Origin of the sequence: Amycolatopsis sp. cmx-11-32 (assembly GCF_047608695.1) — a bacterium.
In the GTDB taxonomy this organism is placed as follows: Bacteria; Actinomycetota; Actinomycetes; order Mycobacteriales; family Pseudonocardiaceae; genus Amycolatopsis.
Genome location: NZ_JADNQN010000012.1, coordinates 1 through 56,615 on the forward strand (window position 1 = coordinate 1; position 56,615 = coordinate 56,615).

Genomic DNA, 56,615 nt, shown 5'->3' on the forward strand with positions numbered 1-56,615 from the left:
AAATATTGGGACAACCAGCCTCCTCACACACAGTGTGAAGACCCTCACGCCTGACCAGGCCCTTAAGCTCGGTGAACTCCGGCCCCATCCGCGCACGCGTCTTGATCCACGAAGGCTTCTTCTCGATCGGGGTCTGCGCGTTGCGGACTTCGAGCCGGAGAAGTTTGCGCCCCTCGGGGAGCGCGCTCATCGGTTGAGGCCCTCGTACAGCGGGTGCTTCTTCGCCAGCAGTTCGACCCGGGCGGACAGCGACTGGCGCAGCGCCTCGTCGAAGTCCGGGCGCAGCGCCTCGGCGATGATGTCGCCGACCTCGGCGAAGTCCTCGGCACCGAAGCCACGGGTCGCCAGCGCCGGGGTGCCGATCCGCAGGCCCGAGGTGATCATCGGCGGCCGCGGATCGAACGGGACGGCGTTGCGGTTGACCGTGATGCCGACCGAGTGCAGCCGGTCCTCGGCCTGCTGACCGTCCAAAGTGGAGTTGACCAGATCAACGAGCACCAGGTGCACGTCGGTGCCACCGGTCAGCACCCGGACGCCCGCTTCGGCGCAGTCCGTCCGCGAAAGGCGGTCGGCCAGGATCTTCGCGCCTTCGAGCACACGCTGCTGGCGCTCGCGGAACTCCTCGCTCGCGGCGACCTTCAGCGCGACGGCCTTGGCGGCGATGACGTGCTCCAGCGGACCGCCCTGCTGGCCGGGGAACACCGCCGAGTTGATCTTCTTGGCGAGTTCCTGTCGGCACAGGATGATGCCGCCACGCGGGCCGCCGAGGGTCTTGTGCGTGGTCGTGGTGACGATGTCCGCGTGCGGCACCGGGCTCGGGTGCAGTCCGGCGGCGACGAGACCGGCGAAGTGCGCCATGTCGATCATGACCTTCGCGCCGACCTCGTCGGCGATGCGGCGGAACTCGGCGAAGTCGAGCTGACGCGGGTACGCCGACCAGCCGGCGATGATCAGCTTCGGCTTGTGTTCCTTGGCGAGACGCTCGATCTCCTCGACGTCGACGATCCCGGTCTCTTTGTCGACGTGGTAGGCGACGACGTTGTAGAGCTTGCCGGAAAAGTTGATCTTCATTCCGTGGGTCAGGTGCCCGCCGTGGGCGAGGTCGAGACCGAGGATGGTGTCACCGGGGTTGAGCACGGCGACCATGGCGGCGGCGTTGGCCTGCGCACCCGAGTGCGGCTGGACGTTGGCGTGCTCGGCGCCGAAGAGGGCCTTCGCGCGGTCGATCGCCAGCTGCTCGATGACGTCGACGTGCTCGCAACCACCGTAGTAGCGGCGGCCGGGGTAGCCCTCGGCGTACTTGTTGGTCAGCACGGAACCCTGCGCCTCGAGCACGCTAACCGGGGCGAAGTTCTCCGAAGCGATCATTTCCAGGGTCGACTGCTGCCGGTCGAGTTCGGCGGCGACGGCCGCGGCGACCTCGGGGTCCACTTCGGACAGGGCTGCGTTGAACAAAGAAGTGTCTCCCATTTCAGCTCTCCTGGGTGAGCACGGCGTAGGCCTGGGCATCGAGCAGGGCGGGCACGTCGCCGGACAGACGCACCTTCAGGAGCCATCCTTCGGCGTACGGGTCCGAGTTGATCAACTCGGGGGTGTCCGTTGTGGCCCCGTTCACCTCGACGACCTCGCCGTCCACAGGCGCGTACAGCTCGCTGACGGACTTGGTCGACTCGACCTCGCCGAACACCTCGCCGGCGGAGACGGTGTCACCGACCGAGGGAAGCTGGACGAACACGATGTCACCGAGCGACTCGGCGGCGAAGGCGGTGATGCCCACGGTGGCGACGCCGTCGACGACGTTCAGCCACTCGTGTTCCTTCGTGTACTTCAGGTCCTGGGGGATGCTCATGATGAGAAGGGGCCTTTCAGGCGCGAGAGTAGAAGGGCAGGGCGACGACCTCGACGGGCTCGACGCGGCCCCGGATGTCGACGGAAAGCTCGGTGCCGGGCTCGGAGTGCTCCCGGTCCACGTACGCCATGGCGATCGGGTAGCCCAGGGTCGGCGAGAGGGCACCGCTGGTGACCTCACCGATCTCGGTCTCGCCGGACAGGACTGTGTAGCCGTGGCGCGGGGCGCGGCGGCCGGAGCCCTTGAGCCCGACGCGCACGCGGCGAACGTCCTTTTTGGACAGTTCCTCCAGCGCGGCCTTGCCGACGAAGTCGCCGGGCTTCTCGAACTTGACGACACGGCCGAGACCGGCTTCGAACGGGCTCAACCGGAGGCTGAGTTCGTTGCCGTACAACGGCATTCCGGCTTCGAGGCGCAGTGTGTCACGACAGGCGAGACCCGCCGGGAGCAGGCCGTGCGGCTCCCCGGCCTCGGTGAGGATGCGCCAGACGGCGGGGGCCTCACCGGCCGGGACGTACAGCTCGAAGCCGTCCTCGCCGGTGTAACCGGTGCGGGCGAGCAGGACGTCGTGACCCTTCACGACGGCCGGGACGCTCGCGTAGTACTTGAGCGCGCCGAGGTCGGCGTCGGTGACGGCGCCCAGGATCTCGACGGCCTTCGGGCCCTGGACGGCGATCAGCGCGACGTCCTCGGACTTGTCGTCGACGACGGCGTCGAAGCCGGAAGCCCGCTCTGCCAGCGCTTCGGCGACGACGGAAGCGTTACCCGCGTTGGCAACGACCAGGAACTTCTCGTCGGCGAGGCGGTAGACGACCAGGTCGTCGAGTACGCCGCCTCCTGCATCGCAGATCATCGTGTAGCGCGCCCGGCCCGGCTTGACGCCGGACAGGTTGCCGACCAGCGCGAAGTCGAGGACCTCGGCGGCTTGCCCACCGGTCACCTCGATTTCGGCCATATGGGAGAGGTCGAACAGGCCCGCGGTCTCGCGGACCGCCTTGTGCTCCGCCAGTTCGCTGGAATAGCGGATCGGCATCGACCAGCCCGCGAAGTCGGTGAACAGCGCACCCAGTCCTTTGTGGACCCCGTGCAGGGACGTCTCTTTCGACATCAAGTGCCTCAGTTCTCGTAGGCGTTGAGCGGCGGGCAGGAGCAGACGAGGTTACGGTCCCCGCGCGCACCGTCGATGCGGCGCACCGGGGGCCAGTACTTGGCCTTGCGGTTCACCCCGGCGGGGTACACCGCGAGTTCGCGGTCGTACGGCAGGTCCCAATCGCCGACCAGGGTTTCCGCGGTGTGCGGAGCGTTGCGCAGCGGGCTGTTGTCCGCGGTCCAACGGCCCCGCGCGACGGCGTCGATCTCCGCGCGGATGGCGATCATCGCCTCGATGAAGCGGTCGATCTCGCCGAGGTCCTCGGATTCGGTCGGCTCGACCATCAGCGTGCCCGCGACCGGGAACGACATGGTCGGGGCGTGGAAGCCGTAGTCGATCAGGCGCTTCGCGACGTCGTCCACGGAAACGCCGGTCTCCTTGGTGAGTCCGCGCAGATCGAGGATGCACTCGTGCGCGACCAGGCCGTCCTGGCCGGTGTAGAGCACCGGATAGTGCTGGTTGAGGCGCTTGGCCACGTAGTTCGCGGCGAGAACGGCCGCGCTAGTCGCAAGTGTCAATCCAGCTGCGCCCATCATCCGGACGTACGCCCACGAGATCGGCAGAATCGACGCCGAGCCGTACGGGGCGGCGCTGATCGGGCCGACGCCGGTCGACGGACCGGCCTTCTCCAGCAGCGGGTGGTTCGGCAGGTACGGCGCGAGGTGCGCGCGCACCGCGACCGGGCCGACGCCGGGGCCGCCGCCACCGTGCGGGATGCAGAAGGTCTTGTGCAGGTTCAGGTGCGAGACGTCGCCGCCGAACTCGCCCGGCTTCGCCAGGCCCAGCAGGGCGTTGAGGTTCGCGCCGTCGACGTAGACCTGGCCGCCCGCGTCGTGGACGATCTTGGCCAGCTCGTCGATGCCGTGCTCGTAGACACCGTGTGTGGACGGATAGGTGACCATGATCGCGGAGAGCGTGTCGCGGTTGGCCTCGGCCTTGGCGCGCAGGTCTTCGAGGTCGACGTTGCCCTCGTCGGTGCACTTGACCACGACGACGCGCATCCCGGCCATGACCGCTGAGGCCGCGTTCGTGCCGTGCGCGGACGACGGGATCAGGCAGACCTCGCGTTCCTGCTGACCGTTCGCTTGGTGGTACGCGCGGATCGCGAGCAGTCCGGCGAGTTCGCCCTGGCTACCGGCGTTCGGCTGCAGCGACACCTTGTCGTAGCCGGTGACCTCGGCCAGCCAGCTCGACAGCTGCTCGACCAGGACGTGGTAGCCCTCGGCGTCCTCGACCGGGGCGAACGGGTGGATACCCGCGAACTCACGCCAGCTGATCGGCTCCATCTCGGTGGTGGCGTTGAGCTTCATCGTGCAGGAGCCGAGCGGGATCATGCCGCGGTCGAGCGCGTAGTCCAAGTCGGACAGGCTGCGCAGGTAGCGCAGCATCGCGGTCTCGGAGCGATGGGAGTGGAAGACCTCGTGGGTGAGGTACTCGCTCTCGCGGTGCAGGCCCGCGGGCAGCGCCTGGGCCTCGGTAGCCGCGGTGTCGATACCGAAGGCGTTGAGCACCTTGGCGATGATCGCGGGCGTGGTGACCTCGTCGACGGCGACGCGGACGTGGTCGGCGTCGACCGGGCCGAGGTTGATCCCGTTCTCGCGCGCGACCGCGACGACCGCTTCGGCCTGTCCGGGCATGCGGGCGAGGACGGTGTCGAAGAAGCCCTCGTGGACGACCTCGACGCCCCCGGCGCGCAGGGCGTCCGCCAGACCGCCGGCGAGTTCGTGGACGCGGGTCGCGATGCGCTTGAGGCCGTCCGGACCGTGGTAGACCGCGTACATCGCGGCGAGCACGGCGGGCAGGACCTGCGCGGTGCAGATGTTGGAGGTCGCCTTCTCGCGGCGGATGTGCTGCTCGCGGGTCTGGAGGGCGAGGCGGTACGCGAGGTTGCCGTCGGCGTCGACCGAGACACCGACGAGACGGCCCGGCAGCGAACGCTCGAGCCCGGCGCGGACGGCCATGTACCCGGCGTGCGGGCCGCCATAGCCGAGCGGGACGCCGAAGCGCTGGGTGGAACCGGCGGCGATGTCCGCGCCGAACTCACCTGGCGCGGTGACCAGCGTGAGGGCGAGCAGGTCGGCGGCGACGGTGTACAGCGCTCCGGCGGCCTTCGCGGTCTCGGAGATGGCGGAGTAGAAGCCCGCGCCGCGCAGCACGCCGGAAGCACCGGGGTACTGGACGACGACGCCGAAGAACTCCTCCGGCAGGCCGGTGAGCAGGTCGCGGACCTCGACCTCGATGCCCATCGCCTCGGCGCGGGTGCGCACGACCGCGATGGTCTGCGGCAGACACTCGGCGTCGAGGACGACCTTGTTCGTCTTGGACTTCGACACGCGGCGCATCAGCATGACGGCCTCGGCGACGGCGGTGGACTCGTCGAGCAGGGAGGCGTTCGCGGTGGCGAGACCGGCCAGCTCGGAAACCATGGTCTGGAAGTTGAGGAGGGCTTCGAGGCGGCCCTGCGAGATCTCCGGCTGGTAGGGCGTGTACGCCGTGTACCAGGCCGGGTTCTCCAGCACGTTGCGGCGGATGACCGCCGGGGTGACCGTGTCGTGGAAGCCGAGGCCGATCATCTGCGTCATCGGCTTGTTGAGCGCGGCAAGCGCGCGAAGCTCGGCGATGGCGCTCTCTTCGGACGCGGCGGGGGGAAGCTCGAGGTCACGGGTGATCCGGATCGCGGACGGCACGGCGGCCCGCATCAAGGCGTCGAGGCTGCCGTAGCCGACCTCGGCGAGCATCTTGGCCTGCTCGGACTCCGAGGGGCCGATGTGCCGGTCGCCGAAGGACGTACTGGTCAAGGGAGCTCCTTGGGTCAGGCGCCGGATAGACCGGTGCGCTGGGAACTCCCCCTCTGTCATGGCACCTGAGAGTTTCACCGCCCGTGAGGGGACGGCTTTCACCTTGGGTGAGGCGCACTTGCGCGCCTGCTTTCCAGAGTGGCCTCGCGGAAGCGGTAGTGGGTACCTGAGAGATTCCGGGGAGTTTGCTCCTTCGGTGCCCCACCACCTTCGTGGGGGCTCTCCCGCTCCAGCTCAACGGCCCTGTCTGCAGTTGTGCGCACACCGTACCTGGCGCGTTCGACGCGCGTCTACTTCTGGCCGGACACGTCACTTCCCCCGTTCGGCCGGACACCCGTCGTGCCCGGCCGCCGGGTCGTGGCTAGGCGGCGTCTCTCAAAGCGCGCTTTCGGATTTCCGCAGCCGGGCCCCGGCATCCGCTGGTCACCCACTCAGCCAGATCAGCGGCCCACCTCCGCAAAACCGAGGCCTCCGGCCGACAAGAAACGCGCGCGCCTGTCCTCACCCAACCTGCCAACCTCAGTTCGGGAGACACGCTCTAGGCGGTCTCCATCATCATTTCGGCGGTGATGGTGCCGCAGAGCTCGGCGCAGCGCGTCATCATGCCGGCGGCTTCGGCGAGTTCCGGGTCGCCGGTCTTGGCGCACTCCTGGGCGCACATGCGCATCATCTGGGAGGCGAGGCCGCACGTCTTCGCGCACATGCGCATCATTTCGAGGTCGGCGATCATGGCCGAACAGCGCATCATCATGTCGGCGCTCATGCGGGACATGTCGGCGCAGGTCACCATCATCATCCCGAGCTTGGCGCCGCCGACCTCCATGCAGCGCGTCATCATCTCCTCGCACCTGACGTGGCACTCGCTGCACAGGTCGATGCAGTCGCGCATGGCGGTGCTCATCTGCCGGGTCATCCTGGGGGCCTCCGCGCTTCTCGGATCGCGAAACCAGGCGGCTCCGCGTCCCAGAACTACCGCGCAGGTCAAGGGTATGCCATCCCAGCCACCGGGACGAGTGACGGCGGCAGGGAGTGAACAGGTCCGTGAAGGCCTCCTTGAGGGACTCTGGGTCCCTCAAGGAGGCCTTCACGGACCTGGGCAAACCTCACAGGGGGGTGACGTAGGCCCCCGCGATGCCGCCGTCCACCAGGAACTGCGAAGCCGTGATGAACGAAGCGTCGTCACTCGCCAGGAACGCGACCGCGCCCGCGATCTCCTCCGGCTCCGCGAACCGGCCGACCGGAACGTGCACCAGCCGCCGCGCGGCCCGCTCGGGGTCCTTCGCGAACAGTTCCTTCAGCAGCGGCGTGTTCACCGGCCCCGGGCACAGCGCGTTGACCCGGATGTTCTCCCGCGCGAACTGCACGCCCAGTTCCCGGCTCATCGCCAGTACCCCGCCCTTGGACGCGGTGTAGGAGATCTGCGACGTCGCCGCGCCCATCACGGCGACGAACGACGCGGTGTTGATGATCGAGCCCTTCCCCCGCCGCTGCATATGCGGCAGCACCGCCTTGCAGCACAGGTACACCGAGGTCAGGTTGACCTTCTGCACCTTCTCCCACGCGTCGATGCCCGTGGTGAGGATCGAGTCGTCCTCGGGCGGGGAGATGCCGGCGTTGTTGAACGCGACGTCGACCGAGCCGAAGGTGTCCACGGTGGTCTGGAACAGGGCCTCGACCTGCTCGGCGTCGGTGACGTCGGCCTGCACGAACAGGCCGCCGACCTCGCCGGCCGCGGCCTTGCCCGCCTCGGCGGAGATGTCGGCGATGACGACCTTCGCGCCCTCGCTCGCCAGCCGCCGAGCGGTGGCAAGACCGATGCCGCTGCTGCCGCCGGTGATGACCGCGACGCGGCCCTCGAAACGCTGCACCATCTAGTCCTCCGTGCTGATGAATACATTCTTGGTCTCGGTGAAGGCGTCGACAGCGTCCGGCCCGAGCTCGCGGCCCAGCCCGGACTGCTTGAACCCGCCGAACGGCGTCCAGTAGCGCACGGACGAGTGCGAGTTCACCGACAGGTTCCCGGCCTCGACACCGCGCGCGACGCGGAAGGCGCGGCCGACGTCACGCGTCCAGATCGAGCCGGACAGGCCGTACTCGGTGTCGTTGGCCATGGTCACCGCGTCCGCCTCCCCGGCGAACGGGATCACCGCGACGACCGGGCCGAAGATCTCGTCCGAGGCCAGCGGATGCCGCAGGTCGGGCGGGGTGACGACGGTCGGCGGGAACCAGTACCCGGGTCCGACGGGAGCGTTGCCCCGGAAGGCGACCGGCGCGGCGTCGTCCACATAGGACGACACCTTCGCGTGGTGCCCGGCCGAGATCAGCGGTCCCATCTCGGTCACCTCCAGGCGAGGATCCCCGACGACGACGCCGTTCACGGCGGGTTCCAGCAGTTCCATGAACCGGTCGTACACGTTCGCCTGCACCAGGATCAGGGATCGCGCGCAGCAGTCCTGCCCGGCGTTGTCGAACACGCCGTACGGCGCCGTGGCCGCGGCCTTCTCCAGGTCGGCGTCGGCGAACACGATGTTCGCGTTCTTGCCGCCGAGTTCCAGCGTCACCCGCTTCACCCGCGCGGCGCAGCCGGCCATGATCTGCTTGCCAACCGCGGTGGAGCCGGTGAACACCACCTTCCGCACCGCCGGGTGGTCCACGAACCGTTGTCCCACCACGGACCCCTTGCCGGGGAGCACCTGGAAGACGTCCTCGGGGATACCCGCCTCGCGGGCGAGCTCACCGAGGCGGATCGCGGTCAGCGGGGTGAGTTCGGCGGGCTTGAGCACGACGGTGTTCCCGGCGGCGAGCGCGGGCGCGAAACCCCAGCCCGCGATGGGCATCGGGAAGTTCCACGGCACGATCACCCCGACCACGCCGAGCGGCTCGTGGAACGTCATGTTCACCCCGCCGGGCACCGGGATCTGCTTGCCGCTCAAGCGTTCCGGTGACGCCGAGTAGTACGTCAGCACGTCGCGGACGTTGCCTGCCTCCCAGCGCGCGTTGCCGATCGTGTGGCCCGCGTTGACGACCTCCAGCTGGGCGAGGTTCTCGATATCGGCGTCGACGGCGTCGGCGAAGCGGCGCAACAGCCGCGCCCGGTCGCCGGGGGCCACCGCCCGCCAGGCGGGGAACGCCGCCTGTGCGCGGGCGATCGCCGCGTCGGTCTCCTCGGCCGAGGTCAGGCCAACCGACCTCACCACCTCTTCGGTGGCGGGGTTGATCACCTCGAACGTGGTCATGCCCGCTCCTTCGCAGCTGTCACCAATGCCTCGAAAAGCCTGATGTCGTCGGGATTCTGTTCGGGATGCCATTGGACGCCGAGCACGAACCCGTCGCCGGGCAGTTCCGCCGCCTCGATGGTCCCGTCGGCGGCCCAGCCGACCGGCACCAGCCCGTCACCGAGCTGGTCGATGGCCTGGTGGTGATAACACGGCACCTTGGTCTCGGTGCCGAGGATCGACGCGGCCCGGCTGCCCTCGGCAAGGGTCACCGTAGTGGTGCCGAAGGTCGCGGGCGCGGGCTGGTGATCCGCACTGTCCAAAGTGTCCGGAAGATGCTGGGCGAGCGTCCCGCCGAGCGCGACGCTGAGCACCTGCAGCCCCCGGCACACGCCGAGCACCGGTTTGCCACTGTCCAAAGCGGACCGCAGCAGGCCGAATTCGAACGCGTCCCGGTTCGGCCGGACGTAGGTCGTCGGACGCTGCTCCTGGCCGTAGCGCGCCGGTTCGATGTCGGCGCCGCCGACCAGCACGAGACCGTCCACAGCGGACACCAGCCTGTCGTGCGCGTCGCTCACCGGCGGCAGCAGCACCGGGATCCCGCCCGCCGCGGCGACGCCGTCCACGTACACACGGTGCAGCAAGGCCGCTTCGGTCTCCCACACCAGGAACTTCGCGGGCTCCAGGTAGCAGGTGAGCCCGATCAAGGGCTCAGAGACGTTCGAAGCCACGGATCCTCTCCCAGTCGGTGACGGCGGCGTCGTACGCGGTGAGTTCGACCTTCGCCGCGTTGAGGTAGTGGTCGACGACCTCGTCCCCGAACGCGGACCTGGCGAGTTCGCTCTGGTCGAGCAGCGCCGCGGCCTCCCGCAACGTCGTCGGCACGGTCGGCTTGTCGGAGCCATAGGCGTTGCCCTGGAACTCCGGCTCCAGCTTGAGTTCGTTCTCGATACCGTGCAACCCGGCGGCGATCAGCGCGGACACCGCGAGATACGGGTTCACGTCGCCGCCGGGAACCCGGTTCTCGGTGCGGAGCGAGTCCCCGTGCCCGACGACGCGGAGCGCGCACGTGCGGTTGTCGGTGCCCCACGCGACCGCCGTCGGCGCGAAGCTGCCGGGGACGAAGCGCTTGTAGGAGTTGATGTTCGGCGCGAGGAAATAGGTCAACTCCCGTAGTCCGGCGAGCTGACCGGCGAGGAAGTGCTCCATCAGCGGCGAGAACCCGCCGGGGCCGTCGCCGGCCAGCACGGCCTCACCCGCGGTGGAGCGCAGGCTGAGGTGGATGTGGCAGGAGTTGCCCTCACGTTCGTCGTACTTCGCCATGAACGTGAGGCTCTTGCCCTCCTGCGCGGCGATCTCCTTGGACCCGGTCTTGTAGACGCTGTGGTTGTCGCAGGTGACCAGGGCCTCGGCGTAGCGGAACGCGATCTCGTGCTGGCCGGGGTTGCACTCGCCCTTGGCCGATTCGACGTACAGCCCGGCGCCGCTCATGTCGTTGCGGATCCGGCGCAGCAGCGGTTCGATCCGCGAGGTGCCGAGCATCGAGTAGTCGACGTTGTACTGGTTGGCCGGGCGAAGGCCCTGGTAGCGCTTGTCCCAGGCCGACTCGAAGGTGTCGTCGAAGACGATGAACTCCAGTTCGGTGCCAACGTACGCGCCGAGATCCTGCGCGGCCAGCCGGTCGAGTTGCCCGCGCAGGATCTGCCGGGGCGAGGGGGCCACGGCACCGCCTTGCACCCGTTCGAGGTCGGCGAGGACGAGCGCGGTGCCCTCCTGCCACGGGAGCAGGCGCAGCGTCTCGAAGTCCGGGCGCATGACGAAGTCGCCGTAGCCGGTCTCCCAGGACGACATCTCGTAGCCGTCGACGGTGTTCATGTCGACGTCGACCGCGAGCAGGTAGTTGCACGCTTCGGTGGCGTGCTCGACGACCTCGTTGAGGAAGTATTCGGCGGCGCAGCGTTTGCCCTGCAGCCTGCCCTGCATGTCGGTGATGGCCACCAGCACCGTGTCGACGGTGCCGTCCTCGACCAGTTCCCGGAGCCGGTCCAGTGTGAGCATGCCGCGCCTGTTCGCCATCAGCCTCACCTAAAGGTTCGAAGCGGTACCTTTGCGGCTTCTTCCTACCGGGTCAGGCCAACCCGGTCAACTTAGCCAATGGTCTTATTCGTTACCCATTGCGGACTGTAGTTGATCCCTGGGCGGATTGTCTGCGATGCCCGGCTGAGAAGATGCTGTGAATCCCGCCGGACGGGAGGAGATCCGTACCTCCGGAACGTTGTACGGATCAAGAGAGGTGAGAAGGAATGACACAGGCATTCACGCAGCAGACCACGTTCACCGAGCCCCAGGGGCGGGCTCAGCTCCCGACGCTGCCCAGCGGGTGGCCGATCGGCTCCTACGAGTCGTACTCCGATGCGCAGCGTGCGGTCGACCACCTCGCTGGAACCGACTTCCCGATCACGGACGTCACCATCGTCGGTGTCGAACCGATCCTGGTCGAGCGGATCGCCGGGCGGATGGGCTGGCGCAAGGTGCTGACCAGCGCGGCGCTGTCGGGCGCCATATTCGGTATGTTCCTCGGTCTCGTGCTGAGCCTGCTGAACCCGGGCGCCGGACTGGTGCCGATCTTCGTCGGTCTCGTCGGCGGTATCGGGTTCAACCTGTTGTTCGGCGCGCTGGGGTACGCGGCTTCGAAGAACAAGCGCGGGTTCATCTCGCAGAGCCAGCTGGTCGCCCGGCGTTACGACGTCCTGGCCCAGCCGCGCAACGCCGAGAAGGGCCGCGCCCTGCTGGCCGACCTGGCCGCCAGGAGCGCGTTCCTCCACTGAGCCGATCCCCACACGCCTGATCCCAAGCGACTCGGCACTTCCCCTGCGGAGGTGCCGAGTCGCGGCATCCTACGGGGTCAGGCGGTGCGAGTCCCGCGGGAAGAGCGCCGCCTGGCGCACGTTGGGCAGCCCGAGCAGCCGGGCCGTCCAGCGTTCGAGACCGAGCGCGAACCCGCCGTGCGGCGGCATGCCGTGTGCGAACACGCCCAGGTAGTCCCGGTACGGCTCGGCGGATTCACCCCGTGCCGCCAGCGCGGCGACGTAGGCGGCGTGCCGATGCAGCCGCTGGCCTCCGGTCACCAGTTCCAGCCCGCGGAAGAGCAGGTCGAAACTGCGGGAGTACGCGGGCCGCTCCGGGTCCGGATGCGTGTAGAACGGCCGCTTCGCCATTGGATAGCCGGTGACGAAGAGGAACTCCGAGCCGTGCGTGCGCAGCGCCCAGTCCGAAAGCAGCCGTTCGTGCGCGGGCGCGAGGTCCGGCTCCCCGCGCGGGTCCTCGCCGGAGAGCCGGGCGATCAGCTCCTGGGCGTCCGCGAAGTGGATCTCCGGAATCTTTTCGGGCACCACGACTCCGGTCTCCGGGACGGCGGCGGCCATGCCCGCGATGGCCTCTCGCAGTACCGTCATCACGTCGTGATGGTCGTCGATGAAGCCGAGTTCGGCGTCGAGGCTCGTGTACTGCGCGAGATGACGAGCCGTGTCGTGCGGTTCGGCGCGGAAGACCGGGCCGACCTCGTAGACCCGCTCGAACACCCCGACCAGCGCCTGTTTGTAGAACTGCGGGGACTGCGCCAAGAACGCCCGCTTGCCGAAGTAGTCGATGCCGAAGACGTTCGCCCCGGATTCCGTGGCCGACGAGACGATCTTGGGCGTATGGGTTTCGGTGAACCCGAGCCCGTCCAGCGCCGACCGGAATCCGGCGACGCTCGCCGCCGCGATCGTGAACACCTCCTTCAGCCGCGGATGCCGCAACGCGAGCGCGGCGTTGTCCAGCACCGTCGGCAACGCCGCGCTCAAGGACGGCCGGTAGAGGTCGAACGGCGGTGGTTCGGCGGGTTCGGAGAGCAGCCCGATCGACGGCTCGGTCACTTCGAGCCCGCCGGGCGCCTGCGGGTTCGCGGTGACGAGGCCTTCGACCTCGACCACGGTCTCCTCGGGTGGGCCACCGGATCCGGCGGCGACGACCTGCGCGAGCCCGGAACGGTCCCGGACCACGACGAAGGTGACGGATTTCAGCTGACGCCGTCGGTGCACCCAACCGGCTATTCGCACACGTTCGCCGACATGCCGGGGCAGGTCGGCGACGAGAACACGCGAGATCATCACAACTCCTGTACGGATATGCGCGACCCCTTGGGAGTGCGGGCGAGAAGGGAACTCGCGGTACCACCGCACTTTCGCCGCCACCCGGGACGAGCGGCGGCCTCGAAGGCCCGTGACGGGGGCCGAACGGCGGGGCATGGGGCGCGGACGCCGTTCCTCCCCGCACTCGGGAGGGTCTTCACCACGGGGCGCGAGGCCGCCTTCCCAGCTACCGGCGGCTCTCTGGGTCTCGCGTGTTTCCCGGGCTACTCGTCTCCGTCAGCGCGTTGCCCCGGAGGTTATGCCTTCCGGGGGCGCCCTCGCATCCGTGTTTCGGCGAAGACCTCACGAAGGTGTCCGGCCCAGCTCCCACCGTCCGGTGATGCCGAGTTTCGTGTAGATCCGCCCGAGGTGCTTCTCGACCGTCTTCGGGGTGACGAACAGCTCCTGCGCGATCTCCCGGTTCGCCCGCCCCGACGCCATCAGATCCGCGACCCGGCGTTCGCTCGCGGTCAGGGAGAACGGACCGGCGACGAGCGTCCGCCGGGGCCGGTCCCCCAGGGCTTCCAGCGCTTGCGCCGCGCGGGTGCGGAGGACGACCGAGCCGCATTCGGTGGCCAGTTCGATGCCGCGGGTGAGCGGAGTGCGCGCGTCGGTGCATCGCCGCGCGACCCGCATCGCCTCACCTAGGTCGACCAGCGAACGCGCGAGCTGCAGCCGGGCAGGCGACGTCTCCAGCACCCCGACCGACTCGGTCAGCAGATCCAGCCGCCGGTCGCCGTCGGCGTGCGCGAGCAACCGCAGCGCGACCCCGATCTCCGTCGCGGTCCCCCATTTCCGCGCGATGACCACCTGCTCGTTGGCCAGTTCGATGGCGTGGCCGGATTCGCCGAGCAGCATCGCGGCCCGTACCGCCGGGACCCGCCACGGAATGGTCGGCGGGTCGACCCCGGCCGCGGCCAGCTCGTCACGCTGCAGGAACGCCTGTGTCCTGGCGAGCACGGGATTCCCGACGGCGAGCGCGATCAGCGCGCGCGGCTCGTGCAGCCACGTCGTCGGCATCATGCGCGGGCCGTCGCCGTGGTCGGCGTCGAATCGCGCCAACACCTCGGCGGCGGCTTCGAGGTCGCCGCGTTCCAGCGCGGCGTAGGCGAGGAAATGGGTCGACGTCGCCCGGAGCGCGATCACCTGGGGCACCGGTTCCTCGGCCACGATGGCGGCGAGCGAGCCTTCGGCTTCGGCCTCCATGAGACTCACGTTGCCGAGCCGCCAGTCAAGGAACAGCGCGGCGTTGGCGACCGTCGCGAATTCGACGGGGCAGCCGTGCGCCCGTACCCGCCGCCGTGCCCGCTCGATCTCCCGCCGCGCCTCGTCGACGCCGTCGGCCGAGATCAGCGCGAGCATCGCCACCACCCAGCCGACCATCGCGTCGAGACTCCCGGTGGCGTCTTCGAAGTAGGCGCCGTTGGCCAGCGCGCGGCAGGCGGTCGCGGCGACCTCGTCCGCGGGCCGGACCTCGTACCTGCCCATCTGCGCGAGCAGGCCGAGCAAGGTGCGCTCGTCGGGCGTGACCCCGCTCAGCCCCGCGTACGCGCTCAGGTGGTCGGACGCCGTCCGGCGGTGGTGCGGCAGGAACGAGCGGATCACCGCGAGCCGCGCTTCGAGATGCATCCTGCCGGGGTCGCGCGGCCCGCCGGGGCGGGCGGCGATCGCCTCCCGGAGTTCCGCGACCGCGTCTTCGGGACCTTCGACGACGGCTGTGGCCGACGCGGCGGCGGCGGCGAGTTCGGCATCGGGGACACCGTCCGCCGCCACCAGAAGTTGTTGCCGCGCTTCGGCGGCCTCGCCGGTGCGGAGCAGCGCGCGGCCGAGTTCGGCCCGCAGCGCGGCGTCGTCCGGAGTCTCGTCCACGGCCCGGCGCAGATGCGCGGCGGCCGTCTCCGGGTCGCCTGCCGCGAGGAGCGCGATCGCGGCCTCGCGCAGGATGCCCGCCGCGTCCGGCAACGCGCCCTTCGGGGCCTGGACGAGGTGAGCGGCGACCCGGCCCGCCGGCGCCTTCGCCGCCCGCAACGCCTTCGCGGCGTCCGTATGCAGTGCCGCGCGGGCGATCGTGCCGAGATCCGTGAGGACGGCCTCCCGCACGACAGGGTGGACGAAGACGAGGTGATCGCCGTCGCCGGTCAGGACGTGGGCCGAGGTCAGCGCCTCGACCGCGGCCGAAAGCCTGGCGGCGTCCAGTTTCGCCAGTGCCCCGGCCCGCCGCGGATCGCCGCCGGGCCCCAGTATCGCGATCGCGCCTGCCAGTGCGACGGCTTCGAAGGGCAGTCTGCCCAGGACGGCCTGGAAAACCGTGCTGGGCCCCAGCCTTCCGACGTGATCCGCCGTCGCGTCGAGGTCCAGCGGCAACCCGAGCACGTCGAGTTCGTCGACGAGAACGCCTGCCAGGAAAGGGTTTCCGCCACTGGCCGCGTGCAGCGAGACGACAACGGCCCAGGCTGGACGGACCCCGCGGGCGGTGACGAGTTCGGCCAGCGCTTCGAGTGAGAGCGGCTTCGGCGACACACGCTCCGCCTGCCGCGAGACACTCAAACGCGCCAGTGGCCCGGTGTTCTCCGCGGGCGGGCGGGTGGCGACGACCACCGTGATCGGCAGGTCGGCGATGCGCCTGGAGAGGTAGACCAGGAACCGCAGCGACGAGTGGTCGGCCCAGTGCGCGTCGTCGACCGTGATCAGCAGCGGTCTGCTGGACGAGAAGTCGACCGTGGCCCACCAGAGCGCGTGCAAGGTCCTTGCCAGCTCAGCCTCGCTCGGATCGTCGAGCGCGCGGAGCACCGCGCCGGAAGGGCCGTCGAGGATCTTCTCGCGATTTTCCCCGCTGTAGCGGGAAAGCGACCGTTCGATCAGCTGGCGGACGACGCCCCAGGCCATCGCGCTTTCGAGCGCGTCACCGACCGACCGCAGCCTGCCGAATCCTCGCGCCTTCGCCAGCGCCCGTGCCTCCCGTACCAGCCGGGTCTTCCCGATGCCGGCGAGGCCTTCGATGACCACGACCCGGCCCTCGCCCGCCAGCGCGGAATCGAGTGCCGCTTCGATCCTTTCGAGTTCGCGATCCCGTTCAAGGATCGGCTCGCCGCCATTCATCCGATGAGACGCTCGATCCGGGCGGGATCGCGTCGCCGTACTCCCGTGACCAAGTGGCGCATTCGAGAATGGTAGCGGTCACGGGGCGGCGCGAAAGGGCTCCAATGGGTCACATTCCGCTGGGTTTCCCCGCGTGAGCCGGTTCCGCGCGCTCCGGAATGTCCGATGATCCGGTTGTCCGGAGTCGTGACTCGCTCGGTCCCGGTGAGGAATGCACGCAGTACGGTGTTACGCGGCAGGATGAAAAGGGGTGGAGGCTGCCCCCGACGACCGCCTCCACCCCGGCCACCTAGCGCGTCGGCTGGGTGGAGCTTGACGGCGGCGGGACGGACGAAGAAGGCGGTATCGGCGCGCCCTTCGGGATCGCCGCGCTGAACGGGACTTCGGTCCGCTCTTGGCAATAGGAGCGGTTTCCGTTGTAGCCGTTGAGGTTTCCGTCGTAGTCCTGGACGCCCCGATCGAGCCGCGGACGCGGGTAGCGGTTGTCGTCGCCGATCTTCCGCTTCTCGCCCGTGCTCTTCTCACAGGCGTAGCGGGTCGTGCTGAGCGGACGGCCGTCCTCGTCGTAGAGGTAGATCTCGGTCAGCGGCTTGCCCTCGCCGTCGAACGCGTAGATGTTCTCCACGTCCTGGCTGCCGTACATCAGGAGCGGATTGCCGTAGCTGTAGTTGCCGTTGTAGGTCGGCGTGTTGCCGTCGTTGTACGAATCGCCTCCGTAGGACCGCTTTGCGATCAAATCGACCGCCGCGCCCGCCCCACCGAGCATGCTGCCGATGACGAACGCCGAGATCGGCACCGCCAGCCACAGCAGCCGCCGGTCGCCCTTCAGCTTCTGGCCAGCCCAGACCACCGCGGCGGCCGCCAGCAGCAAAAACGGCAGCAGCAGCACGGCCTCGGTGTCACGGAGCACGAGCAGCAGGCCGAACACGACCAGCACCGCCGCGCACAGGACCCACCACGCCGGCTTGAGCGAGCGGAAGTAGTTCAGTCCCTTGCTGTTCCGGTTGGCCTGGAACGACGTCGCGATCTCGCGGAGTTTGACCACCTCGGGCAGTTCCGCGATCGGGGCGACGCCGCGCCGGACCACGTAGACGACGCTGATCGCGAATACGGGCGCGACGAAAAGCAGGCTCAGCAACGGTTCCACCCGGATCAACACCGCGGCCGCGAAGCCGAACAACGCGAAACCACCGACCGAGAACACCAGGCCCCAGAACGCGAACCGCGCTCCGCCGATCCCGGTTTTCCCCTTCAGCACGGCGGTCTTGTCTCCCGCGTCGGCCGGACGCGGCGGATAGCCGCCGGACGCCCGCAGTTCGGCGGCATAGCTCTCGGGGCTGCCCAAACGCTCGATCAAGGCGTCGACCTTGGGGTTCTCCCCCAGTTCCGCCTCCATTTCGGCGAGATGGGGCCGGACGTCTTCGAGGATCTCCTCGACTTCGCTCTCGGGAAGGTCGGCGAGCGCGCTCCTGACCCTCGCCAGATACACCCGCACGGCGGTCGGATTCTGCGTGCTCATGCTGCCTCTCCCAACAGGCTGTTCATTGTCGTGGCGAAAGTCCGCCAGGTCTGCCCCGACTCTTCGAGACGCTGGCGGCCCAGATCGTTGAGGCTGTAGTACTTCCGGTGCGGGCCTTCTTCGCTCGGCACCACGTACGACGTCAGCAGGCCTGCTTTGTACAGCCGCCGAAGCGTCCCGTACACCGAGGCGTCGCCCACTTCCTGCAACCCCGCGACCCGGAGTCTTCGAAGCACGTCGTAGCCGTAGCCGTCTTCTCCTCGAAGCACCGCGAGAACGGCGAGGTCCAGCACGCCTTTGAGTAGCTGACTGATCTCCACAGTCGCGTCCTTCCCAGTCTTACGCGACAGAAGGTACCACGCATTGCACAGTAGTGCGCACGGCGGAGGCGACTTGCGCCCGAGGGGAGGTTCATGGGTTACTTAGTCCAGTAATGAACCACCGCACCTGGCACAGGTGCACGAAGACTGGGACGGAGGTGTCGTGCTCGACGAAGGAACACCCCTGTTCGTGCAGATCGCCGAACAGATCGCCGACGACATCGCCGAGGGAAGCCTGGCCGAGGGGGAACGCGTGCCGTCAACCAACGAACTCGCCGCCTTCTACCGGATCAATCCGGCGACGGCGGCCAAGGGCATCAACGTGCTCGCCGACGACGGCCTGCTCGAGAAACGGCGCGGCATCGGCATGTTCGTCACCGATGGAGCGCGGGAGAAGCTGCTCACCGACCGGCGGAAACGGTTCGCCGAGCAGTACCTCGAGCCGATGCTGGTCGAAGCCAGGCGCCTCGGCATCAACGACGAAACCCTGATCTCGCTCATCCGCGGGAACGGACACCGGAACGGAGGACCCGCCGCATGACGCCGACCATTTCGACCACCGGCCTGACCCGGCGCTACGGCGACCACCTCGCACTCGGCGATGTCTCGGTCGACATCGAAGAAGGCAAGATCACCGGCCTGCTCGGCCGCAACGGCGCGGGCAAGAGCACCTTCCTGCGCATCGTCACGGCGCAGGAGTTCGCCACCGCGGGCACGGTCCGCGTCTTCGGGGAGAACCCGATGGAGAACGAGCGGGTGCTCCGGCGCATGGTGCTCGTCCGCGAAGACCAGCAGTTCCCGGATTTCAAGGTGCGGCACGCCCTCGCGGCGGCGTCCTGGTTCTACCCGAACTGGGACGCAGAACTGGCCGACACCCTGCTCCGCGACTTCGACCTGCCGCTCAAGCGGCCGATCAAGAAGCTCTCGCGCGGGATGCGCTCGGCGTTGTCGATCACGCTCGGGCTGGCGGCGCGAGCGGAACTCACGCTGCTCGACGAGCCGTACGCGGGCCTCGACGCCGTCGCCCGGCAACTGTTCTACGACCGGTTGCTCGACGACTATTCCAGTCATCCGCGCACGGTGCTGCTCTCCACGCACCTGATCGACGAAGTGGCCGATCTGCTGGAGCACGTCGTGATGATCGACAAGGGCCGCGTCGTCCTCGACGCGCCCGCCGACGAACTGCGCGGCTCGGCCGCGACGGTCAGCGGGCCGGCCACGGCGGTGGAGGCCTTCGTCGCCGGCCGCCGGGTGCTGCACCGCCGCAAGATCGGTTCGCGGGCTTCGGTCACCGTCGCCGACGCACTCGACGTCGCCGCGAAGGCACGGGCACAAGCCCTGCACCTGAAGCTGGAACCGTTGTCCCTGCAGCAATTGATGGTGCACACCTCCAACGGACAGATCGCAGAGGAGGCGTCCGCATGAACACCCTGATCACTGTCGCGCGTTATCACCTGGTGGACCGGCTCCAATACCTCGTCCTCCCGGTCGGCGTCACACTCTTCGCGTTCTTGGTGAACCTCACCATCTTCGCGACCTTGCAAGAAGAAAAAGAGAACTACTCCGGCGGCCTGTTCACGCTCTTCGTGTTCATGTTCGTCTGCGGCGCCTTGAGCATGACGAAGTCACTGCCGTTCGGGCTCGCGCTCGGCGTGTCGAGGCGGTCGTATTACCTGGGCACCGTCCTGCTGATCGCCGGATTGTCCGCGCTGTATTCGGTCGGGATCGTCGTGTTCCAGGCGATCGAGGAAGCCACCGGCGGCTGGGGGCTCGAACTCAACTACTTCCGGGTGCCTTGGCTGCTCGACGGCCCCTGGTATCTGACGCTGCTCACTTCGTTCGTGTTGCTGACGCTGATGTTCGTCTACGGCATGTGGTACGGCCTGATCTACCGGCGCGCCGCGGTGCCGGGTGTCGTCGTGTTCGGCGCGGCGCAGGTCCTGGTGCTGCTGGGCATCGTGATGGTGCTCACCTGGACCGACTCCTGGTCGAAGATCGGCACCTTCTTCAGCACGCTGACCGTGGGTGGGGTGACCGGGGTGCTCGCGGTGCTGGTGGCCATCGCCGCCGGCGGCGGGTTCGCCACGATGCGCCGCGTCACGGTCTGAAAGTCCTTCCACACCAAGGAGTTCGTCATGGCCGTGGCTTGTGTGGTGCTGGCGTCGATGCTGGCCGCGATCTTCGCCCCGCTGGGGGTGGCGAAGATTCTGCGTCAGTCGTCGGTGATCGCCCGGACCGAGAGGCTCGGCTTCTCCGTCCGGGCGATCCAGGGGATCGGCGCCCTCGAGGTCGTCGGTGCGGTGGGACTGGTGGCCGGGATGTTCTGGGCACCCATCGGCGTCGCCGCGGCGATCGGCCTGGTGGCGTTGCTGATCGGCGCGGCGATCTCGCACCTGCGGGCGGGCGACGGGGCCAAGGAGGTCGTCCCGTCGATCTGGCTCGGCCTGGTCTCGGCGGCCGCCGCCGTCCTCGCGGTCGTGTGATCAGACGGGTAACACACGTGATCAGACGGCGAACTCGCGTGATTAGACGGCGAACTCCTGTGTTACCCGTCTAATCACGTGTGTTATCCATTCAATCACGTGTGTTACCCGTTCAATCACGCGAAATCGGCCTCGCGGGCACGGTCCCGGATCCGTCCGACCACAGTGGACCGTCGCCAAGCGTGCGTGACCTCCACCAGCCACGCCGCTTCGGTGGCGATGTCGGGCTCTTCGAGGTAGGTCGCCGGAACGTCGTCGGGGGCGTACCGGCGGCCCGCCTCGGAGGCGACGAGCGCGGCGGCCAAGGCCGCGGCCTCGATCGTCGCGGGAACACGGGCTGCGGGGATCTTCGCCTTGCGTGCCTCGGCTTCCGCGACCGGCGGGATGTCCGGATCGAAGTACGGGCGCAGCGCGAGATGGCCGTCCCGGATCTCGATGACCCGGCGGTACAAGGCGAATTCGACGCCACCCGGCATACCGGGGCCCGGGTCCAGCGCGATTCCCGGGACGGCCTCGCGCATCGCGGTCCACAACGGTTCGATCCGGCGGTAGGTCCGGTACGTGCCGAGCAGGCGGAACGGGGTCGCCAGCGCCGGACCCCACACGCTGAGCGTCGCGCCCGCCCCGGCGAGGCCGACGCTCAACGCCGCCAGGATCGACGAGAGCGTGTCCTCGCCGGCGTCGACCTCACCGGTGGTGGCGAGGATGTAGATGTCGTCGACGTCCCAGAAGGTCCAGCCCAGCGCGGCGACCCCACCACCGACGAGCAGCCACAGCCCGGTGCGAAGCGGGCCGGGATCGGCATGGCGCGCGAAACGGGCGAAGACGATCGAGAAGGTCAGCAAGCTGATCAGGCCGTACGCGAGGAAAGCGACGTTGTACGCGACGAACCAGCCGAGCCTGCCAGGACCGGCGGCGGTGTGTTCACCGACGCGATAACTGTCGGAGAGCAGGAAGAGCGCGATTTCGGCGGCCACCACGGTCCAGGAAAGCACCACGTGCCAGCCGATCCGCTTGCCCTCCCCCAGTTTCAGCGAATGCGCGAACGCGACCGCGAAGGCCATCGCGCCGATCTTGAGCAAGTCGGCCGCGAGATTGCGAAGACTGCCGATGGGCTCTTCGATGCCGACGGCGTTCTCCATGGCCGGGGTGAGCAGCATGATGCCGCCCGCGATGCACATCCCGAAGGCGCTCAGGAACCACATCCGCCGCAACGGCTGGGTGTGGCGAGCCTGGATCAGTTTGTAACCGAAGCCCGCGAAGGCCACCACGCAGCAGAAGTACGCGATGGTCTCGGTCATGGCAGGCGCCGCTTCCGGCTGCCGAAGAGGTTGTCGACCCTGGCCATCCCACCGGCGAGGTCGCTCCCGCTCTCATCGGTGTGCGCCACTCCGCGCACCGCCGTCCTGGCGACGCGCTGCGCGAGGAGGCTGGCGAGCAGTTCGGCCTCCCGTTCCTCGACGGCGCTGTAGCTCGTGCGGCCGAGAACACGGCGGACGAGTTCGGGCGACAGGTTCGGCATGAGGGTCTTGCTGGCGGCGGCGTCGAGCGCGATGCCGTCGGCGCCCGCGTCCGAACCGACGTGACCGCACAGCAGGTGGCCGACCTCGTGCAGGAGGATATGCCGCCGGTGCAGGGCGGTCGTGTTGGTCGGGTAGAGGATGTAGTCCGCGCGTTCGGTGCTCATCAAGAGCCCGCACGGGCCACTGGAGGGGACGTCGACCTGCATCAACTCGATCGGGCGGCCGCGTTCAGCCGCCAGTTCGGCGGTGAAGGCCTCGGCGTTGAAAGGCTCGGGGAGGCTCACACCGTCGGCGAGGTTCCGGCAGCGTCGCCACAACTCCTTACGGCCGCGGTCCACCTCACACCTCCCTCTTCGGGCCGCCCCGTCCGGATTCTCTGCGGGCGATCGCGTCGATCATGTCGCTGATGGTGTCGAGCCCGTCGGGCGAAAGCGTTACAGCGCGCAGTGCCACGTCGCGGACGCCGGCGTCGCGGAGTGCGCCGAGGAGCGCGAGTTCTTCGCCGATCTTGGCGCTCTGCTCGTCGTCGAAGAAGTACGCCGGCGAGACGCCGAAGAACTGGGCGAGCGCCTCGAGATGGCGTTTCGTCGGGTTGTCGCGGCGCCCCGTGCGCAACTGCCAGAGGTAGGTCGTCGAGAAACTCTCGCCGGTGGCCTCACGGCAGGCCTTGGCGACCTCCTCATGGCTGTACGGCTCACGATCGGGTCTCAGCACGATCTGGAACAGCTTGTCGATCTTTTCGGCGAGCGTCGTCTTGCCGGGCTCGGTCGCGGCCACCATCCCACTCCCTACATGTCGTGCCCGTTCATGCTAGTTGACGCGGTGCCCGCATTCATACACGACAGTTTTCACCTCACGCGCGGGCGTGGCTGACATCGCGGACAGGAGAACGACGAGCGGTTCATGAAGGGATCACGACGGATGGCCGTCCCGCATCGGCCACAGGGCAGGCCTTCCTGGCCGTAGGCGTCGAGCGACCGGTCGAAGTACCCGGACTGGCCGTTGATGTTGACGTAGAGCGCGTCGAACGACGTCCCACCCGCGACGAGCGCGGCGGCCATCACCTCACTGGCGGCGGTGAGCACGGTCCGGCCGTGGGCCGCGGTGAGTTTGTCGGTCGGACGGGCCCAGTGGAGCTTGGACCGCCAGAGGGCTTCGTCGGCGTAGATGTTGCCGATGCCGGAGACAAGGGTCTGGTCGAGCAGAGCGCGTTTGATCTCGGTCCGCCTCGACCGCAGCGCGCGAACGGCCTGATCGAGGTCGAAGCGCGGGTCCATCGGGTCGCGGGCGATATGCGCGATGGTGCTCGGCAGCGCCGTCCCGTCGACCTCGGTGAGTTCCGCGAGCGCGAGACCTCCGAAGGTCCGCTGGTCCACGAAGCGCAACTCCGGCCCGTTGTCGGCGAAGCGGAATCGCACGCGAAGATGCTTCTCGTCAGGTGCCTCTTCGGGCTGGACGAGCATCTGGCCGCTCATGCCGAGGTGGGCGAGCATGGCCTGACCGTCCGACAGATCCAGCCACAGATACTTGCCACGACGGCGCGCGGCGGTGATCTTGATGCCGGAGAGCCGTCCGCTGAAGTCCTCCGCGCCGAGTTCGTGGCGGCGGATCGCGCGGGCATGGAGAACTTCGACCTCGGTGATCGTCCGGCCGGAGACGTGTGCCTCCAGCCCGGCACGGACCACCTCGACCTCGGGGAGTTCGGGCATGCGTCCGATTCTCCCACCGGCCAACGGAAGGTCACGCCCAGCTGTGGGCTTTCGTCGACGGACAGAGGCCGGAGCCGCGAACAGGCCTTCGGTCTCGACCAGCCCGCGGGCTCCGAGCCGCCGGTCGCCGGGATAGCCAGCGAAAACGCCTCCGCCGCCCTCTCACAGGTGACCTGAACGGTCGTGCGAGTGGCGGCGGAGTGCGAGAAACGCTCTTGAGGCGACTCAGGTTGTTTTCGGCGGCTGTTCGATGTCGAGTTCGGCCGAAAGCTGGCGCCAGGCCGTCTCGGCGGCCTTCTGCTCGGCTTCCTTCTTGGTCGTCCCCGAGCCGTAGCCGAGTTCACGCCCGCCGACGAGCACGGTGGCACTGAACTCCTTGCGGTGATCAGGACCGGTGTCCTCGACCTTGTACTCGGGCACGCCAAGCCCTGCCGACGCGGTCAACTCCTGGAGACTGGTCTTCCAGTCCAGGCCGGCACCGCGCAACGGCGCTTCGGCGAGCAGACCGTCGAACAGGTGGTGCACGAGTTTGCGTGCGAGGTCGATGCCGTGCTGCTGGTACGCGGCGCCGATGACGGCTTCGAGCCCGTCGGCGAGGATGCTCGCCTTGTCCCGGCCGCCGGTGAGCTCTTCGCCCTTGCCCAGCAACAGATGCGTACCCAGTCCGCCTTCGCCGAGGCCGCGCGCGACCCTGGCCAGCGCGTGCATGTTGACCACGCTGGCACGGAGCTTCGCGAGCTGACCTTCGGCCAGGTCGGGATGCGTGTTGTAGAGGTGGTCGGTGACGACCAGACCCAGCACCGCGTCCCCGAGAAACTCCAAGCGCTCGTTCGGCGGCAACCCACCGTTCTCATAGGCATAAGAACGGTGGGTCAGCGACAGCGTCAGCAGCTCGGGTTCGATGGTGATCCCGAGCGCCTCGAGCAGTGGTGCGGGGTCAGCGGGTGGTCCACCGGCCGACTTACCCCCCATGTCGTCAGCTGCCGATCAGGCGGGCTCGACGACCTGGCGACCGTTGTGCTGGCCGCAGGCCGGGCACGCGATGTGCTGGAGCTTCGGCTGCTTGCAGGCGCGGTTGGAGCAGGGCACCAGCTGAACCGGAGCCGCCTTCCACTGGCTGCGGCGCGCGCGGGTGTTGGATCGCGACATCTTCCGCTTCGGGACGGCCACGAGTAGATCTCCTTCAGACGGTCTGCCCGCGGTCGCGAGCGAACTTGCTTCTCCGGAACGAGCTGGTGCTCGTCAGGCTTGCTTTCCGGGGCCATCGGCCTGGTCATCGCCCGTTTCGTCACCGAAACGGCTCACCAGTGTGGCCCACCGAGGATCTATCTTCTCATGCCCGTGCCCGGGCTCGAGATCGGCCCACTTGACGCCGCATTCGATGCACAGACCCTGGCAATCCTCGGTGCACAACGGGGCAAGCGGCAGCGCGAGCACCACCGCGTCACGGACCGTCGGCTCGAGATCGATCCGGTCGTCCACCAGACGGGGGATCTCGTCCTCGTCGGTGGTCTCCTCGGTCGCGGAGCCGGGATAGGCGAAGAGTTCGGTCAGGTCGACCTCGACGTCCTCGGTGACCGGGTCGAGGCACCGCGAACAGTGCCCCGTCGCGACGGCGGAAGCCGTGCCGCTGACGAGGACGCCCTCGACGACCGACTCGAGGATCAGGTCGAGTTCCAGGCTGGAGCCGGCGTCGATGGTGATGACGTCGGGCACACCGAGCGCGGACTCGACGGGGATGGCGCGTTGGACGGCCTTGCTCAGGCCGGCGTGGCGGCCGAGCTCGCGGGTGTTGAGCACCCAGGGGCTTCGGTCGTCCAGTTGCGCAGGCCTGGCCTGCGGCGACTTGTTCTCAGACATCGATCACCAGGGTACGCAGGTACCGCCAGCGGTTTACGGTCAGGCTTGGTAGCAGGCCGCGGTGGCGGGCCATGGGGGCAGCGACCCTCTGACACGCCACCTTTGCCCTACCCCTCAAGAGAGGTACCTCCGGTGGATGAGTCGGGATCGCAGTCCTTGAAGGACTCGGAACACTTGGCCGGTCGCCCCAGTAGCCCTGTCAGTCACAACCACGGCGCGTGAAGGTCCCCTCCCCTCGGCTCAGCCGAGGAAACTCGATCCCCACGTACCTGAAGGCCCCTTCCTTGCGCTAGGTACCAGGGTCCCGGCAAAGTCGCGGGGCTGCTGGTCAGCGCTGCTGGCGGCAGTCCAGGCTTGACATTTCTGGTGCCTGCCCAGGGCCGAGTGGGGAGGATTTGGGACGGTGAACGTCCGCAATCTTCCCCACTCGGGCGTGTACCGGAGGGGGCACTTCCCTGAACCTCTGTTGATCAAGCTCCGCGACCGGTGTGACCCCGCGAGGATGAAGGAAATTGGGACAACCTTGCGCTAGGCGTAAGGAAGGGGCCTTCAGGTACTTCCGGCGGGCAAACCGCGCGACAGGACTGAGTCAGGCCTGGTAGTCGTAGAGCGACGTACGGCTGTTGCCCGGCAGGTTGACCGGGGACCGCAGGTGGTTGCGCCCGGAGTCGACCGTCCGCAGCGTGGTCGCCAGCAGTTCGGAGAACTCGGCCAGCTTGCCGTCGACGTAGGCGTCGCAGTCGGTTCGCTGCTTGTCGGCCTCGACGTGTGCCTCGTCGACGATGCGGGCCGCCTCGCCGTGGGCGGCCTGGACGACCTCGGTCTGCGAGACGAGCCGGGCCTGTTCGACGCGGCCGTCCTCGATGGCGCGTTCGTAGGCGTCGCGGCCCGCCTGGATCATCCGCTCCGACTCGGCCCGCGAGCGGTCGGTGAGGTTCTGGAACTCGGCCTGGCCGGCGGCGACCATCCGCTCGGCCTCGCCGTGCGCGTCGCTCATCATCTGCTCGGCGCGGGCGCGGGCGTCGGCGAGGATGCGCTCGGCCTCGGCCTGCGCGTCGGCGACCGCGCGGTCCGCCTCGGCGTTGGCCGTCGAGACGGTCTCCGCCGCCTCGGTGCGCGCGGTCTGGATCAGCTGATCACGCTTGTCGAGGACGTCCTGCGCGTCGTCCACCTCGCCCGGCAGGGCGTCGCGGATGTCGTCGAGCAGCTCGAGGGTGTCCCCGCGCGGTACGACGCAACTGGAGGTCATCGGCACGCCGCGGGCTTCCTCCACGATGGTGACGAGCTCGTCGAGCGCCTCGAAAACCCGGTACACGGCACACTCCCTACCTACAGCGATCCCCACATTCCCTGAGCTCAGTTTGCCCTCATCACCGTCGGAAGGGGTGAAAGCGCGCGGTACCGGGCGTGTCCCGCCCGGTACCGCGCGCCATGATCACTTCGGGACGAACGCCGGATCCAGGATCAGCGCCAGCAGCTGCTGGTCGGTCAGGGACGGGCGAACGCGGGCGGCGTCGTCCAGCGTGCCGAGGTCGAAGATGTTGACCGAGCCGCCACCGGGCCGGAAGGCGATCGCGTTGCGGGTGACGGGATTTCTGACCGAGAAGCCTTGGCCGACGATGATGTCGCCTTCCGTCCCGTCCGCCGACTTCGGCGCGGTTTCGGCGATCACGACGAAGTTTCCGTCCGGCTGGGGAAGTTCCACGCACCGCGTCGGCTTACGGTCCGACCCGATACCGTCGGGCCTCTTCCCCAGGTCGCACCGGTCTTCGCGCGGATATCCGTCCTTGGTGCTCGCCGGACCGCTGATCGTGAGGTTGACGCCTCGCGGCCTCCCTTCCTCGTCGGTGTACCTGATTTCCGAGGTCTTCAGGTCCCCGTACCCCACGAAGTTCCTCACTTCGATGTCTTTCGCGCCGACGATCACCTTCGGCACCACGTCCTTCAGGTGCTGGAGATCGTCCTTCGGCACGGGCGGGGCCTGCTGCGACGACGCGGCGGGCGCGAGCCGCTCAGGGCCGCCTCCCGGCGCCACGATGACCACTGCCGCCGCGATCACCGCCAGTGTCGCGGCCCCCGTCGCGACGATCCCTCGCCGGTTCCGGGCCTTCTTCGCCGCCGTCCCGGCGACCTCGTCCGGGTCGAAGCCGAGCGGCGGCTCGGCCAGTTCGATCCCGCGCAGCCTGTTTTCGAGTTCGTCCATCACGCGCTCCTCCCGAAGACAGCCTCGTCGTGCTGTCTCTGCATGGCCGCGCGGAGGGCGTCGAGCCCTCGCGCGGCCTGGCTCCTGACCGTCCCTTCCGAACAGCGCAGCGCGACGGCGACCTCCGCGACCGGGAGATCGGCGCAGTAGCGCAGCACGACGGCGGCGCGCTGTTTCGGTGGAACCTCGGCGAGGGCGCGAAGCAGCGAATCCGAGATCCCGGCGTCAGCCGGGGCTGTGGGCTCTTCGGGGACGACGCCGTCGCGGTTCTCTCTGCTCCGCCACGGTCGCCGCCGCTCATCGAGCCAGCAGCGCATCAGGATCTGCCTCGTGTAGTTGTCGACGGGCCCTTTCCGGCGGACCTTCGGCCAGACCCGGTAGAGCTTCATGAGCGCGGTTTGGACAAGATCCTCCGCGAGATGCCAGTCGCCGCAGAGCAGGTACGCCGTCCGCCTGAGCGGTAGCGCCTTGTCCCTGGCGAACTCCCTGAAGCTCGCATCGTCCCCAGCCCGCATCGTGCCTCCTCATCCGTGTTCCGGTGTAACTCACGGACGGGGAGGCACGGAACGTTGCACGGACGGCTCAGCCGTTGAGATTCACCAGCTTGAAGGTCGCGTAGCGGTCCGGGGTGTAGACGATCTCGCCGCCCTTGCCGGAGATCACGCGGTCGCTCGTGCCGACGGGGAACAGCTGGTAGTAGCCGGCGGCGCACGACGGCAGCACGCCTTCGCGGTTCTCGTAGACCGTGCCGGTCGCGCCGCCGCGGGCCTTGTCCACCACGGACTTCGCGGCGGAGGACAGCGTCGAGTAGCCGACCTTCGTCAGCTTCGAGGTGTCACCGCAGGACGGTGACGGCGCGCCGTTGACGTCGATCACGGAGAAGGACCTGTAGTGGTCCCCGGTATAGAAGTACTCCCCGCCGGTCCCGGTCACGATGCGGCGCGTGCCGCGGTTCGAGGAGCCCGGGGTCGGGACGGTGTACTCGTGGTAGTAGCCCGAAGCACACTTAGGGAGAATGTTCTCCCGGTTCGAGAAGACCGTCCCGTCCTTGTCCGGATACGGGTACGGCCCACCTTTCTGGATGAGGTTGTACGTCGTCGTCGCCTCGGCGGGCAGCGAAGACAGCGACGAGTGTTTGAAGCCGGTGAGATCCCCACAGGGGTTTTGCTGGATCGAGACGGAGGCGGCCTGCGCGGCACTGATCCCCCCGAAAAAGGTGACTACCAGAACGAGCAGCGCGGCGGCGATCCGCGATCGTTTGTGGGTCATTTTCGGACCGTAACCCGATCGTGTATTCACCAGGAGGCGTCGAGATGAACTCTTCATCGCCGCTCACCACTGACCGACCAACGGCTTCGGCCGTTCGGGTCAACCTCGTTCGGAGTACTTCTCCCCGAGGCGTTTGAACACCACCGGCGGCACCAGGTGCTCGATGTCGCCACCGAGCGCGGTCACCTCTTTGACCAGCGAGCTCGACACGAACCCGTACTCCGGGTTGTTCGCCATCAACAGCGTTTCGAGCCCGGTCAGCTCGCGGTTCATCTGCGCCATCTGGAGTTCGTAGTCGAAATCGCTGACCGAGCGCAGCCCCTTCGCGACCGCGACGATGTCGTTCTCACGGCAGTAGTCGACCAGAAGTCCCTGCCACGAGTCGACGCGCACGTTCGGCAGCTTCGCGGTGATCTCGCGCAGCATGTCGATCCGCTCCTCGGTGGTGAACAGGCCCTTCTTGCTCTTGTTCACCCCCACCGCGACGACGACCTCGTCGAACAGCTTCGCCGCCCGCTCGATGATGTCGAGATGTCCATTGGTGGCCGGATCGTAGGACCCGGGACAGACCGCACGCCGCATGGCGCGGACGCTACCAAGGAGAAGGCACCCCTGCGCGTTCATCCGTGCGCCGTCTCACACCTGATATTCCGCCCAGTAGAGCGCGGTGTCGCCGTAGCGCTTCGTCCGCATCGGCTCGAAGCCCGGCGGCCAGTCCGGCTCGCCGTCCCGCGCGGCCCGCTCGATCACCACCAGCGCCCCGTCCGCGACCCACTGGCCCGCCGCCAGCGCGGCCATGACCTCTCCCAGGCGGGTGGAATCCACAGCGTACGGAGGATCCGCGAGGACGATGTCGAACATTCCCGGCGCCGGAGCGGCGACGACGGACTCGACGGTCCCGGCACGGACCGTGCCGCCGAGTCCCAGCGCGGCGACGTTCCCCTTGAGCACTTCGACCGCGCGCCGGTCGTGTTCGACGAACAGCGCGCCCGCCGCGCCCCGCGACAGCGCCTCCAGCCCGAGCGCGCCCGAACCGGCGTAGAGGTCGAGGACCTGGGCCCCCCGCAGTTCGCCGGCGACCTCCAACGCGTTGAACAGCGCTTCACGCACGCGTTCCGACGTCGGCCTCGTGCCCTTCGGCGGGACCTTCAGCCGCCTGCCGCCCGCGGTCCCCGCCACGATCCTGGTCATTGGGGCATCGTGCCTCAACGGCTTCCGCCGTGACGTTGGACGGGACTTGGTGAAGCCGCCGCCCAGCTCGCGTAGAGTCGTCCTTCGCCCTCGGAGGCGATAGAAGCGTTTAGGAGCGTTGCGTGTCCGAACCTCGGGTCAGACGGGCCGAGATCGCCATCGAGCAAGCCCATGTGGACACGGTCTACACCAGGCTGGCCGAACTGCGAGCCCAGGCTGAGGCCATGCGTGCCAAGGGCTATGAGATCGGCCATGGCGCCGGGCGTGAAGCGATCTTCGAACAGGCGTCGATGCTGTTCGAGCGCGACATGATGGTTTTCCACGCCAACCAGACCCTCCAGACCCTCGACGCGGAGTACGAGGGCCTGGTGTTCGGCAGGCTCGACCACCTCGACGACGACCACATCTACGTCGGTCGTCTCGGCATCCGCGACGCCGAGTTCGACAACCTCGTCACCGACTGGCGCGCGCCCGCGGCGGCGGCGTTCTACCAGGCGACCGCCGAGGAGCCGATGGACGTCGTCCGGCGCCGGGTGATCCGGTGCTCCGGCCAGAACGTGCTCGACGTCGACGACGACGTCCTGATCGCCGGCGCGGTCCCCGAGAACATGCGGATCGTCGGCGAAGGCGCGCTGATGGCCGCGCTCGGGCGGTCGCGTGGCGAGAAGATGCGGGACATCGTCGCGACCATCCAGAAGGAGCAGGACGAGGTCATCCGGGCACCGTGGCGCGGTGTCACCGAGATCACCGGCGGCCCCGGTACCGGCAAGACCGCGGTCGCGCTGCACCGCGCGGCGTACCTGCTCTACCGCCACCGCCGCCAGCTCGGCGGCGCGGGTGTGCTGGTGATCGGCCCGTCCGGGGTGTTCACCAGCTACATCTCGCGGGTGCTGCCGTCGATGGGTGAGACGAACGTCGAACTGCGCGCGCTCGGCGAGGTCCTCGACGGCCTCGAAGCGACCCGTCAGGACCCGGCCCCGCTGGCGGCGATCAAGGGGTCGCTGCGGATGCGCAAAATCCTGCTGCGCGCGCTGCGGGACGCGCCGGAAGACGCGCCCGAGGACATGAAGATCGTCTACCGCGGCGAGGTGCTGCGGCTGAACGCGCGTGAGCTCGACAAGGTGCGCCGCAAGGTGCACACCGCGGGCGGGCCACCGAACCGGTCGCGGATCCGCGCCGCCGAGCTGCTGCTCGACGCGCTCGCCTCGAAGGCCGAGCAGCACGCGAAGGACGACGGCCGTCAGATCGACAAGGCCGAACTGGTCGCCGAACTCGGCGAGCGCATCGAGTTCCACCGGTTCCTGGTGGTCTGGTGGCCGATCCTGTACCCGGCGCAGATCCTGCGCTGGCTCGGCGCCGAGAAGCGGCTCGCCGTCGCGGCGAAGGGCCTGCTCAACCGCGGTGAGATCAGCATGCTCGCCGCCGACTTCGCCGATCGTTCGCGTGGCTGGACGATCGCGGACATCGCGCTGCTCGACGAGCTGCGCGTCCTGATCGGCCCCCCGCCGAAGCGGCGCAAGGGCAGGCAGAGCATCGAGGTCAACCCGGAGCGCGGTGGTGCCCCGGCCAGGCCCGAGCACTACGACGAGTACTCGCACGTCGTCATCGACGAATCGCAGGACCTCTCGCCGATGCAGTGGCGGATGGTCGGACGGCGCGGCAAGTACGCGAGCTGGACCGTGGTCGGCGACCCGGTGCAGAGCTCGTGGCCGGATCCGGCCGAGGCCGCGATGGCGCGGGACCAGGCCTTCGGGGTCAAGACGACGCGGCGCCGGTTCACCCTGCGCACCAACTACCGGAACTCGGCGGAGATCTTCGATCTGGCCGCGAAGGTCGTCGCCGGGCACGCCGAAGCCGACGAGCTCCCGCGCGCGGTGCGGCAGACCGGCATCACGCCGGAAGTCCGTCCGGTCGAGGCCTCCGGACTGGAGGCGGCGACGCAGGCCGCGGTGAAAGAGCTGATGGGGGCCGTCGAAGGCACCGTCGGCGTGATCACCGCGATGGACCGGGTGCCCGAGGTCGAGGGCTGGCTGGGCGAGCTTTCGGACGAGCGGCTCAAGGTCGTCGGCAGCCTCGACTCCAAGGGCCTCGAGTACGACGCCGTCGTACTGGTGGAACCGAACGACCTCATCACGGAGTCGACCACCGGACGCCGGGTGCTGTACGTCGCTCTCACGCGAGCGACCCAGCAGCTGACCGTGCTGGCTTCGAACCCGGACTGGATCCCCGCCGCCTGACCCCTCGCCGCCGCGTTTCGTCCTCTAGTTGCGGTAGTTGCGATCGCGTACTACCGCAACTAGAGGACTACTTGCGGTAGATAAGCTGAAGGGCTCCTTCAGGGCACTGGTGTATGTCCTGAAGGAGCCCTTCAGACCCCCGGTGAGTGAACGACATCGGGACGCATCGCACGTCCAGGGGTATTTCTAGCGTCTAATCGTTGTTCGGTGTCACGGCGCTTCCACCGAACAACAACGCCGAACAACGAATTGGCGGTGGTCAAGGGCACGGAGGCCGGTACTCGAGCCCAGCCAGGTGTTGCTCCCACTCTGCCGCCGTGATCCGCGGGTAGACGGTCGCGCAGATGCGTTCGGCCGCCCGCTCCGGGCTGGCTTCCCACAACCGCACGCTGCCGTCCGCGACGGAGCCCGCGAGGGTGTGCCCGTCGGGAGCGAACGCCACCGCGTTGACCCGGTCGACATCGTCGGTCAGGGTCGCCGTTTCGCGGACCGCGCCCGGATCGGAGACATCCCATAGTCGCACGGACCGGTCGTAGCTGCCGGTCGCGAAGGTCTTCCCGTCCCCGCTGAACGCCACCGAGATGACGTTGTCGGTGTGCCCGGTGAGCAGTGCGGCCTCGCGAGGCGCCGCCGGGTTCGTCACGTCCCAGAGCCGCGCGGTGCGGTCGGCGCCGCCGGTGGCGGCGAATTCGCCGTCCGGGCTGTAGGCCACCGAGAACACCGTGTCGGTGTGTCCCTTCAGCACCGAAAGCTGCTTCGGCGCCTTCGCCAGGGAGATGTCCCATAACCGCGCGGTGTGGTCCCAGCCACCGGTCAGCAGGGTGCGGCCGTCCGGGCCGAACGCGATCGAATGGACGTCGTCGTCGTGCCCGGTGAGGGTCGCGAGTTCGACGGGTCTCCGGATGTCGGCCACGTCCCACAGCTTCACCGTGTGCCCGCTGCCCGCGGTCGCGAGCGTCCGCCCGTCCGGGCTGAACGCGACCGGGTCGACCTCCTCCTCTGGCCTGGTGAAGACGCCGGCGTCGACCGGTTCACGCGGATCGCTGACGTCGATCAGCCGCATCGTGTGATCCCAGGAGCCCGCCGCGAGTGCCCGGCCGTCCGGGCTGAACGCGAGACCGCAGACACCCTCGCTGAAGCCGGTGACCTTGCTCAGCTCACGCGGGTTGCGGGTGTCGGTGACGTCGACCAGGCGCACCGCGCCGTCCTGACTGCCGGTGGCCAGCAGTTTTCCGTCGGAGCTGAACACCGCCCGGCACGCCGACCTCGCCGGACCGCTGATCGCGGGCCCCGGCAGATCCCACAGCCGCACCGTCTGGTCGTCGCTCGCGGTGACCAGTGTGCGGCCGTCGCGGGAGAACACCGCCCAGACCACCGCCGCGGTGTGCCCGGTGAGCAGGGGTTTCTCGCGTGGCACCTTCGGATCGGTGACGTCCCACAGCCGCGCGTTGCGGTCGAAACCGGTCGTGGCCAGCGTCGTCCCGTTGGGGCTGAACGCCACCGACCGCACGATGGTCCGGTGCGCGGCCATCGTTCCCAGCGGCGACGGCGCCAGCGGGTCGGCGATGGTCCACAGGCGCGCGGTCTGGTCCGCGCTCGCGGTGGCCAGCGTGCGACCGTCCGGGCTGAACGCCGCGGCGTGGACGAGGCCGGTGTGCCCGGTCACCACGCCGAGCGGCTTGGCCGTGCGCGGGTCGGCGACGTCCCACAGCCGCGCGGTCTTGTCGGCGCCGGTCGAAACGAGTGTCCGCCCGTCGGGGGCGTAGGCCAGCCCGTTGATGTTGCCGGTGTGCCCGGTGAGGGTGGCCATGAGCATCGGCCTCGCGAGATCGCGGACGTCGAACAGCCGCACCGCGCCCTCGCCGTCCGCGGTGGCGAGCACCGCCGCCTTCGGGCTGAACGCCACCGCGTTGACCCGGCTCGGATGCGCCCCGACCACCACGCCCGACCCGGGTTTCGCCGGATCGGCGACGTTCCACAGGCGCGCGGTGTCATCCCAGCCCGCCGTCGCGACCGCACCGCCGTCGGCGCTGAACGCCACCGAGTTGACGTTGGCGGTGTGCCCGGACAGCGTGGCCAGTTCGATCGGCCGATGGGGGTCCTTGACATCCCACAACTTGGCCGTCTGGTCCCAGCTCCCGGTCACCAGCACCTGGCCGTCGCCGCGCAGGGCGGTCGAGTTGACGCGGTTCGCGTGCCCGTCGAGGCGGGTCGAATACGGCGACTCGAACATCCCGAGCACACTGCTGCGGGTCTCCGCCCCCGGATCGATGCGGTACGCCGCCAGCGCGAGCTGCGCGGCCAGCGCCGGGTTCGTCTCCCGCATCCCGCCTGCCTGCCCGGCGACCTTCTGCGCGAGCGCGCTGTTGCGCTGGCTGGTCGCGGTCTGTTCGGCCCGGACGGCGTACACCATCGCGGCCGTCGCCAGCACCAGCAGCACGGCCAGCAGCGCGACCAGCTGGCGCAGCCGCCGCGTCCGGCGCCGCGCGACGGCCTGCTCGTGGTTCTCGATGGCCACGCTCGCGTCGAGGAACCGGCGTTCGCGCTGGGAGAGCGCGCTGTCGTGCGCGCTGGCCCATTCCACGGCGATGGCCAGTCGTGCGCCACGGTGGAGCCAGCCGTCGTCGCGGCCGACCGATTCCCACGCGTCGGTCGCCTCGGTGAGCTGGCGGTGCACGCGCAGGCCCTCACGGTCCTCGGCGAGCCACTCGCGCAGGCGCGGCCAGCCGCGGATCAGCGCCTCGTGCGCGATCTCGATGCCGTTGTCGTCGAGGGTGACCAGCCGTGACGACGCCAGCCTGTCCAGCACGACGGCGACGTCCGGGTCGTCGGCGTCCACCTCGTCGCGGGTGATGCGGCGTTTGGTGTCCTCGGTGCCTTCGCCGAGCGCCGTCATCCGCAGGAAGATCTGGTTCGCCAGCCGCTGCTGACGTTCGCTCAGCGCGGTGAAGGTGTGCTCGGAGGTCTGTGCGACCGACCGTTCGATCCCGCCGGTGGACTCGTAGCCGGTGAGGGTGAGGGTGTTGCCGTGGCGGCGGCGCCAGGTCTCCAGCAGTGCGTGCGAGAGCAGCGGCAGCACGCCGGGCTGCCCGGTCGCGTCGGCGACGAGTCGTGAGACCAGCGCGTTCTCGACGCGGTACCCGGCGTCGATCGCCGGTCGCGAGATGGCTTGCCGCAGTTCCTCGGTGCTCATCGGGCCGACGAGGATCTGCGCGTCCTGCATGGCCTCGACCAGTTCGGGATGCCGCGCGCAGTGCGTGTAGAAGTCGGTGCGGATGCCGAGGACTACCCGGGTCCGGCTTTCCGGCTCGGTCGTCGCGGTGATCAGCGCGGACAGGAAGGCCGCCCGCTCGTCGGCGTCCTGGCAGAGTGTGAAGACCTCTTCGAACTGGTCGACGACCAGCACGACGTCGCCCTCGCGGTCGGCGACCAGCTGACGGGCGGCGAGGCCGAGGTTGCGTGGGTGTCCGGTGAACTCGGCGAGCAGCCCGCCGGGCGCGAGCCCGAGCGCGGCGCCGAACTGGACGGCGCACTCCTGCAGCGGCCGGGAACCGGGGGACATCAGCAAGGTGACGGACTTTTCGCCGACGGCGGGCACCAGGCCCGCCCGGAGCAACGACGACTTACCGGAACCGGAGGCGCCCAGAACGGCGAGAAATCGCTGCCCCGAAAGCCTGGTGACGAGTTTCTCGACAAGTCGTTCGCGACCGAAGAATCGGCTCGCGTCATCCGGCCCGAATGCGGTCAACCCGATATAAGGGGCCGATTCCCCATTCGACGGGACAACCGGTGAATCGCTGACTCCAGCGCGCGTCCGCTCGGTCACGTCGTGCCATCGGGCCGCCCACTCCGCCTCGGGCCCGTCACACGCCCGGACGTAGGCCAAGGCCACCGCCAAGCTGGGCATCTTCTTCCCGCCGGCGGCCTCGGACAGGGTGCCCGCGGAATAGTGGGCACGCCTGCCCAGCTCGCGGTACGTCGGGTTTCCGGCTTTCTCCCGCAATCGCCGGAGATCGGCGGCGAACTCCAGCAACGGATCGTCCCCGGGGTCCAAAGGTCGCTCCGGACGCGGCACCCCTTAATCCTTTCTTTGCAGTGGTTTTCCCACGCTCGCATTCGGTGGCAACCGTACCGTGGAAACGGGCAAAGTCAGTCGAGTACGGGCCTGATCACGTCGGTTAATTTCGATCGCCCGACAGGTGTCCTGAGTCACGGGAAGGGATCAGGTGCCCGCCGCGTTGTACGGGCGTGACCTCTTTGCCTGACATCCCGCTGTCCGTGCTCGACCTCTCGCCCGTCGTGGCCGGGGGCGGTGTGGGCGATTCGCTGCGCAACACCCTCGACCTGGCCCGCCGGACCGAGGAACTCGGCTATCACCGGTACTGGCTCGCCGAGCACCACAACATGCCCGGTATCGCGAGCTCCGCGACCGCCGTGATGATCGGCCAGGTCGCGGCGGCCACCGAACGCATCCGGGTCGGCTCCGGCGGGGTCATGCTGCCGAACCACGCGCCGCTGGTGGTGGCCGAACAGTTCGGCACCCTGGAGGCGTTCCACCCCGGCCGGATCGATCTCGGCATCGGCCGCGCCCCCGGCACCGACCAGCGGACGGCGCTGGCGCTGCGCGGCCCCGGCGGGCTCACCGCCGAGAACTTCCCGCAGCAGTTCGCGGAACTGCTGGCCTACTTCGAGCACTCCGACCAGCGCGCGGTCAACGCCGTGACCGCCGAGGGCAACAAGCCGCCGGTGTGGCTGCTCGGGTCGAGCGGCTTCAGCGCTCGGATGGCGGGCGAACTGGGCCTGCCGTTCTCGTTCGCGCACCACTTCAGCGCCGAGAACACACTTCCCGCCGTGGCCATCTACCGCGACGCGTTCAAACCGTCGGACGTCCTGGACGAGCCGTACGTGATGCTCGGCGTGTCCGTGGTGGCCGCCGACACCGACGAGCGGGCCCAGTACCTGGCCGCCCCGAGCGGCCTGACCTTCCTCAGCCTGCGCAAGGGCCGCCCGATCCCGCTGCCGACGCCGGAAGACGCGGCGGCCTACCCGTACACCGACATCGAGCGCGTGTTCATCGAGGACCGGGCTTCGAGCAGCATCATCGGCTCGCCAGAAACGGTCCACAAGGGACTCGAGACGCTGCTGACCGACACGGCCGCGAACGAGCTGATGATCACGACCATGGTGCACGACCAGGCGGACCGGGTGCGGTCGTACGAACTGGTGTCCGACCTGGCGCGCTGAAGCCCTGAAGCCCTGGCGCTGGCCCAACTGCCCGACACGCTGGTCCGTGAAGGGCTCTTTGAGGGACTCAGGGTCCCTCAAGGAGCCCTTCACGGACCAGTTCAGCCGAGGAATCTCGACCTTCGCGCCACGGCGCCGGTACCGAGTGGGCCGGGTGGTCGTGAGTGGCGATTCGGGGTTAGGGCCAAGAGTGTCTTGGGCATCTACTGCCGGCTGGCCGTGTCGCGAAAGCCACTTTCGGGACATCTGATGTCGCGAAAGTGGCTTTCGCGACACCCGGGTGGGTCGTAGCACGCCCAAGGCATCCCTATCTACTGCGCAAGGCAAGGGGCAGGACCTCTTGGCCGAAGGGCCGATCGAGGACCGCTCGAGAGTCTTGGACCCCCATGAGGGTGTGGCACCCACCGAACACTCGCCCTCAACCAACCCGGCCCCGCCGTCACATCCCCGAACACGAAAGAACCGACAAGACCCACACCCGCCTTTGTCACAAAGGGACAAGAATTCACCGGTTATCAGGACGTGACGTCTTGATCGCACCGAAGTTCTTGTCACCAAGCAGGCACGTGATTAGCGTACCGACCAGTAGCAAACCGCACGGTAACACCCTGTTGCCCCAATTCAACTATTCCGTTCCGCCATTCGGAGCAGAGGAATTGCGCAACCTGGGGTGTATTCGCCGTGCCCGGAAAACTGGAGGGTCGGCGTGGGCGTCCGGACTAACGCACCCTCATTTCCCGGTGCGAGTGCGCTCCGGGAGACCGGCAGGCTCTACTCACTCGCCCTCGACGTCGTCCGCCTGACTTTCCGGCGGCCGTTCCAGGCTCGTGAACTGATCCAGCAGTTCTGGTTCATCGCGAGTGTGTCGATCCTGCCGACGGCGTTGGTCGCGATCCCGTTCGGCGCGGTGATCGCGCTGCACATCGGCTCGCTGACCGCGCAGATCGGCGCGCAGTCCTTCACCGGCGCGGCCAGTGTGCTGGCGATCATCCAGCAGGCCAGCCCGATCGTGACGGCGTTGCTGATCGCGGGTGCAGGCGGGTCGGCGATGTGCGCGGACCTCGGGTCACGCACGATCCGCGAGGAGATCGACGCGATGGAGGTGCTCGGGGTCTCCCCGATCCAGCGCCTGATCGTGCCGAGGGTACTCGCCGCGATGGGGGTGTCGGCATTCCTCAATGGAATGGTCAGCGTGGTCGGCGTCCTCGGCGGCTATTTCTTCAACGTCATCATGCAGAACGGGACACCGGGTGCGTATCTGGCGAGTTTCTCCGCTCTCGCGCAACTGCCGGACCTCTGGATCAGCGAGATCAAGGCGGTCATCTTCGGTTTCGTCGCGGCGATCGTCGCGTCTTATCGCGGGCTCAATCCGAAAGGTGGCCCGAAAGGCGTCGGTGACGCGGTGAACCAATCCGTGGTGATCACGTTCCTGCTCCTGTTCCTGTTGAACCTCGTGCTGACGACGCTTTACCTGCAGCTCGTCCCGGCGAAGGGCAGCTGATGACCACGACGACACCCACCCGCGCGACACGGGTCCGCGAGGCCGTGGACCGCCGGTTCGGTTTCCTGGACACGCTCGGCGACCAGATCCTCTTCTTCCTCAAAGCGCTCGCCTGGGTGCCGCGCGCGATGCACCGCTACCTCCGCGAGATCACCCGTCTGCTGGCCGAAGTGAGCTTCGGCAGCGGCGCGCTCGCGGTCATCGGCGGCACGATCGGCGTGATGATCGGGATGACCGTGTTCACCGGCACGGTCGTCGGGCTCCAAGGCTACTCGGCGCTCAACCAGGTCGGCACGTCGGCGTTCGCCGGATTCGTTTCCGCCTACTTCAACACGCGTGAGATCGCGCCGCTCGTCGCGGGCCTCGCCCTGTCGGCGACCGTCGGCTGCGGATTCACCGCGCAGCTGGGCGCGATGCGGATCTCCGAGGAGATCGACGCGCTCGAAGTGATGGGCATCCCCAGTGTCCCGTACCTGGTGACCACCCGGATCATCGCGGGCTTCCTCGCGGTCATCCCGTTGTACGCGATCGGCCTGCTGACCTCGTATCTCGCGTCGCGCCAGATCACCGTCTGGTTCTACGGCCAGTCCGCGGGCACCTACGACCATTACTTCCTGTTGTTCCTGCCACCCGGCGACGTGCTTTGGTCGTTCGGCAAGGTGCTGGTGTTCAGTGTGGTGATCGTGCTCGCCCATTGTTACTACGGCTTTCGCGCGAGCGGCGGCCCCGCGGGGGTGGGCGTGGCGGTCGGCCGCGGGGTGCGGACCGCGATCGTGGCGGTCAGCGTGCTGGACTTCTTCCTCAGCCTCGCGATCTGGGGCGCGACCACGACGGTGCAGGTGGCCGGATGAGCCGGCGTGGGCTGCGCAAAGCCGGGGTCAGGACGGCCGGGGTGTTGTTCCTGGTGGTGATGTCCGCCTTCGTGCTGCTGTCGATCAAGATCTACCAGAAGGATTTCGTCGAATCGGTCCCGGTGACCCTGCGGGCGGACCGGGTCGGCAACCAGTTGCGCGTCGGCGGGCAGGTCAAGGCGCGGGGTGTGGTGGTCGGCGAGATCCGCGACGTCCGCGCGACGACGGCGGGCGCGGAGATCGACCTGGCCATGGAGCCCGGCAAGGTCTCCCAGCTGCCGAAGAACGTGTCCGCGCTCCTCGTGCCGAAGACTTTGTTCGGCGAACGCTACGTGCAACTGTCCATTCCGGATGGATCGACGGCCGAACCCTTGAGCTCGGGTGACGTGATCCCCCAGGACCGCTCGGCCAACGCGATCGAACTCGAGCGGGTCTTCGACAACCTGTTGCCACTGCTCAAAGCGGTGCAGCCGCAGAAACTCGCCACCACGCTGACCACGGTCGCCACCGCGCTGGAAGGCCGCGGCGACCAGATCGGCGACACCCTGGCCACCGCGGCGGACTACCTGAAGAAGTTCAACCCGAACCTCCCGGCGCTGAACGACAACATCCGCGACCTGGCTATGGTTTCGAAGCTATACGGCGACATCGCACCGGATCTCCTCGACGCGTTGAGCGCCTCGGCGGTCACGCTCGACACCGTCGAGGAGAAGCGGGCGGAACTGGCGACGGTGTACCAGCGGGTGACGTCGTCTTCCCAGCACATCACCACGTTCCTCACCAACAACCGCGCCAACATCATCGCCCTCGCCGCCGACAGCCGGGCACCGCTCGAGGTCGCCGCGAAGTACTCCCCGAGTTTCGCCTGCACGCTGGACGCGCTGGCCAAACTGAAGCCCCAGATGGACAAGGTGCTGGGCAAGGGCACCGACGAACCCGGACTGCACGCGGAGATCACCATCAGCCAGCCGCGCGAGAAATACGTGCCCGGCAAGGACGACCCGGTCTACAACGCCACCGGTGAACCGCGCTGCTATCCGTCGAACGGCCTGATGAGCCAGGGAATCGCCGCCGTCGGCAGCGATTCGATGCCCGGTACGGAAGGTGACCTCGGCTTGGCGAACTCGCCGCAGGAACGGGAACTGATCTCCACCCTGGTCGCGCCGTCGGCCGGTGTCCCGGCCAATCAGGTCCCCGCGTGGGGCAGCGTGCTCGTCGGCCCGCTCTACCGGGGCACGGAGGTGACCCTGCGATGAGGAACTTCGTGAGCCCCCTGATCAAGGGGCTGATCTTCGTCGTCGTCACGACACTGGCCACGGTGCTGCTGGCGGTGTCCATCACGAACACCGGCCTCGGCGACACCAAGACCTACAGCGCCAAATTCCTCGACGCGACTTCGCTGAACGTCGGTGACGACGTCCGGATCTCCGGCGTGCGGGTCGGCCAGATCGAGCAACTCGAGATCGCCGACCACAGCCTGGCCAGGATCAAGTTCACCCTCGACTCCCAGCGCAGGCTGCCCGCCGACGTGACCGCGGTGATCAAGTACCGCAACATGGTCGGTCAGCGCTACATCGCCCTCGAACGCGGCAAGGGCGCAGGCGAACTCCTCGAGCCCGGAGCGGAGATCCCGCTGGAGCGCACGACTCCCGCGCTCGACCTCACGGAACTGTTCAACGGCTTCAAACCGCTGTTCCAGGCGTTGTCCCCGAAGGACGTCAACCAGCTCTCCGGCGAGATCGTCCAGGTGCTGCAAGGCGAAGGCGGCACGGTGGAAAGCCTGCTGGCGCACACGGGTTCGCTGACCACCACCCTCGCCGGTCGCGACAAGGTCATCGGTGACGTGATCACGAATCTGGACACGGTGCTGAAGACCATCAACGGCAAGGGCGACGCACTGTCCACTTTGGTCTCCACGCTGCGGGAGCTGGTGTCCGGCCTCGCCGGAGACCGGACCGAGATCGGGGAAGCGATCTCCGGGATCGCGGACCTCACCACCGCCACGGCCGGTCTGCTCGAACAGGGCAGGAAGCCGCTCAAGGACAGCATCGAAGGTCTCGGCCTGCTCTCCGGTCAGCTGACGACCGACACCGGCAAGGCCGAAGTCGAGCGGGTCCTCACCGTCCTCCCGGGGAAGCTGAACGAATTGGGGCGGATCGGCTCCTACGGATCGTGGATGAACTTCTACCTGTGCTCGGCCGTCCTCCGGAGCACCCCTCCCCGCGGGGTACCGGCGACGGCGGAGAGGTGCACTTCGTGAAACCTTTCAAGGAACGGAACCCGATCGTCATCGGTCTCGTCGGCAGCGTCGTCGCCGCCGGGCTGCTGGCCGCGACGCTCAACTATCAGGACCTCCCGATCATCGGCTCCGGAACCACCTACCAGGCCGAATTCTCCGAGGCGGCCGGGTTGCAGACCGACGACGAGGTCCGGATCGCCGGGATCAAGGTCGGCGAGGTGAGCGACGTCGCACTGGCCGAAGACCATGTGGTGGTCAGCTTCCGGGTCAAGGACGCGTGGGTCGGCGACAAGACCGCCGCCGAGATCAAGATCAAGACCCTGCTTGGCCGGAAGTTCCTCTCGCTGCGCCCCACCGGCGAGACGGTGCAGAACCCGAAGCAGGTCATCCCGCGCACCCGGACCGTGACGCCCTACGACGTCACCGAGGCGTTCAACGGGCTGGCCGACACCGCGGGCGCGATCGACACCGACCAGCTCGCGGAGAGCTTCACCACGCTCAGCGACACGTTCAAGAACTCGCCAGAGCACATCCGGAAAGCACTCGACGGGCTGACGTCGCTGTCGAAGACCGTGTCCTCCAGGGACAACGAACTCGCCAGCCTGCTGTCGAACGCCCACGGTCTCACCACCACGCTCGCGAACTCGAACGACGACTTCGCCAAACTCCTTTCGGACGGCAACCTCCTGCTGACCGAACTGGACAACCGGCGGCAGGCGATCCACGACCTGCTCACCGGCACGAAAGACCTCGCCACCCAGCTTTCGGGCCTGGTGAAGGACAACAAGGACCAGCTCGGCGGCGCGCTCAGCCAGCTCGGAGAGGTGACCGACATCCTGCAGCGGCAGAACGACAATCTCGCCAAGAGCCTCGACCTCGCCGCGCCGTACTTCCGCGTGGTGAACAACTCGCTCGGCAACGGACGCTGGGTGGACGGCTACCTGTGCGGTCTCGTCCCGGAGAATCGGGACCCGTGCACCCCGAAGATGCCGGGAGGTGGCCGATGACCAGCAGATTCGTCACCCTGGCACTCGTGCTGGCGCTGACCGTCGTCGGCGGTCTCTGGTGGATCTTCTCCGGCAGCGGGCTCGACCGCGTCACCGTGTACTTCTCCCGCGCCGTCGGTGTCTACAGTGGATCGGACGTGCGGGTGCTCGGCGTCCGCGTCGGGCAGGTCGAATCGGTTACCCCGGAAGGGGAACAGGTCAAGGTCGTGCTGACCGTCGACGGTTCCACGCCGATCGCCGTCGACTCAGGCGTCCTGGTCGTGGCACCGAGCGTGGTGGCCGACCGGTACGTCCAGTTCACCAAGCTCACCCGCTCCGGGAACCGGCTGGGCGACGGCGCGGTGATCCCCGTCGAACGTACCGGCACGCCGGTGGAACTCGACCAGCTCTACTCCAGCCTCGACACCCTCGCCAAGGCGCTCGGGCCCAAGGGGGCGAACGCCGACGGCGCGCTCTCGGAACTGCTGCGCACCGGCGCGAAGAACCTGCAGGGCAACGGCAAACCGTTCAACGAGTCGGTGCGCAATTTCGCCGACCTCGCCAGGACCCTGTCCGGGAATTCGGAGAGCCTGTTCGCCACCGTCGACGAACTGCAGCGGTTCACCTCGATGCTGGCGACCAACGACCGGAACGTCAGCGAGGTCAACAAGCAGCTCGCCTCGGTCACCGGCACCCTCGCCCGGAACAAGGACGAACTCGCCGGCGCGCTCAACGGTCTCGGCGGCGCGCTGGCCGAGATCCAGAAGTTCATCCGCGACAATCGCGCGCTGATCAAGTCCAATGTGGACAAGCTCGCGGTGACCACCGGGACACTGGTCGACAAACGCGCCGCGCTGGCCGAAACCCTCGACACGATCCCGCTGGCGGTGACGAACGTGCTCGAGGCCGTCGACCCGAAGACCGGGAAACTGCAGAGCCGCGGCAACCTGCTCGAATACGCCCCGCTCCCGCTGCCTCCCACCGGTGACACCTACGTCGGGGGGCGATGATGACCAGGAAACGCGCCATCGCCGTGCTCGCCGCCTGCTGCGTCGCGCTCACCGGCTGTTCCGGTGATTTCAAGGGCGTCTACGACCTGCCGCTTCCCGGTGGCGCGGACATCGGCGACCATCCGTACCGGGTGACCGTGCAGTTCGCCGACGTGCTCGACCTGGTCCCGCAGGCCGCGGTAAAGGTGGGCGACGTCCCGGTCGGCCGCGTCGAGACGATCCAGCTCGGCGAAGACGGCTGGACGGCCGAAACCGTCCTGGTGGTCAACGGCGACGTTCTCCTGCCCGCCAACGCCATCGCCCGGCTGCGGCAGTCCAGCCTGCTCGGTGAGAAGTTCATCGAACTCGCGCCGAGCGCGGCGAAAGCCGAAGGCAGACTGGGCGAGGGCGCGACCATCCCCGTCGCGAGCACGAACCGCAACCCCGAGTTCGAGGAGATCTTCGGCGCGCTGTCCCTGCTGCTCAACGGTGGTGGCATCGGCCAGCTGCAGACCATCAACCGCGAACTGTCGAAGGTGATGGACGGCAACGAGGAGGAGATCCGCTCGTTCCTGTCCACTGTGGAGCAGTTGGTGGCCAACCTTGACACGCACCGCACCGACATCACTTCGGCGCTCGACGGGCTCAACCACCTCTCGACGACACTGGCCAACCGGAAGAAGCAGGTCGAAGGCGCGCTCACCGACCTCACCCCTGGTCTGCGGAGCCTCTCCGATCAGCGCACCCAGCTGGTCTCGATGCTGCAGGCGCTGGACCAGCTCTCCGGCGTCGGCGTCGACGTGATCAAGAAGAGCCGCGACGATCTCGTCGCCGATCTGACCGCGCTCGCGCCGATCCTCAAACGGCTGGCCGACGCCGGCGAGAGCCTGCCCCAGTCGCTGGAGATCCTGCCGACGTTCCCGTTCACCGACGCCGTGCGAGAGGGGATCAAGGGCGACTACCTGAACGTCTACGCCTCCCTCATCCCGGGACCGGGCGTCGAACTCCCGCCTCCGGGCGAAGGCGTCCCGCCGGGTCTCCCGACCTTGCCGCTGCCCTCCTCCGGAGGTAGCTGATGCTCACCGCCCGTGTCCGGATCCAGGTGATCGCGTTCGTCATCATCGCGTTGGCCACGACGGCGTTCGTCGGGGCCAGCTACGCGGGGCTCGACCGTCTCTTCGGGGCGAGCGGGTACACCGTGAAACTCGCGCTGACCGACGGGGGCGGCCTGTTCACCAACGGCGAGGTGACCTACCGCGGCGTCGCCGTCGGCCGGGTCGGCGAACTGCGGCTCACCGCCGGTGGCATGGAAGCGGATCTGCTGATCGACGACGACGCGCCGCGGATCCCCGCGAATTCACGGGCGGTCGTGGCGAACCGGTCCGCGGTCGGCGAGCAGTTCGTCGACCTGCAACCGCGGACCGGCGACGGCCCGTTCCTCGCCGAAGGTTCGGTCATCCCGCGTGAGGCGACGAGCGTGCCGCTGCCGGTGCAGCACCTGCTGACCGACCTGGACTCACTGACCGCGTCCGTGCCGACCGATGACCTGCGGATCGTGGTCGACGAACTCGACAACGCCCTACGTGGTTCCGGCGCGGACCTCCAGGTGCTGCTCGATTCCACCACCGACTTCACCAAGCAGGCCGCGAACCACCTGCCGCAGACGGAGAAACTGCTGACCGACGGCGCGACCGTGCTGAAGACCCAGGTCGACTCGTCGCAGGCGTGGCGGCAGTTCAGCGACAACGCCAAGCAGTTCGCCGAACAGCTGTCCCGTTCGGACGGTGACCTCCGCACCTTGATCGCGACCGCGCCCGAAGCGGCGACCCAGATTTCCGGGCTGCTGCGGGACAACGAACCGGGTCTGCCGATCCTGCTGGCGAACCTGCTCACCACCTCGCAGGTGTTCTCCGCGCGCACCGACGGCCTGCGGCAACTGCTGATCAACACCCCGAAGGCGGTATCGGCGGTCGACGCGTCGGTCGACGACAAGTCCGGGAAGATCGAGCTGGTCCTGACCTTCTTCGACCCGATGCCGTGCACCAAGGGCTACGGGGACACGAAGATCCGCGACAGCAGGGACCTCTCGGCCCTGCCGTTCAACACCGGTGCCGCGTGCACGCTCGAAAAGGGCAACCCGAGTTCGGTCCGCGGTTCGCAGAACGCGCCGAAGGGCGGCGTCCCGCCCGCCGCCGTCCCCGGCGGGTTCGGCGCCGACGGCCAGCCGACGTCCACCAGCCTCGAGGAGATGTTGTGGCTGCGCAACTGAAGATCGCGATCGCCGTGTTCGTCGCGGCCTGCGCGTTCGCGGGATGGGCCGGGTACACCTGGTTCACCGCGACGGGTTCCGAGGCCGTTGCCTACGGGAACTCGCGTGACGAAGCGCTGAAGACCGGACGTGAACTCGTCGCCCGGCTGACCAGCCTCGACCACCATCGGATCGACCAGGGCATCGCCGACTGGCTCGCCGCGTCGACCGGTCCGCTGCGCGATCAGCTCGGCAAGACCGACGACGTGACGAAGCAGACGCTGACCAAGAACGCGACGGTCTCGACGGGCAAGGTGCTCGACGCGGCGATCAGCGAACTGGACGACCACGCGGGAACGGCCAAGCTGCTGGCCTCGGTGGAGATCACGATGGCGCGGGAGGGCGCGGCGCCGACGACGAAGCGCAACCGGTTCGCCGCCGGGATGACCCGGACCGGCGAAGGCTGGAAGCTCAGCGCGCTCGACCAGCTCCCGGTGGGTGCGCGATGACCGCCACGGCCGATACCGACGCGAACGCCGTCACCGAACCCGCCCCCACCCCCGAGCCCGCAGTCGAAACCGCAGTCGAAACCGAGACCGAGGTCGTCACCGAGCAGCCGTCCCGACGGCTGAAAACCTCGCTGATCCTGCTGGTCGCGGCCGCCGTACTGGTGGCGGCGGGAGCCTGGTTCACGCTGGAGGCGAGGTCGATCTCGGCGGCGCCGTCGGCGGCCAACACCGCGCTCACCGATGTCGGCGCGACGGCCGAGGTGAACTCCGCGGTGACGGTGGCGCTCAACAAGGTCTTCTCCTATTCCTACGACCGGACCGACGTCACCGAAAAGGCGGCCGCTTCGGCGCTGAGAGGTAAGGCGCTGGAGTCGTACAACCTGTTGTTCGCCCAAGTCAGGGAAAAGGCTCCGGCGCAGAAACTCGTCCTCACTACCCGCGTCTCCTCATCCGCCGTCCAAGAACTCGACGGCGGCAAAGCACGACTGCTGGTATTCCTCGATCAAGCGGCGACCCGGGCCGACAACAATTCTTCGACGACGGCCGCTGCCCAGCTTTCGGTCACCGCCGAACGCGAAGGCGACGGCTGGGTCATCACCGACCTCATACCCCGGTGACAAACCGGGCATTCCCCCTTTCGTCCGCGTTATAAAACAGGAGAGAAAACGAGGAGAATCCCATGTTCGGTCGAACGCGCCCGAAAACCGCCCGTCGCCGTCTCGGCACGGTCGTCGCGCTCACCTCCGCGATCGCCGTGGCGGGCAGTCTCGCCGCCACCCCCGCCCTCGCGGACGACCCGGTGGAGATCCCGGTGTCCTACACCGTCACCGGGAAGACCGTGGTCAAGAAGACCGGCGGCTCCCTCGACCTTGGCCCCGGCCAGCTCGACGGCGCCCTGGTCATCGACGGTGACAACGTCGGGATCCGAGGCAATCTGTCCTTACCGCCCTCGACAGCGAACATTTCGCTGGTCTCGGGCGTCTTCAAGATCAAGGCCCGAGTGCGGATCGAGCCGACCGGCCCGGTCACCGGCACGCTGGCCAACGGCGATCTGACCACCCGTTCGCAGGCGAACATGCTGATCGACAACATCGTGGTCGGCCTGTTCTGGCCGGTCATCCCGCTCCCGACGGCGCCGAAGGCCTGCAAGACGGTCACCCCGCTCGACCTGACCCTGGTGTCGAAGAACGTGGACCTGTTCGCCGAGACGATTCCCTCGTCGGGTGTGTTCACCATCCCCGAGTTCAAGGACTGCTTCATCAACGACCTCGCGTTGGGCGCGTTGATCTCCGGTCCAGGCAACACGATCAACCTGAACATGAAGTCGAACGTCTAGGCAACCCTCAGGCCCCCTTGCCCGCGCGTAGGTCAGGGTCCCGGCAAAGTCGCGGAGCTGCTGGTCAGCGCTGCTGGTGGTAATCCGGGCTTGGCATCGCTAATGCCTGCAAGGGCCGAGCGGGGAGGATTCAGGTCGTTCAACGTCCGAAATCTTCCCCGCTCGGGCGTGTGCCGGGGGGCAAGTCCCGGAACCTCTGTTGACCCGTCTTTACCTCCACGAGACCCACCCCCTGCGTCCCAGGCGCGCCGTTTGCCTTCACCTGCTGCGCATCGCTTCCGGGATCAAGGTGAGCGTTGTGGTGGCCGCCGTGAAGGGTTCCTTCCCTACTCGCAAGGTAGGAAAGGAGGCCTTCGCGGACCTGCTGGTCAGCACTGCTGGCGGTGATCCGGGCTTGGTATCGCTAGTGCCTGCACGCCCGAGTGGGGAGGATTTCGGACGGTGAACGTCCCAAATCCTCCCCACTCGGGCGTGTGCCGGGGTTCTTGGCGGAGACCTGCCCCTGAACCTTTGTTGACCAAGTTCCGCGACCGGTGTGACCCCGCGACGAAGAGCCGCCTGACCTGCAAGACCTCGACTTCGCCGGGCCCCTGACTCTCAAGGTAGGGAAGGGGCTTTCACGGGCCTGCGATCGTCCTTACCACTCACGAGACCCACCTCACCGTGATCAGCAGAACTGCGGCGCGCTCGGATCGACCAGCGCGACGCCGGTGCCGTCACCTGCGGAAACGGCGTAGACCGGGGCACAGGCACCGGAGAACTTCCACATGTCCATCGGCGGTTCCGAGCTGGTGTCCCGGCTCTCCTGCTTCAGGTTGCTACCCCAGGCGAAGACGCTCCCATCGGCCTTCAACGCCACGTTGTGGTTGAAGCCCGCATCGATGGCGACGACGCCCGACTGCGCCTCGGGCGGCACCGAAGCCTGACCGTAAGTGTTGTCACCCCAGGCGATGACGCCGCCGTTCTTCAACGCGATGCTGTGGCGGAACCCGCCCGAGATCGCCGTCACCCCGGAGGTCGCCGCCGCCGGCACGGTGATCTGGCCCTTCACGTTGCTGCCCCACCCGAGCACGCCGCCGTTCTTGAGCGCCAGGCCGTGATCGACACCCGCGGAGATCGCGGTGACCCCCGAGGAAACCGTCGCGGGGACGGCGGTCCGCGACCCCCAGCTCAGCACGCCCCCGTTCTTGAGCGCAAGGTTGAAGTAAGCGCTGGTGGAGATCGCGGTGACCCCTGACTTGGCGGCCGCCGGGACCACGTTCTGGCCGTAGAAGCCGTTGCCCCAGGCGATGACGCCGCCGTTCTTGAGCGCCAGTTCGTGCGCCCAGCCCGCCGCGATCGCCGAGACTCCCGAGGTGGCCGCCGCCGGAACGGTGACCTGGCCGTAGTTGTCGTTGCCCCAGGCGATCACACCGCCGTCCTTGAGGGCCAGATGGGTGAGCCCGCCCGCGGAGACCGCGCTCGCGCCGAACGCCGAGGGAGGAACGGTGCCCTGCCCTTGCTGGTAGTCGTTGCTCCCCCACGGCCGCGGTTCGCCGGTGGGCGCGGCTTGGGCGATGCCGGAAAGGGAAACCGTGGCGATCATTACGGCTATCGTGGTAGTCGTCACGCGCCGTGTCGCGGTTCGTCGATTGACAGAAGCCATGCGGGAAATATTAACCCGGCTCCGCCGATCGGCGGCTTCTTTGTCATCCACGGACAAACTTCATAATCGCATTCAGCGCGCGCTGACAAGAAAGAACGGGTTCCGCACCCACTCCGAAACATGTCGACATGAATCCTTGTTACGTACATAACTCGCGGGTAACCTCGGTTTACCCCACCACCGAGAAAGTCGCTCGAGTCGAGCATAAAAGATCAAAAAAATCGCCGAAAGGCGCATGGGGAAAGCTGCCCGAGACGTAAACTGGATCAAAGGAGATGACAGGTATGTCCCGCAGACTTGGCAAGTTGTCAGCCGGTGCCGCCACCACCGGCATCGTGTTCGGCGCCATCGCCCTGCTCACCGCCGGCACGGCCGCCGCCCTCGCCCCCTACACGACGGGCAAAGTCGCGTACATGTGCAACTTTCCCGCCATCGGCCAGCAGCAACTGGACGTGACGGCCAAGTTCGACGGGCCGGCTTCGGTCGCGTCGGGCGGCACCTTCACGCCGTCGAACATCACGGGTACCGCGACGATCAGCGCCACCATCAACGCGCTGCTCAACAGCGCCAACTACGACGGCGTCCGCGGCAAGGTGAACATGCCGGTCACCGTCACCAACGCCACCCCCGCTTCGGCGACGGTGGCGAACCTCAACGTCCCGACACAGATCAACCCGTACGTGCCGGGACCGCGGACGTTCAACATCGCCCAGGACGCGGGCACCGGTGTTCCCACGTTCACCGCCGGCACGCCCGGCTCCGCGACGGCCTCCCTCGGCACCACGATCAGCGCGCCGCTGGAGTTCCACAAGAAAGACGGTTCCTGGACCGCCTGGAGCTTCAACTGCACGGTGAAGAACACCAACCCGGCACAGAACCGGGCGTTCAGCCCGTCCATCACCATCACCTGATGAACCACCCGTGCGGGGCGGGGACGCCCGCCCCGCACGGTCTTTACCGCCGGTCACGAGAGGAACCCCTATGGGACAGCAGGTTCGCCTGATCCGCCGGGCAGGCGTGGCCTCCGTCATCATGATCAGCGCGGTTTCCACACTCACGGCCGCACCGGCCATGGCCGGCACGTCCTTCGCCACGGGGGCCATCGCCTACATGTGCGGCACTCCGTTCGGCCAGCAACCGCTCGAAGTCAGGATGAACTTCACCGGCCCCGGTTCAGTGGCCGCGGGTGGCACCGTCACCCCGACCGGAATCACCGGGAGCTTCGTCTTCGACGCCACGCTCAACGCCGTGCTCTACGCCTCCAACCGGGACGGCCTTCGCGGGACGGTGACCACACCGGTCACCGGGACGAACGTCACTCCGGCTTCGGTGGCCGTGACGAACCTGAGGATTCCCGAACAGGTCCCGCCGTACGTTCCAGGGCCGCGCACGGTCCAATTCGTCCAGGACGCGAGCACCGTCGTTCCCACCTTCGGGACGAGCACACCCGGCCAGGCGGTCATCTCGCTCGGTCCCACGCTCCGCATCGACGCCGATTTTCACCTGAGGGACGGATCGTGGAGCCCCTGGACGGGTAACTGCACCGTGAAGAACACGAACCCGGCACAGAACCGCGCGTTCAGCCCGGCGATCACGATCAACTGACCGTCAGCGTCGGCGCGAGAGGAATCCTTGTGGGACAGCAGGTTCGCCGGGCAGGCATGGTTTCCGTCATCGTGTCCGGCGTGGCCTCCCTGCTCACCACCGGGCAGGCCTCGGCCGCCACCTCGCACGCGACCGGAACCGTCGTCCACCTGTGCGGTTTCCCCATGATCGGACAGCAACCGCTCGACATCACGGCGAAGTTCGACAGCCCGGGCCCGGTAGCGGCGGGCGGCACCTTCACCCCGGCGGCGATCGCAGGCACCGCGACCTTCAACGCCATCCACAACGCGACGATCTTCAGCGCCGCCAACTACGACGGCCTCCGCGGCAAGGTGACCGCGCCGCTGACCACGACGAACACCACGCCCGCTTCGGCGACCGTCACCGGACTGGACATGCCCGAGCAGATCACCCCGTACGTGCCAGGGCCTCGCACGGTCGGCTTCACGCAGAACGCGGCCACCATCGTCCCCACTTTCACGGCGGGTGCCCCCGGCGAGGCGACCGTCGCGCTCGGCACCACGTTCAAACTCGAAGTCGATTTCCACAAGAGGGACGGCACCTGGACCCCGTGGACGCTCAACTGTACGGTCAAAAACACCGACCCGGCACAGAACCGCGCGTTCGCCCCGGCGATCCCCGTCGTTTGACGCGAGAGGAAACCCAGATGACGCAGCAGGTTCGCCGGACACTCGGGAGGCTTCCCGTGCTGGCGGGAGTGATCCTGCTCGCGGGCGTGAACGGTGCGCTGGCCTCCTCGGCGGCGACCGATCCGACGGTCCCGCCGAAGGCGCCGCTGCAGGGGGCCTCCCCCGCGCGCCAAACTCTGGCGAACACCTGTGTCTTCCCGGATCCGGTCGGCGCACGTCCGGTCACCATGGACGTCCATGCCACCCTGCCCAAGGTCGTCCAAACCGGAAAGCCGGTGCAAGTCAAGGACTTCTCTCTCACCTTCACTCTCGGCGAGGGAGCACTGGGCGCGCTCACCGAGGTGGCGGGCACGGCGACGATCGAGCTCACGGCAGCCCGCGAGGACAAGAAGTCCCAGATTCCGGTGACCCTCGAGATCCCGGCGACCAAGGTGCCCGCCGCCGGTGAGCTGAAGCTGGTCGCGACGGGCAAGGTTCCCGACATCGTGGCGACCCGCTCCGGCGAACTCCGGCTCACCACGGGCGCGCCGTCCCTCGCGCTGACCGCGGAGCAGGCGGACGCGCCGCCAAAACCGGTCAGCTGCACGCAGGCCCCGGATCAGGACACCAAGCTGGGCAGCGTCACCCTGCTGGAGATGGGCGTCGCGAGACCGAAGACCGACAAACCCGGGCAGAAGGCAGGCGCCGGAGCGCACGCCGCGAACGAAGATCCGCCGCCGGACGCCGTGTTCCCCCTGCAGCCCTTCGAGTCGCAAGGCACGTCGTCGGTGGAGAAACTGGGGGCGTTCGTCCGGCTGACCCCCTCGTTCATCTTCAACGCCTTCTACTATCTCTACCCCGCGCCTCCCCATCGCAGCACCGGCTCCACGATCTTGCCGCCGAGCAAGATGACCTTCCTCGGCTTCGGTTTCGTCCCGATCAACGGGACGATGGAGCTTCTGCCGACCGACTACAAAACCGGCAACACCGTCCTCGACGTCGAGACCATGTTGCATGGGGACACCACGACGACAGCCATCGCACGGATCGAACTCTTCGGGAAACTGAGAGACATCACCATCAACGGCGTCCCCCTCGATGTCGGGGCCAACTGCATGACCAGCGAACCGATCGTGTTGAACCTGCGCGGGCCGAATTGGAACGCGTTCACCGGCGGTGTGCTGCGTACCGATCGGCACGATCCAGACCCCGCCTTCAGGGGCTTCACCCTGCCCAAGTTCTCCGGCTGCGGGGTCAAGGAGGACCTCGACTCCCTGCTGAGCGGAATGGGGTCAGGACCGGGGAACCAGGCGTGCATCGGGGTCAACCAGGTAGGCCTTCCTTGGGAGGCCGAACGCAAGTGCCCGAACACGGACCCGCCGGTGGGGCGCCGCTGACCTGGCTCGCGCGAGTGTCATGAAAGGGGCTTTCAGGACGTTTCGTCCCGAAAGCCCCTTTCTGACACCCAGCTGGCTAGTGTCCCGAGATCCTGCATGCTTGACGTGCGGTACGCGTGATCAGACGGCGATCTCACGTGATTGGACGGCGATCTCACGTGCATGCGTGAGATCGCCGTCCAATCACACGAGATCGCCGTCCAATCATGTGTAAGACTTACAGGACATGGACTACGACCCGCTCGGCGTCCACTGTGGACTCTTGCGCGGCACCGGAAGCACGTCCGGCAACGCGTAACCGGCCGGCGCCGAGGCGGGAGCGACCCCGGCCCGCAGCGCGAGTTCCATCTCGAACCGTGCCCCCGGGTCGCGCAGGTGCTTGCCGAAGGTCGCCTGTAGCTGCCGCATGCGGTATCGCACGGTCTGCGGGTGGACCTGGAGCCGCTCGGCGATGTCGACGACGTTGCCCTGGCTGTCGAGCCAGGCGCGAAGGGTTTCGAGCAGCCGTTCCTGCTGTTTCCCGGTCATCTCGGCGAGCGGGGCGAACAGGCGGTCGCGCAGCTGGCAGGTCAGCGCGGAGTCGGCGTTCACGAGCAGCGTCGCGAGGTGTTCTTCGGCGCGGATCACCCGGCGTGCCGGGATGATCCCGCGTTCGGAAAGGTGCAGGGCGTCGCGCGCCCAGCGCAGCGCGTCGGCGACGGAGTCGAGTGGACGGCACGGGCCGATCGACAGCCGGTAGTCCGGCAGCGCGGCCTGCAGGGTGGTCAGGCGCGCGGCGGAGATCTCGCCGGGTACGAGCAGACGCGGTTCGGCACAGTCGAGTTCGGCGAGGACGTCCGAATCGACCACGTTGTGCCGCCGAGGTCTGACGGTGTCGTTGACCGGGTGCAGCACGACCGGGGTCGCGCGCTCGGGCACCGTCCAGCCGGTCAGCTGCGCGAGTTCCGCGATCGCCTTCGTCGGCGCGGGCGGGGTTTCCAGCACCAGGTGCAGCAGTTTCCGGCGCCAGGTGTCCAACGCGCCCGCCGTACGCGCCTTCGCCTCGAGATACCCGTCGAGCGCGACGGACGCGAGTTCGTCCATGAACGCGAGCATCGTGTCGGCCAGTTGCGACATCACGGCGGACGAAAGCCCGCTGCGGCGGCCGACGCGCATCATGCGCCGCCACGAGACGCGTGCGCCGACGCGATAGGCGGACTGCAGGGTGTCGAGGCTGCGGCCTTCCCGCATCTCGTTCTGCCCGAGCCGATGGTGGACCTCGTGGGACTGTTCCTTCGAGACGGTGGGCTCCGCGATCTGGGCGACGAACAGCGTGATCGCGTACTCGACACCCGCGCGGATCGACTTGCCGTACGGCCCGTCGAGCGGACGCGCGTACGCGGGGATGGTCGCCCGGATCTCGTCGACGATCTCGTTGGCGAGACTGCCCAGTTCCGGCCTCAGGATGTCGGCGAGTTTGCGCGGCAGCGCAGCCGGAGACGGAGTGTGTTCGATTCCGCGCTCCAACGACATCGCAGCTCCTTTGCTCCGCCCAGCGTCCGCGCACCGCACAATCGTCGTGAGGTGACAACGAACACATCGCGCACTAGCTCGTAAATGTGTCACCTTCCGCAGAAGAAACCGATTTCTTGTCACCATCGTGACAAATTCACGGGTCATCCCTGAATTTTGATGACAAGTGCCCGGCAAACGCCTCGCGCGATACGTACGAACGGCCGAAGCGGAGTCAGCCGTGACGGAGCGTCACTGCTTTCCGGTGAGCAAATCCCCGAGGGCTTCGAGCACGGGCTCGAGCACGCGTACCTCGGTGCCCGCGCATTCGGTGATCCCGGCGCCTACGACTTCGAAGCCGCTCAGCCCGCGAAGCATCGCCACCAGACGCTCGATCGTCAAGCCACCGGGCTCCGGGTAGTTCAGGCCGTCGAACTCCCCCGGGTCGAGCACGTCGAGGTCGAGGTGGACGTACACCTTGTCCGCGCCGGCCAGTCCGGCGGCGGTGTCGGCGGACTCGACCACCAGGCCCCGGTCGACCACGGCCTGCTCTGCCTCGTCGAAGACCCGCGTCCCGGCGAGGACGACACGACCTGGTTCGACCGGCGGGTTCGCGGCGAAGTCCGGATCACCCTCGCCGAGCAGCGAACGCAGCACCATGCCGTGGAACGCGCCCGACGGCGACGTCGCCGCGGTGTTGAGATCCGCGTGCGCGTCGAACCAGGCGACGCCGAGACCAGGGCCGAAGCGATAGCGCGCGACCCCGATCGGGACGAGTTCGACACCGCAGTCACCGCCGATGGTGAGCACCGGCCCGCCCGGCGCCTCCAGCGCGGCGAGCTGCGCCACCCGGTTCGCTCCGATGAGGACGGCACGGTTGGCGACGCCGTCGACGACCGGCGAGGTCTCGCGGTTCTGCCGGATGTGGTGCACCGGCACGCCAAGGACGTGGCCCGCCAGCTCGGCGAGCGCGACGCAGCCTTCGGGCAACTCCGGCGCACGCTCGGTCAGCGCGCCCTGAAACTGGGGTACGGCGTTGATCAGCACCCGCGACACAGTAGTGCGCCCCAGGAGCCACAGAAACCTCTTGTATCACTGAGCCGGATCCCCACCGGCGGGTCGGGCGGGGCAGGCGAACGGCGGCCGATATCTTGCCGTGATGCAGCGGGTGGTTTTCGATGGTCAGCCCTCAGACGTCGAGCGGGTCGTCGGGAGGACCTCCTACGCCAGGGGCCGCGCCTACGCGCGAAACGGCCACGTGCTCACCATGGCCTGGGATTCGAAGCTCGGCGTCCTCACCGGGCAAGTAAGCGGCAGGGGCGCGGTCTACGAGACCATGGCGGACTTC

General features: G+C 68.1%; 53 protein-coding genes, 1 pseudogene and 1 riboswitch (1 of these 55 running past the window's edge). Of the genes and pseudogenes, 23 read left to right on the plus strand and 31 right to left on the minus strand.

Annotation, left to right across the window (positions count from 1 at the left end; genetic code table 11):
* From ACM6LR_RS29620 to ACM6LR_RS29665, 10 genes and pseudogenes are all read right to left on the minus strand, one after another.
* A pseudogene (locus tag ACM6LR_RS29620) lies at positions 1-190 on the minus strand (lipoyl synthase); the annotation flags it as partial.
* Positions 187-1,470: a serine hydroxymethyltransferase gene (gene glyA, locus ACM6LR_RS29625; RefSeq protein ID WP_414944982.1), complete on the minus strand. Its 1,284-nt coding sequence runs from the start codon at positions 1,468-1,470 to the stop codon at positions 187-189. The pseudogene ACM6LR_RS29620 and the gene glyA, both read right to left, overlap by 4 nt.
* Before the next feature lies 1 nt (position 1,471).
* Positions 1,472-1,849, minus strand: a complete 378-nt coding sequence (gene gcvH / locus ACM6LR_RS29630) for a glycine cleavage system protein GcvH (RefSeq protein ID WP_414942146.1) — start codon at positions 1,847-1,849, stop codon at positions 1,472-1,474.
* A gap of 16 nt (positions 1,850-1,865) precedes the next feature.
* Positions 1,866-2,957 carry a glycine cleavage system aminomethyltransferase GcvT gene (gene gcvT, locus ACM6LR_RS29635; protein WP_414942145.1) on the minus strand — a complete coding sequence of 364 codons (1,092 nt, stop codon included), beginning with the start codon at positions 2,955-2,957 and terminating at the stop codon, positions 1,866-1,868.
* 8 nt (positions 2,958-2,965) lie between these two features.
* A complete protein-coding gene (gcvP, locus tag ACM6LR_RS29640; protein ID WP_414944983.1) occupies positions 2,966-5,797 on the minus strand; it encodes an aminomethyl-transferring glycine dehydrogenase in 2,832 nt (943 codons plus the stop codon).
* Between the two features lie 43 nt (positions 5,798-5,840).
* Positions 5,841-5,944: riboswitch (glycine riboswitch) on the minus strand.
* A gap of 391 nt (positions 5,945-6,335) precedes the next feature.
* Positions 6,336-6,698, minus strand: a complete 363-nt coding sequence (locus ACM6LR_RS29645) for a hypothetical protein (RefSeq protein WP_414944984.1) — start codon at positions 6,696-6,698, stop codon at positions 6,336-6,338.
* Between the two features lie 202 nt (positions 6,699-6,900).
* Positions 6,901-7,668 carry a 3-oxoacyl-ACP reductase gene (locus ACM6LR_RS29650; RefSeq protein WP_414942142.1) on the minus strand — a complete coding sequence of 256 codons (768 nt, stop codon included), beginning with the start codon at positions 7,666-7,668 and terminating at the stop codon, positions 6,901-6,903.
* Positions 7,669-9,033, minus strand: coding sequence for an aldehyde dehydrogenase family protein (locus ACM6LR_RS29655; RefSeq protein WP_414942141.1), 1,365 nt, complete (start codon positions 9,031-9,033; stop codon positions 7,669-7,671).
* On the minus strand, positions 9,030-9,743 hold the full coding sequence (locus ACM6LR_RS29660; protein WP_414942140.1) for a gamma-glutamyl-gamma-aminobutyrate hydrolase family protein: 714 nt from the start codon (positions 9,741-9,743) through the stop codon (positions 9,030-9,032). Before ACM6LR_RS29660 ends, ACM6LR_RS29655 begins: the two co-directional genes overlap by 4 nt.
* Positions 9,724-11,088, minus strand: coding sequence for a glutamine synthetase family protein (locus tag ACM6LR_RS29665; RefSeq protein WP_414942139.1), 1,365 nt, complete (start codon positions 11,086-11,088; stop codon positions 9,724-9,726). Before ACM6LR_RS29665 ends, ACM6LR_RS29660 begins: the two co-directional genes overlap by 20 nt.
* 227 nt (positions 11,089-11,315) lie before the next feature.
* Here ACM6LR_RS29665 and ACM6LR_RS29670 point away from each other — a divergent pair, with 227 nt between their 5' ends.
* Positions 11,316-11,840 carry a general stress protein gene (locus ACM6LR_RS29670; RefSeq protein WP_414942138.1) on the plus strand — a complete coding sequence of 175 codons (525 nt, stop codon included), beginning with the start codon at positions 11,316-11,318 and terminating at the stop codon, positions 11,838-11,840.
* A 69-nt stretch (positions 11,841-11,909) separates the two neighbouring features.
* Here the strand turns inward: ACM6LR_RS29670 and aspS are convergent, their stop codons facing one another.
* The 4 genes from aspS to ACM6LR_RS29690 form a co-directional block, all read right to left on the minus strand.
* Positions 11,910-13,163, minus strand: coding sequence for an aspartate--tRNA(Asn) ligase (aspS, locus tag ACM6LR_RS29675; RefSeq protein WP_414944985.1), 1,254 nt, complete (start codon positions 13,161-13,163; stop codon positions 11,910-11,912).
* 324 nt (positions 13,164-13,487) lie between these two features.
* Positions 13,488-16,283 carry a helix-turn-helix transcriptional regulator gene (locus ACM6LR_RS29680; protein WP_414942136.1) on the minus strand — a complete coding sequence of 932 codons (2,796 nt, stop codon included), beginning with the start codon at positions 16,281-16,283 and terminating at the stop codon, positions 13,488-13,490.
* 289 nt (positions 16,284-16,572) lie between these two features.
* Positions 16,573-17,802 carry a DUF1700 domain-containing protein gene (locus ACM6LR_RS29685; protein WP_414942135.1) on the minus strand — a complete coding sequence of 410 codons (1,230 nt, stop codon included), beginning with the start codon at positions 17,800-17,802 and terminating at the stop codon, positions 16,573-16,575.
* The gene (locus ACM6LR_RS29690) at positions 17,799-18,122 is read right to left on the minus strand and encodes a PadR family transcriptional regulator (RefSeq protein WP_414942134.1); all 324 of its coding nucleotides are present in this window, start codon (positions 18,120-18,122) and stop codon (positions 17,799-17,801) included. Before ACM6LR_RS29690 ends, ACM6LR_RS29685 begins: the two co-directional genes overlap by 4 nt.
* Positions 18,123-18,285: 163 nt before the next feature.
* Between ACM6LR_RS29690 and ACM6LR_RS29695 the strand changes: the two genes are divergently transcribed.
* From ACM6LR_RS29695 to ACM6LR_RS29710, 4 genes are read left to right on the plus strand one after another with little or no spacing between them, the layout of a single operon-like run.
* The gene (locus ACM6LR_RS29695) at positions 18,286-18,663 is read left to right on the plus strand and encodes a GntR family transcriptional regulator (protein WP_414944986.1); all 378 of its coding nucleotides are present in this window, start codon (positions 18,286-18,288) and stop codon (positions 18,661-18,663) included.
* A complete protein-coding gene (locus ACM6LR_RS29700; protein WP_414944987.1) occupies positions 18,660-19,547 on the plus strand; it encodes an ABC transporter ATP-binding protein in 888 nt (295 codons plus the stop codon). Before ACM6LR_RS29695 ends, ACM6LR_RS29700 begins: the two co-directional genes overlap by 4 nt.
* Positions 19,544-20,230 carry an ABC transporter permease gene (locus ACM6LR_RS29705; protein ID WP_414942131.1) on the plus strand — a complete coding sequence of 229 codons (687 nt, stop codon included), beginning with the start codon at positions 19,544-19,546 and terminating at the stop codon, positions 20,228-20,230. Before ACM6LR_RS29700 ends, ACM6LR_RS29705 begins: the two co-directional genes overlap by 4 nt.
* Positions 20,231-20,257: 27 nt before the next feature.
* Entirely contained in the window at positions 20,258-20,605 is a 348-nt protein-coding gene (locus ACM6LR_RS29710) for a DoxX family protein (protein ID WP_414944988.1), read from the plus strand.
* A gap of 116 nt (positions 20,606-20,721) precedes the next feature.
* Here ACM6LR_RS29710 and ACM6LR_RS29715 read toward each other — a convergent pair whose 3' ends face one another.
* The 13 genes from ACM6LR_RS29715 to rsmD all read right to left on the minus strand — a co-directional run bounded on the left by ACM6LR_RS29715 (position 20,722) and on the right by rsmD (position 30,378).
* Positions 20,722-21,906, minus strand: a complete 1,185-nt coding sequence (locus ACM6LR_RS29715; RefSeq protein ID WP_414942129.1) for an MAB_1171c family putative transporter — start codon at positions 21,904-21,906, stop codon at positions 20,722-20,724.
* Positions 21,903-22,466: a hypothetical protein gene (locus ACM6LR_RS29720; protein WP_414942128.1), complete on the minus strand. Its 564-nt coding sequence runs from the start codon at positions 22,464-22,466 to the stop codon at positions 21,903-21,905. Before ACM6LR_RS29720 ends, ACM6LR_RS29715 begins: the two co-directional genes overlap by 4 nt.
* Position 22,467: 1 nt before the next feature.
* Positions 22,468-22,908 carry an XRE family transcriptional regulator gene (locus ACM6LR_RS29725; protein ID WP_414942127.1) on the minus strand — a complete coding sequence of 147 codons (441 nt, stop codon included), beginning with the start codon at positions 22,906-22,908 and terminating at the stop codon, positions 22,468-22,470.
* Positions 22,909-22,976: 68 nt separating this feature from the next.
* On the minus strand, positions 22,977-23,837 hold the full coding sequence (mutM, locus tag ACM6LR_RS29730; protein ID WP_414942126.1) for a bifunctional DNA-formamidopyrimidine glycosylase/DNA-(apurinic or apyrimidinic site) lyase: 861 nt from the start codon (positions 23,835-23,837) through the stop codon (positions 22,977-22,979).
* Between the two features lie 225 nt (positions 23,838-24,062).
* Positions 24,063-24,809 (minus strand): ribonuclease III, encoded by a 747-nt coding sequence (gene rnc / locus ACM6LR_RS29735; protein ID WP_409490137.1) that lies wholly within the window; start codon positions 24,807-24,809, stop codon positions 24,063-24,065.
* A gap of 15 nt (positions 24,810-24,824) precedes the next feature.
* Positions 24,825-25,007: a 50S ribosomal protein L32 gene (gene rpmF / locus ACM6LR_RS29740; protein WP_005160412.1), complete on the minus strand. Its 183-nt coding sequence runs from the start codon at positions 25,005-25,007 to the stop codon at positions 24,825-24,827.
* 72 nt (positions 25,008-25,079) lie between these two features.
* On the minus strand, positions 25,080-25,697 hold the full coding sequence (locus ACM6LR_RS29745) for a YceD family protein (protein ID WP_414942125.1): 618 nt from the start codon (positions 25,695-25,697) through the stop codon (positions 25,080-25,082).
* A gap of 589 nt (positions 25,698-26,286) precedes the next feature.
* Positions 26,287-27,012 (minus strand): DivIVA domain-containing protein, encoded by a 726-nt coding sequence (locus ACM6LR_RS29750; protein ID WP_414942124.1) that lies wholly within the window; start codon positions 27,010-27,012, stop codon positions 26,287-26,289.
* A 120-nt stretch (positions 27,013-27,132) separates the two neighbouring features.
* The gene (locus ACM6LR_RS29755; protein ID WP_414942123.1) at positions 27,133-27,900 is read right to left on the minus strand and encodes a hypothetical protein; all 768 of its coding nucleotides are present in this window, start codon (positions 27,898-27,900) and stop codon (positions 27,133-27,135) included.
* On the minus strand, positions 27,900-28,415 hold the full coding sequence (locus ACM6LR_RS29760) for an RNA polymerase sigma factor (RefSeq protein ID WP_414942122.1): 516 nt from the start codon (positions 28,413-28,415) through the stop codon (positions 27,900-27,902). The genes ACM6LR_RS29755 and ACM6LR_RS29760 overlap by 1 nt, the downstream gene beginning before the upstream one ends.
* 67 nt (positions 28,416-28,482) lie before the next feature.
* Positions 28,483-29,169: a ribonuclease domain-containing protein gene (locus ACM6LR_RS29765; protein ID WP_414944989.1), complete on the minus strand. Its 687-nt coding sequence runs from the start codon at positions 29,167-29,169 to the stop codon at positions 28,483-28,485.
* A 99-nt stretch (positions 29,170-29,268) separates the two neighbouring features.
* The gene (gene coaD, locus ACM6LR_RS29770; RefSeq protein WP_414942120.1) at positions 29,269-29,751 is read right to left on the minus strand and encodes a pantetheine-phosphate adenylyltransferase; all 483 of its coding nucleotides are present in this window, start codon (positions 29,749-29,751) and stop codon (positions 29,269-29,271) included.
* A gap of 54 nt (positions 29,752-29,805) precedes the next feature.
* Entirely contained in the window at positions 29,806-30,378 is a 573-nt protein-coding gene (gene rsmD, locus ACM6LR_RS29775) for a 16S rRNA (guanine(966)-N(2))-methyltransferase RsmD (protein WP_414944990.1), read from the minus strand.
* Positions 30,379-30,482: 104 nt separating this feature from the next.
* Between rsmD and ACM6LR_RS29780 the strand changes: the two genes are divergently transcribed.
* Positions 30,483-32,597 carry a HelD family protein gene (locus tag ACM6LR_RS29780; protein ID WP_414942118.1) on the plus strand — a complete coding sequence of 705 codons (2,115 nt, stop codon included), beginning with the start codon at positions 30,483-30,485 and terminating at the stop codon, positions 32,595-32,597.
* Positions 32,598-32,856: 259 nt separating this feature from the next.
* Here ACM6LR_RS29780 and ACM6LR_RS29785 read toward each other — a convergent pair whose 3' ends face one another.
* On the minus strand, positions 32,857-36,651 hold the full coding sequence (locus tag ACM6LR_RS29785; RefSeq protein ID WP_414945061.1) for a helix-turn-helix domain-containing protein: 3,795 nt from the start codon (positions 36,649-36,651) through the stop codon (positions 32,857-32,859).
* Between the two features lie 194 nt (positions 36,652-36,845).
* Between ACM6LR_RS29785 and ACM6LR_RS29790 the strand changes: the two genes are divergently transcribed.
* The 12 genes from ACM6LR_RS29790 to ACM6LR_RS29845 all read left to right on the plus strand — a co-directional run bounded on the left by ACM6LR_RS29790 (position 36,846) and on the right by ACM6LR_RS29845 (position 48,500).
* Positions 36,846-37,841 (plus strand): LLM class flavin-dependent oxidoreductase, encoded by a 996-nt coding sequence (locus ACM6LR_RS29790; protein WP_414942117.1) that lies wholly within the window; start codon positions 36,846-36,848, stop codon positions 37,839-37,841.
* Between the two features lie 706 nt (positions 37,842-38,547).
* Positions 38,548-39,342 (plus strand): MlaE family ABC transporter permease, encoded by a 795-nt coding sequence (locus ACM6LR_RS29795; protein WP_414944991.1) that lies wholly within the window; start codon positions 38,548-38,550, stop codon positions 39,340-39,342.
* Positions 39,342-40,193 carry an MlaE family ABC transporter permease gene (locus tag ACM6LR_RS29800; RefSeq protein ID WP_414942115.1) on the plus strand — a complete coding sequence of 284 codons (852 nt, stop codon included), beginning with the start codon at positions 39,342-39,344 and terminating at the stop codon, positions 40,191-40,193. The genes ACM6LR_RS29795 and ACM6LR_RS29800 overlap by 1 nt, the downstream gene beginning before the upstream one ends.
* Positions 40,190-41,449, plus strand: a complete 1,260-nt coding sequence (locus ACM6LR_RS29805) for an MCE family protein (protein ID WP_414944992.1) — start codon at positions 40,190-40,192, stop codon at positions 41,447-41,449. The genes ACM6LR_RS29800 and ACM6LR_RS29805 overlap by 4 nt, the downstream gene beginning before the upstream one ends.
* Positions 41,446-42,453, plus strand: coding sequence for an MCE family protein (locus tag ACM6LR_RS29810; RefSeq protein ID WP_414942113.1), 1,008 nt, complete (start codon positions 41,446-41,448; stop codon positions 42,451-42,453). Before ACM6LR_RS29805 ends, ACM6LR_RS29810 begins: the two co-directional genes overlap by 4 nt.
* Positions 42,450-43,439 (plus strand): MCE family protein, encoded by a 990-nt coding sequence (locus ACM6LR_RS29815; protein WP_414942112.1) that lies wholly within the window; start codon positions 42,450-42,452, stop codon positions 43,437-43,439. The genes ACM6LR_RS29810 and ACM6LR_RS29815 overlap by 4 nt, the downstream gene beginning before the upstream one ends.
* Positions 43,436-44,428: an MCE family protein gene (locus ACM6LR_RS29820; protein ID WP_414944993.1), complete on the plus strand. Its 993-nt coding sequence runs from the start codon at positions 43,436-43,438 to the stop codon at positions 44,426-44,428. Before ACM6LR_RS29815 ends, ACM6LR_RS29820 begins: the two co-directional genes overlap by 4 nt.
* Positions 44,428-45,483, plus strand: coding sequence for an MCE family protein (locus tag ACM6LR_RS29825; RefSeq protein WP_414944994.1), 1,056 nt, complete (start codon positions 44,428-44,430; stop codon positions 45,481-45,483). Before ACM6LR_RS29820 ends, ACM6LR_RS29825 begins: the two co-directional genes overlap by 1 nt.
* Complete coding sequence (locus ACM6LR_RS29830) at positions 45,483-46,676, plus strand: MCE family protein (RefSeq protein WP_414944995.1); 1,194 nt, start codon at positions 45,483-45,485, stop codon at positions 46,674-46,676. Before ACM6LR_RS29825 ends, ACM6LR_RS29830 begins: the two co-directional genes overlap by 1 nt.
* Positions 46,661-47,164, plus strand: coding sequence for a hypothetical protein (locus ACM6LR_RS29835; protein ID WP_414944996.1), 504 nt, complete (start codon positions 46,661-46,663; stop codon positions 47,162-47,164). Before ACM6LR_RS29830 ends, ACM6LR_RS29835 begins: the two co-directional genes overlap by 16 nt.
* Positions 47,161-47,781, plus strand: coding sequence for a hypothetical protein (locus tag ACM6LR_RS29840; protein WP_414944997.1), 621 nt, complete (start codon positions 47,161-47,163; stop codon positions 47,779-47,781). The genes ACM6LR_RS29835 and ACM6LR_RS29840 overlap by 4 nt, the downstream gene beginning before the upstream one ends.
* 62 nt (positions 47,782-47,843) lie before the next feature.
* Complete coding sequence (locus tag ACM6LR_RS29845) at positions 47,844-48,500, plus strand: hypothetical protein (RefSeq protein WP_414942106.1); 657 nt, start codon at positions 47,844-47,846, stop codon at positions 48,498-48,500.
* A gap of 667 nt (positions 48,501-49,167) precedes the next feature.
* Here ACM6LR_RS29845 and ACM6LR_RS29850 read toward each other — a convergent pair.
* On the minus strand, positions 49,168-50,085 hold the full coding sequence (locus ACM6LR_RS29850) for an RCC1 domain-containing protein (protein ID WP_414942105.1): 918 nt from the start codon (positions 50,083-50,085) through the stop codon (positions 49,168-49,170).
* A 344-nt stretch (positions 50,086-50,429) separates the two neighbouring features.
* Between ACM6LR_RS29850 and ACM6LR_RS29855 the strand changes: the two genes are divergently transcribed.
* The 4 genes from ACM6LR_RS29855 (at position 50,430) to ACM6LR_RS29870 (ending at position 53,776) form a co-directional block, all read left to right on the plus strand.
* A complete protein-coding gene (locus tag ACM6LR_RS29855; RefSeq protein ID WP_414942104.1) occupies positions 50,430-51,056 on the plus strand; it encodes a DUF6801 domain-containing protein in 627 nt (208 codons plus the stop codon).
* Positions 51,057-51,126: 70 nt separating this feature from the next.
* The gene (locus tag ACM6LR_RS29860) at positions 51,127-51,750 is read left to right on the plus strand and encodes a DUF6801 domain-containing protein (RefSeq protein WP_414944998.1); all 624 of its coding nucleotides are present in this window, start codon (positions 51,127-51,129) and stop codon (positions 51,748-51,750) included.
* Positions 51,751-51,779: 29 nt separating this feature from the next.
* Positions 51,780-52,400: a DUF6801 domain-containing protein gene (locus tag ACM6LR_RS29865; protein ID WP_414944999.1), complete on the plus strand. Its 621-nt coding sequence runs from the start codon at positions 51,780-51,782 to the stop codon at positions 52,398-52,400.
* Positions 52,401-52,417: 17 nt separating this feature from the next.
* The gene (locus ACM6LR_RS29870; RefSeq protein ID WP_414945000.1) at positions 52,418-53,776 is read left to right on the plus strand and encodes a DUF6801 domain-containing protein; all 1,359 of its coding nucleotides are present in this window, start codon (positions 52,418-52,420) and stop codon (positions 53,774-53,776) included.
* Between the two features lie 231 nt (positions 53,777-54,007).
* On the opposite strand, the gene ACM6LR_RS29875 is transcribed toward ACM6LR_RS29870, so the two are convergent.
* Positions 54,008-55,288, minus strand: coding sequence for a PucR family transcriptional regulator (locus ACM6LR_RS29875; protein ID WP_414942100.1), 1,281 nt, complete (start codon positions 55,286-55,288; stop codon positions 54,008-54,010).
* A 231-nt stretch (positions 55,289-55,519) separates the two neighbouring features.
* Positions 55,520-56,314 carry an arginase family protein gene (locus ACM6LR_RS29880; RefSeq protein ID WP_414945001.1) on the minus strand — a complete coding sequence of 265 codons (795 nt, stop codon included), beginning with the start codon at positions 56,312-56,314 and terminating at the stop codon, positions 55,520-55,522.
* Positions 56,315-56,426: 112 nt separating this feature from the next.
* On the opposite strand from ACM6LR_RS29880, the gene ACM6LR_RS29885 reads away from it, so the two are divergent.
* A protein-coding gene (locus ACM6LR_RS29885) for an SNF2-related protein (protein WP_414945002.1) crosses the window boundary here: on the plus strand, positions 56,427-56,615 show its start. 3,054 nt of this gene lie beyond the right edge of the window; 189 of the gene's 3,243 nt are visible here — the first part of the coding sequence; it begins with the start codon at positions 56,427-56,429; its stop codon lies off the right edge, out of view.

Bases quoted from the DNA above. Each gene is read 5' to 3' on its own strand.
- glyA (WP_414944982.1), bottom strand. From the start codon at position 1,470: ATGGGAGACACTTCTTTGTTCAACGCAGCCCTGTCCGAAGTGGACCCC.
- gcvH (WP_414942146.1), bottom strand. From the start codon at position 1,849: ATGAGCATCCCCCAGGACCTGAAGTACACGAAGGAACACGAGTGGCTG.
- gcvT (WP_414942145.1), bottom strand. From the start codon at position 2,957: ATGTCGAAAGAGACGTCCCTGCACGGGGTCCACAAAGGACTGGGTGCG.
- ACM6LR_RS29645 (WP_414944984.1), bottom strand. From the start codon at position 6,698: ATGAGCACCGCCATGCGCGACTGCATCGACCTGTGCAGCGAGTGCCAC.
- ACM6LR_RS29650 (WP_414942142.1), bottom strand. From the start codon at position 7,668: ATGGTGCAGCGTTTCGAGGGCCGCGTCGCGGTCATCACCGGCGGCAGC.
- ACM6LR_RS29655 (WP_414942141.1), bottom strand. From the start codon at position 9,033: ATGACCACGTTCGAGGTGATCAACCCCGCCACCGAAGAGGTGGTGAGG.
- ACM6LR_RS29665 (WP_414942139.1), bottom strand. From the start codon at position 11,088: ATGGCGAACAGGCGCGGCATGCTCACACTGGACCGGCTCCGGGAACTG.
- ACM6LR_RS29670 (WP_414942138.1), top strand. From the start codon at position 11,316: ATGACACAGGCATTCACGCAGCAGACCACGTTCACCGAGCCCCAGGGG.
- aspS (WP_414944985.1), bottom strand. From the start codon at position 13,163: ATGATCTCGCGTGTTCTCGTCGCCGACCTGCCCCGGCATGTCGGCGAA.
- ACM6LR_RS29680 (WP_414942136.1), bottom strand. From the start codon at position 16,283: ATGAATGGCGGCGAGCCGATCCTTGAACGGGATCGCGAACTCGAAAGG.
- ACM6LR_RS29685 (WP_414942135.1), bottom strand. From the start codon at position 17,802: ATGAGCACGCAGAATCCGACCGCCGTGCGGGTGTATCTGGCGAGGGTC.
- ACM6LR_RS29700 (WP_414944987.1), top strand. From the start codon at position 18,660: ATGACGCCGACCATTTCGACCACCGGCCTGACCCGGCGCTACGGCGAC.
- ACM6LR_RS29705 (WP_414942131.1), top strand. From the start codon at position 19,544: ATGAACACCCTGATCACTGTCGCGCGTTATCACCTGGTGGACCGGCTC.
- ACM6LR_RS29710 (WP_414944988.1), top strand. From the start codon at position 20,258: ATGGCCGTGGCTTGTGTGGTGCTGGCGTCGATGCTGGCCGCGATCTTC.
- ACM6LR_RS29715 (WP_414942129.1), bottom strand. From the start codon at position 21,906: ATGACCGAGACCATCGCGTACTTCTGCTGCGTGGTGGCCTTCGCGGGC.
- ACM6LR_RS29725 (WP_414942127.1), bottom strand. From the start codon at position 22,908: ATGGTGGCCGCGACCGAGCCCGGCAAGACGACGCTCGCCGAAAAGATC.
- mutM (WP_414942126.1), bottom strand. From the start codon at position 23,837: ATGCCCGAACTCCCCGAGGTCGAGGTGGTCCGTGCCGGGCTGGAGGCA.
- rnc (WP_409490137.1), bottom strand. From the start codon at position 24,809: ATGGGGGGTAAGTCGGCCGGTGGACCACCCGCTGACCCCGCACCACTG.
- ACM6LR_RS29745 (WP_414942125.1), bottom strand. From the start codon at position 25,697: ATGTCTGAGAACAAGTCGCCGCAGGCCAGGCCTGCGCAACTGGACGAC.
- ACM6LR_RS29755 (WP_414942123.1), bottom strand. From the start codon at position 27,900: ATGGACGAACTCGAAAACAGGCTGCGCGGGATCGAACTGGCCGAGCCG.
- ACM6LR_RS29760 (WP_414942122.1), bottom strand. From the start codon at position 28,415: ATGCGGGCTGGGGACGATGCGAGCTTCAGGGAGTTCGCCAGGGACAAG.
- ACM6LR_RS29765 (WP_414944989.1), bottom strand. From the start codon at position 29,169: ATGACCCACAAACGATCGCGGATCGCCGCCGCGCTGCTCGTTCTGGTA.
- coaD (WP_414942120.1), bottom strand. From the start codon at position 29,751: ATGCGGCGTGCGGTCTGTCCCGGGTCCTACGATCCGGCCACCAATGGA.
- ACM6LR_RS29800 (WP_414942115.1), top strand. From the start codon at position 39,342: ATGACCACGACGACACCCACCCGCGCGACACGGGTCCGCGAGGCCGTG.
- ACM6LR_RS29805 (WP_414944992.1), top strand. From the start codon at position 40,190: ATGAGCCGGCGTGGGCTGCGCAAAGCCGGGGTCAGGACGGCCGGGGTG.
- ACM6LR_RS29810 (WP_414942113.1), top strand. From the start codon at position 41,446: ATGAGGAACTTCGTGAGCCCCCTGATCAAGGGGCTGATCTTCGTCGTC.
- ACM6LR_RS29820 (WP_414944993.1), top strand. From the start codon at position 43,436: ATGACCAGCAGATTCGTCACCCTGGCACTCGTGCTGGCGCTGACCGTC.
- ACM6LR_RS29825 (WP_414944994.1), top strand. From the start codon at position 44,428: ATGACCAGGAAACGCGCCATCGCCGTGCTCGCCGCCTGCTGCGTCGCG.
- ACM6LR_RS29830 (WP_414944995.1), top strand. From the start codon at position 45,483: ATGCTCACCGCCCGTGTCCGGATCCAGGTGATCGCGTTCGTCATCATC.
- ACM6LR_RS29840 (WP_414944997.1), top strand. From the start codon at position 47,161: ATGACCGCCACGGCCGATACCGACGCGAACGCCGTCACCGAACCCGCC.
- ACM6LR_RS29845 (WP_414942106.1), top strand. From the start codon at position 47,844: ATGTTCGGTCGAACGCGCCCGAAAACCGCCCGTCGCCGTCTCGGCACG.
- ACM6LR_RS29850 (WP_414942105.1), bottom strand. From the start codon at position 50,085: ATGATCGCCACGGTTTCCCTTTCCGGCATCGCCCAAGCCGCGCCCACC.
- ACM6LR_RS29855 (WP_414942104.1), top strand. From the start codon at position 50,430: ATGTCCCGCAGACTTGGCAAGTTGTCAGCCGGTGCCGCCACCACCGGC.
- ACM6LR_RS29860 (WP_414944998.1), top strand. From the start codon at position 51,127: ATGGGACAGCAGGTTCGCCTGATCCGCCGGGCAGGCGTGGCCTCCGTC.
- ACM6LR_RS29870 (WP_414945000.1), top strand. From the start codon at position 52,418: ATGACGCAGCAGGTTCGCCGGACACTCGGGAGGCTTCCCGTGCTGGCG.
- ACM6LR_RS29875 (WP_414942100.1), bottom strand. From the start codon at position 55,288: ATGTCGTTGGAGCGCGGAATCGAACACACTCCGTCTCCGGCTGCGCTG.